The sequence below is a fragment of the Pseudomonas sp. B21-036 genome, assembly GCF_024748925.1.
GTDB classification, from domain to species: domain Bacteria; phylum Pseudomonadota; class Gammaproteobacteria; order Pseudomonadales; family Pseudomonadaceae; genus Aquipseudomonas; species Aquipseudomonas palmensis.
Genome location: NZ_CP087178.1, coordinates 5,278,496 through 5,336,166 on the forward strand (window position 1 = coordinate 5,278,496; position 57,671 = coordinate 5,336,166).

Annotated in this window: 45 protein-coding genes (1 of these 45 cut by a window edge); 17 read left to right on the forward strand and 28 right to left on the reverse strand. The window is 63.9% G+C overall.

Going from position 1 to position 57,671, the window contains the following annotated elements:
* The 5 genes from LOY33_RS24080 to LOY33_RS24100 form a co-directional block, all read right to left on the reverse strand.
* A protein-coding gene (locus tag LOY33_RS24080; RefSeq protein WP_116052368.1) for an electron transfer flavoprotein subunit alpha/FixB family protein crosses the window boundary here: on the reverse strand, window positions 1-1,140 show its 5' portion. Its footprint begins 81 nt before the window's first position; only the first 1,140 of its 1,221 coding nucleotides appear in the window; it begins with the start codon at window positions 1,138-1,140; its stop codon lies beyond the left edge, outside the window.
* Window positions 1,137-3,086 carry a dimethylglycine demethylation protein DgcB gene (dgcB, locus tag LOY33_RS24085; RefSeq protein ID WP_043860356.1) on the reverse strand — a complete coding sequence of 650 codons (1,950 nt, stop codon included), beginning with the start codon at window positions 3,084-3,086 and terminating at the stop codon, window positions 1,137-1,139. Before dgcB ends, LOY33_RS24080 begins: the two co-directional genes overlap by 4 nt.
* 145 nt (window positions 3,087-3,231) lie before the next feature.
* A complete protein-coding gene (gene dgcA, locus LOY33_RS24090) occupies window positions 3,232-5,292 on the reverse strand; it encodes a dimethylglycine demethylation protein DgcA (protein ID WP_258660297.1) in 2,061 nt (686 codons plus the stop codon).
* 15 nt (window positions 5,293-5,307) lie between these two features.
* On the reverse strand, window positions 5,308-5,838 hold the full coding sequence (locus LOY33_RS24095; protein ID WP_054916693.1) for a 4-vinyl reductase: 531 nt from the start codon (window positions 5,836-5,838) through the stop codon (window positions 5,308-5,310).
* A 51-nt stretch (window positions 5,839-5,889) separates the two neighbouring features.
* On the reverse strand, window positions 5,890-6,867 hold the full coding sequence (locus LOY33_RS24100) for a dipeptidase (RefSeq protein ID WP_043860376.1): 978 nt from the start codon (window positions 6,865-6,867) through the stop codon (window positions 5,890-5,892).
* A gap of 246 nt (window positions 6,868-7,113) precedes the next feature.
* Here LOY33_RS24100 and LOY33_RS24105 point away from each other — a divergent pair, with 246 nt between their 5' ends.
* From LOY33_RS24105 to LOY33_RS24125, 5 genes are all read left to right on the forward strand, one after another.
* Window positions 7,114-8,670, forward strand: coding sequence for an AAA family ATPase (locus LOY33_RS24105; RefSeq protein WP_185061955.1), 1,557 nt, complete (start codon window positions 7,114-7,116; stop codon window positions 8,668-8,670).
* 8 nt (window positions 8,671-8,678) lie between these two features.
* Entirely contained in the window at window positions 8,679-9,650 is a 972-nt protein-coding gene (locus LOY33_RS24110) for a hypothetical protein (protein WP_116052369.1), read from the forward strand.
* An 88-nt stretch (window positions 9,651-9,738) separates the two neighbouring features.
* Window positions 9,739-10,149, forward strand: coding sequence for a lysozyme inhibitor LprI family protein (locus tag LOY33_RS24115; protein ID WP_054916696.1), 411 nt, complete (start codon window positions 9,739-9,741; stop codon window positions 10,147-10,149).
* Window positions 10,150-10,157: 8 nt separating this feature from the next.
* Window positions 10,158-10,577, forward strand: a complete 420-nt coding sequence (locus LOY33_RS24120) for a DUF3010 family protein (protein WP_043860360.1) — start codon at window positions 10,158-10,160, stop codon at window positions 10,575-10,577.
* Between the two features lie 130 nt (window positions 10,578-10,707).
* Entirely contained in the window at window positions 10,708-10,968 is a 261-nt protein-coding gene (locus LOY33_RS24125; RefSeq protein ID WP_043860361.1) for a hypothetical protein, read from the forward strand.
* Between the two features lie 102 nt (window positions 10,969-11,070).
* Here the strand turns inward: LOY33_RS24125 and LOY33_RS24130 are convergent, their stop codons facing one another.
* Both LOY33_RS24130 and LOY33_RS24135 read right to left on the reverse strand, forming a co-directional pair.
* Window positions 11,071-12,174: a GlxA family transcriptional regulator gene (locus LOY33_RS24130; RefSeq protein ID WP_043860362.1), complete on the reverse strand. Its 1,104-nt coding sequence runs from the start codon at window positions 12,172-12,174 to the stop codon at window positions 11,071-11,073.
* A gap of 393 nt (window positions 12,175-12,567) precedes the next feature.
* Window positions 12,568-13,944, reverse strand: a complete 1,377-nt coding sequence (locus tag LOY33_RS24135) for an L-serine ammonia-lyase (RefSeq protein WP_123753433.1) — start codon at window positions 13,942-13,944, stop codon at window positions 12,568-12,570.
* Window positions 13,945-14,293: 349 nt separating this feature from the next.
* On the opposite strand from LOY33_RS24135, the gene LOY33_RS24140 reads away from it, so the two are divergent.
* From LOY33_RS24140 to choV, 3 genes are all read left to right on the forward strand, one after another.
* Window positions 14,294-15,241, forward strand: a complete 948-nt coding sequence (locus LOY33_RS24140; protein ID WP_258660304.1) for a choline ABC transporter substrate-binding protein — start codon at window positions 14,294-14,296, stop codon at window positions 15,239-15,241.
* A gap of 70 nt (window positions 15,242-15,311) precedes the next feature.
* A complete protein-coding gene (choW, locus tag LOY33_RS24145; protein ID WP_173925098.1) occupies window positions 15,312-16,160 on the forward strand; it encodes a choline ABC transporter permease subunit in 849 nt (282 codons plus the stop codon).
* Window positions 16,157-17,335, forward strand: coding sequence for a choline ABC transporter ATP-binding protein (gene choV / locus LOY33_RS24150; protein WP_043860366.1), 1,179 nt, complete (start codon window positions 16,157-16,159; stop codon window positions 17,333-17,335). Before choW ends, choV begins: the two co-directional genes overlap by 4 nt.
* A 338-nt stretch (window positions 17,336-17,673) precedes the next feature.
* Here choV and LOY33_RS24155 read toward each other — a convergent pair whose 3' ends face one another.
* From LOY33_RS24155 to betT, 3 genes are all read right to left on the reverse strand, one after another.
* On the reverse strand, window positions 17,674-18,378 hold the full coding sequence (locus LOY33_RS24155; protein WP_258660306.1) for a hypothetical protein: 705 nt from the start codon (window positions 18,376-18,378) through the stop codon (window positions 17,674-17,676).
* Window positions 18,379-18,529: 151 nt separating this feature from the next.
* Complete coding sequence (locus tag LOY33_RS24160; RefSeq protein ID WP_258660309.1) at window positions 18,530-18,850, reverse strand: hypothetical protein; 321 nt, start codon at window positions 18,848-18,850, stop codon at window positions 18,530-18,532.
* A 430-nt stretch (window positions 18,851-19,280) separates the two neighbouring features.
* Window positions 19,281-21,284 carry a choline BCCT transporter BetT gene (gene betT, locus LOY33_RS24165; protein WP_054915558.1) on the reverse strand — a complete coding sequence of 668 codons (2,004 nt, stop codon included), beginning with the start codon at window positions 21,282-21,284 and terminating at the stop codon, window positions 19,281-19,283.
* A gap of 423 nt (window positions 21,285-21,707) precedes the next feature.
* On the opposite strand from betT, the gene betI reads away from it, so the two are divergent.
* From betI to selO, 6 genes are all read left to right on the forward strand, one after another.
* Window positions 21,708-22,373, forward strand: coding sequence for a transcriptional regulator BetI (betI, locus tag LOY33_RS24170; protein WP_043860369.1), 666 nt, complete (start codon window positions 21,708-21,710; stop codon window positions 22,371-22,373).
* Window positions 22,374-22,402: 29 nt separating this feature from the next.
* The gene (betB, locus tag LOY33_RS24175) at window positions 22,403-23,875 is read left to right on the forward strand and encodes a betaine-aldehyde dehydrogenase (RefSeq protein WP_043860370.1); all 1,473 of its coding nucleotides are present in this window, start codon (window positions 22,403-22,405) and stop codon (window positions 23,873-23,875) included.
* 81 nt (window positions 23,876-23,956) lie between these two features.
* Window positions 23,957-25,654, forward strand: coding sequence for a choline dehydrogenase (gene betA / locus LOY33_RS24180; protein WP_043860371.1), 1,698 nt, complete (start codon window positions 23,957-23,959; stop codon window positions 25,652-25,654).
* 256 nt (window positions 25,655-25,910) lie between these two features.
* Complete coding sequence (locus LOY33_RS24185; RefSeq protein WP_043860372.1) at window positions 25,911-27,653, forward strand: potassium/proton antiporter; 1,743 nt, start codon at window positions 25,911-25,913, stop codon at window positions 27,651-27,653.
* 36 nt (window positions 27,654-27,689) lie between these two features.
* Window positions 27,690-31,022 carry a mechanosensitive channel MscK gene (gene mscK, locus LOY33_RS24190; protein WP_258660315.1) on the forward strand — a complete coding sequence of 1,111 codons (3,333 nt, stop codon included), beginning with the start codon at window positions 27,690-27,692 and terminating at the stop codon, window positions 31,020-31,022.
* Entirely contained in the window at window positions 31,019-32,479 is a 1,461-nt protein-coding gene (selO, locus tag LOY33_RS24195; protein WP_100634304.1) for a protein adenylyltransferase SelO, read from the forward strand. The genes mscK and selO overlap by 4 nt, the downstream gene beginning before the upstream one ends.
* Before the next feature lie 87 nt (window positions 32,480-32,566).
* Here the strand turns inward: selO and LOY33_RS24200 are convergent, their stop codons facing one another.
* The gene (locus LOY33_RS24200; protein ID WP_078481684.1) at window positions 32,567-33,046 is read right to left on the reverse strand and encodes a DUF4265 domain-containing protein; all 480 of its coding nucleotides are present in this window, start codon (window positions 33,044-33,046) and stop codon (window positions 32,567-32,569) included.
* A gap of 155 nt (window positions 33,047-33,201) precedes the next feature.
* Between LOY33_RS24200 and trxC the strand changes: the two genes are divergently transcribed.
* Window positions 33,202-33,636: a thioredoxin TrxC gene (trxC, locus tag LOY33_RS24205; RefSeq protein WP_054915555.1), complete on the forward strand. Its 435-nt coding sequence runs from the start codon at window positions 33,202-33,204 to the stop codon at window positions 33,634-33,636.
* Here trxC and LOY33_RS24210 read toward each other — a convergent pair.
* Entirely contained in the window at window positions 33,633-34,403 is a 771-nt protein-coding gene (locus tag LOY33_RS24210) for a ParA family protein (RefSeq protein WP_258660320.1), read from the reverse strand. The genes trxC and LOY33_RS24210 overlap by 4 nt on opposite strands.
* 66 nt (window positions 34,404-34,469) lie before the next feature.
* A complete protein-coding gene (locus LOY33_RS24215) occupies window positions 34,470-35,369 on the reverse strand; it encodes a LysR family transcriptional regulator (protein WP_213606457.1) in 900 nt (299 codons plus the stop codon).
* 215 nt (window positions 35,370-35,584) lie between these two features.
* Between LOY33_RS24215 and LOY33_RS24220 the strand changes: the two genes are divergently transcribed.
* The gene (locus LOY33_RS24220; protein ID WP_168186837.1) at window positions 35,585-36,754 is read left to right on the forward strand and encodes an MFS transporter; all 1,170 of its coding nucleotides are present in this window, start codon (window positions 35,585-35,587) and stop codon (window positions 36,752-36,754) included.
* A 57-nt stretch (window positions 36,755-36,811) separates the two neighbouring features.
* Here the strand turns inward: LOY33_RS24220 and LOY33_RS24225 are convergent, their stop codons facing one another.
* From LOY33_RS24225 to pilM, 12 genes are all read right to left on the reverse strand, one after another.
* Window positions 36,812-37,159 (reverse strand): YgiW/YdeI family stress tolerance OB fold protein, encoded by a 348-nt coding sequence (locus LOY33_RS24225; RefSeq protein WP_043859932.1) that lies wholly within the window; start codon window positions 37,157-37,159, stop codon window positions 36,812-36,814.
* A gap of 87 nt (window positions 37,160-37,246) precedes the next feature.
* Window positions 37,247-37,747: a type II secretion system F family protein gene (locus tag LOY33_RS24230; RefSeq protein WP_258660324.1), complete on the reverse strand. Its 501-nt coding sequence runs from the start codon at window positions 37,745-37,747 to the stop codon at window positions 37,247-37,249.
* 147 nt (window positions 37,748-37,894) lie between these two features.
* Window positions 37,895-38,959, reverse strand: a complete 1,065-nt coding sequence (gene hemE, locus LOY33_RS24235) for a uroporphyrinogen decarboxylase (protein WP_043859934.1) — start codon at window positions 38,957-38,959, stop codon at window positions 37,895-37,897.
* 180 nt (window positions 38,960-39,139) lie between these two features.
* A complete protein-coding gene (locus tag LOY33_RS24240) occupies window positions 39,140-40,558 on the reverse strand; it encodes an FAD-dependent oxidoreductase (protein WP_043859935.1) in 1,419 nt (472 codons plus the stop codon).
* A gap of 33 nt (window positions 40,559-40,591) precedes the next feature.
* Complete coding sequence (gene gltB, locus LOY33_RS24245; protein ID WP_078481687.1) at window positions 40,592-45,037, reverse strand: glutamate synthase large subunit; 4,446 nt, start codon at window positions 45,035-45,037, stop codon at window positions 40,592-40,594.
* 367 nt (window positions 45,038-45,404) lie between these two features.
* On the reverse strand, window positions 45,405-47,000 hold the full coding sequence (locus LOY33_RS24250; protein ID WP_258660327.1) for an AAA family ATPase: 1,596 nt from the start codon (window positions 46,998-47,000) through the stop codon (window positions 45,405-45,407).
* Window positions 47,001-47,016: 16 nt separating this feature from the next.
* On the reverse strand, window positions 47,017-48,114 hold the full coding sequence (aroB, locus tag LOY33_RS24255) for a 3-dehydroquinate synthase (protein ID WP_043859938.1): 1,098 nt from the start codon (window positions 48,112-48,114) through the stop codon (window positions 47,017-47,019).
* 100 nt (window positions 48,115-48,214) lie between these two features.
* Entirely contained in the window at window positions 48,215-48,733 is a 519-nt protein-coding gene (gene aroK / locus LOY33_RS24260) for a shikimate kinase AroK (protein ID WP_043859939.1), read from the reverse strand.
* A gap of 4 nt (window positions 48,734-48,737) precedes the next feature.
* Complete coding sequence (locus LOY33_RS24265) at window positions 48,738-50,009, reverse strand: type IV pilus secretin PilQ (RefSeq protein ID WP_408980710.1); 1,272 nt, start codon at window positions 50,007-50,009, stop codon at window positions 48,738-48,740.
* A 24-nt stretch (window positions 50,010-50,033) separates the two neighbouring features.
* The gene (locus tag LOY33_RS24270) at window positions 50,034-50,939 is read right to left on the reverse strand and encodes a pilus assembly protein PilP (RefSeq protein ID WP_258660331.1); all 906 of its coding nucleotides are present in this window, start codon (window positions 50,937-50,939) and stop codon (window positions 50,034-50,036) included.
* A complete protein-coding gene (locus tag LOY33_RS24275) occupies window positions 50,936-51,466 on the reverse strand; it encodes a PilN domain-containing protein (protein WP_168186835.1) in 531 nt (176 codons plus the stop codon). Before LOY33_RS24275 ends, LOY33_RS24270 begins: the two co-directional genes overlap by 4 nt.
* Entirely contained in the window at window positions 51,463-52,314 is an 852-nt protein-coding gene (pilM, locus tag LOY33_RS24280) for a type IV pilus biogenesis protein PilM (RefSeq protein ID WP_258660333.1), read from the reverse strand. Before pilM ends, LOY33_RS24275 begins: the two co-directional genes overlap by 4 nt.
* Before the next feature lie 174 nt (window positions 52,315-52,488).
* On the opposite strand from pilM, the gene LOY33_RS24285 reads away from it, so the two are divergent.
* A complete protein-coding gene (locus tag LOY33_RS24285; RefSeq protein WP_196932068.1) occupies window positions 52,489-54,921 on the forward strand; it encodes a penicillin-binding protein 1A in 2,433 nt (810 codons plus the stop codon).
* A 112-nt stretch (window positions 54,922-55,033) separates the two neighbouring features.
* Here the strand turns inward: LOY33_RS24285 and LOY33_RS24290 are convergent, their stop codons facing one another.
* The 3 genes from LOY33_RS24290 to rpmE all read right to left on the reverse strand — a co-directional run bounded on the left by LOY33_RS24290 (window position 55,034) and on the right by rpmE (window position 57,531).
* Entirely contained in the window at window positions 55,034-56,302 is a 1,269-nt protein-coding gene (locus LOY33_RS24290; protein ID WP_043860148.1) for a malic enzyme-like NAD(P)-binding protein, read from the reverse strand.
* Between the two features lie 183 nt (window positions 56,303-56,485).
* Window positions 56,486-57,283 carry a thermonuclease family protein gene (locus tag LOY33_RS24295; protein ID WP_253086236.1) on the reverse strand — a complete coding sequence of 266 codons (798 nt, stop codon included), beginning with the start codon at window positions 57,281-57,283 and terminating at the stop codon, window positions 56,486-56,488.
* Between the two features lie 32 nt (window positions 57,284-57,315).
* Window positions 57,316-57,531, reverse strand: a complete 216-nt coding sequence (gene rpmE, locus LOY33_RS24300) for a 50S ribosomal protein L31 (protein WP_043860144.1) — start codon at window positions 57,529-57,531, stop codon at window positions 57,316-57,318.
* Window positions 57,532-57,671: the final 140 nt, after the last annotated feature.

Here is a 57,671-nt window from a genome sequence, read left to right on the forward strand (position 1 = left end):
GATTACCGCCAGGTCGGCACGCTTGATCATGTCGCAGCCGGGGTCCAGGTTGATCGCCACCACCTTGTCGCAGGCACCGATGCCCTGCAGATGCTGGATCGCCCCGGAGATACCCACAGCCACATACACCCGCGCCGTGACCCAGGTACCGGTGGCCCCCACCTGGCGATTGCGCGGCATGAAGCCATCGTCCACCGCCACCCGCGAGGCCCCTTCGGTGGCCCCCAGCGCGACGGTGGCCCTGTGGAAAAGTGCCCAGTCCTTGACCCCGTTGCCGCCCGACAGGATGAATTCGGCCTCGGCCATGGCGATGGTGGCCGGGTCCACCGGCACCGGTCCGAGGTCTTCGATACGCGCCAGGCTGCGCGCCGCGCCTGTGGACAACTCCACCGGCAGGGCTTCATGGCGGGTTTCGCTGACCGGCTCCGCACATTCGGCCGCCGCCAGGATCAGGCGCGCCAGCCCGCGTACCAGGTCCTGCTGGCCAGCCCCGGCGCGCCCGCTGCACAGCCCGTCCTTGACCTGCCACACCCGCGTGGCCGGGCGCTCGCCCAGCGCCGCGGCAAGGCGCCGGCCCAGCTCGCCGCCACCGCTGCGGCTGTCGGGCAGCAGCCAGTGGCGCGGGTTGAACTGGTTATCCACAGCCCGCAGGCCTTGCACCCGCTGCTCCGGTGCATAACCTGCGAACGCGTCACCGTCGATCTGCAGCAGGCGGTCGACGCCGAACGTGCCGAAGGCGGTTTCCTTGTGCTCGCCAAACACCACTGCCAGCACCGCGCCGTCGCTGCCGGCCAGGCCGTGGGCCAGCCCGAGCACATCCCGGTCGTGGCTGCTCAGGCGCCCGCCGACCATGTCCGGCACCACCACGATGTAGAACGCCGGCAACGGCACCTGATGCAGCGGCACCAGCACCTCGGCGGCGGCGCTGCGCTTGCTCGTAGCGCCCTGGCTGGCGCCGCTGCGATCGATGCGCTTGATCCCATTGGGGCCGATGAAACCCACCGCATGCGGGTTCTTGCGCAGCACGCCATTGGGCCCCATCCACTGCGTCTGTTGGGCCTGCATGGCTGCGTGCAGCGGGTGCAGGCGGTTGCGTGCAATCCACTCGGCACGCGGGTCACGCCGGATGATGTCGCTCATGGGTCCACCTGCGCAGGTTCTGGTTGGCTTGCTACCGGCGTGCTGGCAACCGTCGCTTCACGCAGCGCGTCGGCCACCAGCTCGGCCAGGTCCTTGATCTGCGGGCGTGGTTCGACCACGCCTTCGAGCATCGCGGTGCACTGCGGGCAGCCCACGGCCACCACCTCGGCGGCGGTCTCGCGGATGTCCTGCATGCGCATGTCGGGAATGCGCTGCTTGCCCGGAATGTCGGTGATCGGCGCACCGCCGCCGCCGCCGCAGCAACGCGAGCGAAAGCCGGAGCGCGCCATCTCGCGCACCTCGATGCCCAGCGCGCGCAGCACCTGGCGCGGCGCCTCGTACTCGCCGTTGTAGCGGCCCAGGTAGCACGGGTCGTGATAGGTCACGCTGGCGCCCTTGTGCGGCGCCAGGTCAAGGCGGCCGGCGGCGATCAACTCGGCGATGAAGCTGCTGTGATGCTGCACCTGGTAGTGCCCGCCCAGCGCGCCGTATTCGTTCTTCAGTACATGGAAGCTGTGCGGGTCGCAGGTGACGATGCGCGTGAAGCGGTACTGCGCCAGGGTCCGGATATTGCGCCGGGCCAGTTGCTGGAAGGTGGCCTCGTCGCCCAGCCGGCGGGCCACGTCACCGCTGTCGCGTTCCTCCAGGCCGAGCACGGCAAAGCCTACATTGGCCGCCCTGAGCACCTTGACGAAGGCGCGCAGGGTGCGCTGGTTGCGCATGTCGAAGGCGCCGTCACCCACCCACAACAGCACGTCGGTGCCGTGCACCTCGCCCAGCACCTCGAGGTCGAGGTCGGCGGCCCAGTTCATGCGCCCGCCCGGGGCGAAGCCGCCGGGGTTGTCGGTGGCGATCAGGTTGTCCAGCACCTCGGCGCCCTTGTTCGGCGTGGCGCCTTTTTCCAGGGTCAGGTGGCGACGCATGTCGACGATCGCATCCACGTGCTCGATCATCATCGGGCACTCTTCCACGCACGCCCGACAAGTGGTGCACGACCACAGCGTGTCGGCATCCACCAGGCCGTCGACGATCGGCTGGTGCGGGTTGCCGCCGTGTTCGCCGAGCGGTTTGCCGGGGTACGGGCTGCCGGCAAACTTCGCATCGGTGCCACCCGCCAGGCCCACCACCATGTCCTGGATGAGTTTTTTCGGGTTCAGTGGCTGGCCGGCGGCGAACGCCGGGCACGCGGCCTCGCATTTGCCGCATTGCACGCAGGCGTCGAAGCCAAGCAACTGGTTCCAGGTGAAGTCCCTGGGTTTTTCCACACCCAGCGGTGCGCTCGGGTCTTGCAGATCCAGCGGCTTGAGCCCGGTGGAGCGTCCGCCGCCGAAGCGTTCGGCGCGCCGGTGCCAGGCCAGGTGCAGGGCACCGGCGAAGGCGTGCTTCATCGGCCCGCCCCAGGTCATGCCGAAGAACAGCTCGCTCACACCCCACAGCACGCCCAGCCCGAGCAAGGCCACCAGCACCCAGCCACCGGTACCTTCGGGCAGGATGCCGGCTACCGGCAGGGTGGCGATGAAGAAGCTGGCGGAAAACACCAGCAGGCTTTTCGGCAGGCGCATCCACGGGCCTCTGGACAGGCGCGCGGGCGGGTTCAGCCGGCGCCTGTAGACGAACAGCGCACCGCCGAACATCAAGGCGGTGGCCACCAGCAGGGCGTAGCCGAGGAGGCGGTTGTGCAGACCGAAACCGTGCACCAGGATCGCCAGTACGGCGGCCAGCACGAAGCCGCCGGCGGTGGCGACGTGGGTGTTGGCCATGTACCTGTCGCGGGCGACCACGTGGTGCAGGTCGACCATGTACCGGCGTGGCATGGCCAGCAGGCCCTTGAGCAGCTCGACCCGCGATGGCCGGCCTTGGCGCCACATCCGCACGCGCCGCAGCGCGCCGAGCACGGCCAGGCCGAGGGCGGCGAACAGCAGCAGGGGTAGCAGGGTGTTCAACATGGGAAGCTCCCGACTGGGCACATCGCACATCTGCCTGTAGGAGCCGGCGTTGCCGGCGAATGCAACGACACAGTGTCATGTCGATTGCGCGGTGGCCGCTTCGCCAGCAAGGCTGGCTCCTACAGAAAGAAAGGGCAGTGAACGATCAGAAATCCTTGCACAGGCGCAAGGCGTCGTAGATCGCCGCATGGGTGTTGCGCTGCGCCACGCAATCGCCGATCCGGTACAGCAGGTACCCCTCCCCCGGCTGGCTCAATATCGGCTGCGGCTCAATCGCGAACAGCGCCTCCACATCGATCTGGCCCTTGTTGCGCGAGCCCTCCTTGAGTGCGTAATACAGGGTCTCGTCGGGGCGCACACCGTTCTCGATCACCACCTGGTCGACCACCCGCTCCTCCCGTGCCCCGGTGTATTCGTTCTCCAGCACTGCCACCAGCTTGTCACCCTCGCGGTAGACCTTCTCCAGCATCAGGTCGCCGGTCATGATCACTTCCTTGGGGTACATGCTGCGGTAGTAGGTGGGGAACGAGGTGCCGCCAATCGCCACCCCCGGCTTGATGTCGTCGGTGACGATCTCCACCTGGCTGCCCTTGTCGGCCAGAAAATCCGCCACCGACATGCCGGTGAATTCGCAGATGGTGTCGTACACCAGCGCGGTCTTGCCCGGCGCCACCGTGCCGTCGAGCACGTCCCAGCTGCTGACCACCAGGCCCTCGGCCGCGCCCCAGTGCTCGTTCTGCTCGATGAACGGGTGCCCGCCCACCGCCAGCACCACCACGTCGGGGCGCAGGTCCATGAGGGTGTCGACGTCCGCCGCCGTACCCAGGCGCAGGTCGACCTTCAGCCGCGCCAGCTCCAGCTGGTACCAGCGCGTGATGCCGGCGATCTGGTCGCGTTGCGGAGCCTTGGCGGCGATGCTGATCTGCCCGCCGATCGCCTCCTTCTTCTCGAACAGGGTCACGTCATGCCCGCGCTCGGCCGCCACCCGCGCCGCCTCCATGCCGGCCGGGCCGGCACCGACCACCACCACCTTGCGTCTGGGGCCGGCGGATTTCTCGATGATGTGCGGCACGCCCATGTATTCCCGCGAAGTGGCGGCGTTCTGGATGCACAGCACGTCCAGGCCCTGGTACTGGCGGTCGATGCAGTAGTTGGCGCCCACGCACTGCTTGATCTGGTCGATCTGGCCCATCTTGATCTTGGCGATCAGGTGCGGGTCGGCGATGTGCGCGCGGGTCATGCCGACCATGTCCACGTAGCCGCCCTCCAGAATGCGCGTGGCCTGGTTGGGGTCCTTGATGTTCTGCGCGTGCATCACCGGCACGCTCACCACCTCCTTGATGCCCGCCGCCAGGTGCAGGAACGGCTCGGGCGGGAAGCTCATGTTGGGGATCACGTTGGCCAGGGTGTTGTGGGTGTCGCAGCCCGAGCCGATCACGCCGAAGAAGTCCAGCATGCCGGTAGCGTCGTAGTACCTGGCGATTTCCTTCATGTCCTCGTGGCTGAGGCCATCGGGGTGGAACTCGTCGCCGCAGATGCGCATGCCCACGCAGAAGTCGGGGCCGACTTCCTCGCGCACCGCCTTGAGCACTTCCAGGCCGAAGCGCATGCGGTTCTCGAAGCTGCCGCCCCATTCATCGGTGCGCTTGTTGACCCGCGGGCTCCAGAACTGGTCGATCATGTGCTGGTGCACTGCCGACAGTTCCACCCCGTCCAGCCCGCCTTCCTTGGCGCGGCGCGCGGCCTGCGCGTAGTTGCCGATCACGCGCCAGATCTCCTCCGGCTCGATGGTCTTGCAGGTGGCGCGGTGCACCGGTTCGCGGATGCCCGAGGGCGACATCAGGGTCGGCCAGTGATAGCCGTCCCAGCGCGAGCGCCGGCCCATGTGGGTAATCTGGATCATGATCTTGGCGCCGTGCTTGTGCATGGCGTCGGCCAGGTTCTTGAAGTGCGGGATGATGCGGTCGGTGGCCAGGTTGACCGAGGCCCACCACTGCTGCGGGCTGTCGATGGCCACTACCGACGAACCACCGCAGATGGCCAGGCCGATACCGCCTTTGGCCTTCTCTTCGTAGTACTTCACGTAGCGCTCGGTGGTCATGCCGCCGTCGGTGGCGTACACCTCGGCGTGTGCGGTGCTCAGTACCCGGTTGCGGATGGTCAGCTTGCCGATCTGCAGCGGCTGGAACATTGCTTCGAAAGCCATGGCGGGTTCCTCGACTTACAGGGGCTTGACGATGAACAGGCCGTCGTCGTGGCCGTGTTCCGAACCGCCGTAGACCTGCTCGGCGACCGTGCGAAGGGGGCTGCCGCGGGCCGCCAGGATCTGGTCCATGGCGCCAGCGAACCAGCCGGTGAACATGTAGTCGACCTTGCGCCCGACCTTGCCGTACACATAGACGAAGGCCGAGTGTTCGAGCCTGACGCTGGCGGTACCCCTGTCGAGGTCGATGTCCTGGATCGTGAACAGCCCCCAGCCGCGTTGCGACAGGCGCTTCATGTAGTGCTCGAACACCGCCACGCCCTGCAGGCCGTGGCATTCGGCCTCCTTCTCGCACCAGTGCCAGGCCGACTTGTAGCCGGCCTTGTACAGAATCTCGGCGTAGGCGTCGGCGCCCAGCACCTCTTCGATGCCCATGTGGTTGTTGACGAAGAAATGCCGCGGCACGTACAGCATCGGCAGCGCGTCGCTGGTCCACACACCAGTTTCGCTGTCGACTTCGATGGGCAATTGCGGGGCGATCTTGGCCATGGAAACTGAACTCCATAAAAGAAAAAGGATGCGGCTGGGTGAGGCGTGGGGTTACTCGCCCCAGACGTCTTTCAGGACATTGACCCAGTTCTCGCCCATGATCTTGCGCACCACCCGCTCGGGGTGGCCGCGCTTGAGCAGGGTTTCGGTGAGGTTGGGAAATTCGCCCACGGTGCGGATGCCCAGCGGGTTGATGATCTTGCCGAAGCTGGTGAGGCGGCGCGCATAGCCCTTGTCGTGGGTCAGGTACTCGAAGAAGTCCTGGCCGTGGCCCTGGGTGAAGTCGGTGCCGATGCCGATGGCGTCTTCACCCACCAGGTTCATGGTGTATTCGATGGCCTCGGCGTAGTCGTCGATGGTCGCGTCGATACCCTTGGCCAGAAACGGCGCGAACATGGTCACGCCGACAAAGCCGCCATGGTCGGCGATGAACTTCAACTCGGCATCGGACTTGTTGCGCGGGTGCTCCTTGAGCCCGGAGGGCAGGCAGTGGGAATAGCACACCGGCTTTTTCGATTCGAGGATGACTTCCTCGCTGGTTCGGGAGCCGACGTGGGACAGGTCGCACATGACCCCCACGCGGTTCATCTCGGCGACGATTTCGCGACCGAAGCCGGACAACCCGCCGTCGCGCTCATAGCAGCCGGTACCCACCAGGTTCTGGGTGTTGTAGCACATCTGCACGATGCCCACGCCCAGCTGCTTGAAGATCTCCACGTAGCCGAGCTGGTCCTCGAAGGCATGGGCGTTCTGAAAGCCGAAGAGGATGCCGGTCTTGCCCTGCTCCTTGGCCTTGCGGATGTCGGCGGTAGTGCGTACCGGCAGTACCAGGTCGCTGTTTTCGCGAATCAGCTTCTGGCTGGCGACGATGCTGTTGATGGTGGCCTGAAAGCCCTCCCACACCGAGACAGTGCAGTTGGCGGCGGTGAGGCCGCCCTTGCGCATGTCCTCGAACAGCTCGCGGTTCCACTTGGCGATGATCAGCCCGTCGATAACGATGCTGTCTGCGTGCAATTCGGCCGGGCTCATCAGGCTGTCCCCTTGTATGACGTTGCGGCGCCGAATCGTCTGCCGGCGCTTTGGGGCCAGCATATGCCTAGGCGCCAGGTCGCCAGGATGCAAAAACGACAGGGGAATTGCCGAAAACGTCAAGGTGCGACAAAGGCCGGCATGGCCATTGGCCGTTGGCCGCTTTCGCGACGCGCAAGAATCGGCTCAAATAGCGGTTTGCCCGACGCCCGCCCGGCGTCGTGTTCAGACAAGGAATGCCAGACCATGCTGACGTCGATCGAACAGGACGGCCACGTCCTTCACCTGCGCACGCGGGAAAGCTTCAACCTGTTCGACATTGATTCGGTGTCGCTGATCATCGGGCCCAACGGGTCGGGCAAGAGCCGCTTTCTGCAGCGCACGGTAGAGCAGTTCGCCAGCCGCAGGCTGCCGGATTTCGGCAGTGACTGCCAACTGGTGTTCAACTATGTCGATCAGCGCAAGCCTCAGGACTGGGGCGTTGTGTATTACACGCCGGTGCAGAACCGGATCGCCTTTCGCGCGCAGAAGCACTTTGTGGATGCATCACAGCGTCGGGAGCAGGATCTGCTTCAACTGTATGAACACCGCGAAATCATCGAGAGCTTCGGGCTGAAGATAAACCTGCTGGTCAAATTGCGTGCAGATGAAAAAAAGGTCGGTGATTTTCTGGCCTTGGCACTGGTGGAGGATGAAAAGGGCCGCTATGCCAGCAAGCGCCACCAGCCGCAGCTGCGATCGATACGCGATCTGAAGGCGCGCCTGGAGCGGTTTTCCGACTTCAACGGCGATCAGCGCGAGCTGACGTACCTGCAGAATCAGTACAAGCGTGAACTTAGCCTTCTGAGTGGCTATGTGCTGGACGACCTGCGCACGAGGGAGCCCGCGGCATCAAACGTCCTGACGGCACTCTGCGCCACGTTCCACCACATGCAGAAACAGAACTACGACATTCTGAGCTACATCGCGCTGATCGACGAACACTTGCCCTCAAGCTACTTCCAGCACATTGACCCTGGCTCCTTGCAACAAAAGAAACACGTGGGAAGCCGCCGCCTGTTCAGGTACATCCTCGAACGCCTGGACAACTTCGCATTCGAAAAAGGCCCACGTGGCGTGTACCAGTACGCCTTGACCAATGAGCAGGAGCGCCTGCATTTTGCCTCGGATCGGGAAGGACCGTTCGAAATGGTCCTGCCTGGCATGAGCTCCGGCCAATGGGCGATCTTCAACCAGATCATTTCCCTGTACGAAGCGATCAAGCGCCTGGCCGCGCCGCCAGCCGGCAACCGCGCCTCCCCGCGCGAGCCGATCACCAAACTGCTGGTGCTGATCGATGAAGGCGACGCCTTTTTGCACCTGGCGTGGCAACGCAAGTACATCTGGCAAATGAACAAATTTCTCAGCGAGTGCAAGCACACCTTCGGACTGACCCTCCTGCAATTGATCATCGCCTCCCATTCCCCGCTGCTGGCTTCCGATGTGCCCGGCGAATTTGTGTGCCAGTTGAACCTGGAGGACCACGCGCAAAACAAAGGCCGGGCCGCGAGCAACGATGACTTCATCGAGCCCGACACCACCTCGCCCTCCTTTGCCGCACCGCTGCACGCCATCCTCAACCGCTCCTTCGGCGCTGTCACTATCGGCGAATTCGCCGTGCGCCGGATCAATGCCGCGATTGCCGCGCTGAAAGCCGGCACATATGGCCCTCAGGAGAAGTACCTGATATCGGTGGTGGACGACCCGATCATCCAGCGCGAACTGCAGCGCCTGGTGCCGCACACAGAGCACCAAAGCCAATGATCATTTCCATGCCCGACAACTGGCGTGCGGCAAGGCCGCGGCATACGCAGTACCTGCAGGAACGGATTACGGCGTTCGTCAACAACGATCGTCCCAAGGCAAAGAACTGGTACAGCCGCACCTTTGTGGCTGATGTCGAAAAGGCCATCCTCTCGGACAGCCGCGCGCAAATGGAATGGTCCATTCATGAGTTGCTGGACTGTCGGCAGTTCATGACGGATGAGGTCTACGCCGATCTGCTCAGCGACCTCAAGCGCGTGTTCAATTACGACACGTTCAGTGCCAAACCCCGAAAGCCCATGCCTGACCACTGGGACGCCTACGCCTTGTGTGCCAGCTCGCAACTCGCCACCTGCCCGTACTGCAACTACAACTATGCGCACACCCTGTTCAGGGACGGCCAGGGGGCGATGCGTCCAACGCTCGACCACTTTTATCCCAAGGCGCTTTACCCGCACCTGGGCCTGACCCTCGCCAATCTCATCCCCAGTTGCTACGCGTGCAACTCGTCGCTCAAAGGCGAAGCGGACTTCTTCCTCCACAAGCACTTGCATCCTTATTTCGACCAGGAGTCCGTCAACTTCGAGTGCTACCACCCGGAACACGACTTTGTTTCGGTGCTCATGGCGTTTGATGCCATCCAGGGCTCGCTGTGCGTAGAACTGCAGCCCCGTGCCGATTGTGACCTGACCCGCAACAGCGTCTCGCTGTTTGCCCTGCGCCAGCGTTATGCCCGGTTCAGCAAGGAAGGCATCAATTTCATCGCCGCCCAATTCGCTATCGAGGCCCTGTTGAGCAACCTGAACACGGCCAGCCGCTGGGACCCGGGCGAATACCTGGACCTGGAGCAGGTAACGCTGCGTACCCGCCTGTTGCGTTTCGAGCGCTCGGAGTACAGGGAGTACCCCTTGGGCAAGATGTACGCCGATCTTTTCGACCAGTTTCATCGAGGCTGGGAGGACCTGAATGAAACCGCTTAGCGTCGGGCGACGGGTCTCTGTCATTTAGCCTGGCACTGAGCGAGAATCGACCCCCACCTTCCACACACCGGTTGCGAGGATGTCGCTGATGAAATCGATGGTATGGCTGCTGCTGGCGCCGTTGGCCTTTGCCGTGCACGCCGAGGAAAGTGACGCTCCCACCCCGTGCGACAACGTCGAGACGGCCCAGCAGAACTACGCCTGCGCCGCCTACAGCCGTACGGTCGCCGAACGCGAGCTGAACGCCGCCTTCGGCGACCTGCTCGAACGCATCAAGGAACAGTATGCCGGCCAGGGTGCGAAGATCACCGAACTGAGCAACCGCCTGAACGCCGCCCAGAACCTGTGGAAGCAAGTACGCGACGCCGACTGCAAGGTCGAGACCTTCGACAGCACACCGGGCAAGGAGTACGACGCCGCACTGAACACCTGCCTGGCGCAACGCAGCGACGACCGCTCCGAATACCTGCAGTCCCTTGGCCTGCAAAACTCCGATTGAGGCACCCCATGAAAATCTGCGGCATCGAAATCAAGGGCAGCGAAGCCCTGCTGGCCGTGGCCAGCCTGGACGCCGGCCAGCCCGTGCACGTTGGCGTGGCCACCAAGAAGATCGGCCTGGAGGATGACGAGGATGCCGCCCAGGTAAAGGCATTCGCCGCACAGGTCAGAGCCTTTGTCAGCGAGCATGGCATCGGGCAATTGGCGATCAAGAAGCGTAGCAAGAAAGGCGACTTTGCCGGCGGCCCGACCACCTTCAAGATCGAGGGCGTGCTGCAGTTGCTGGACAACTGCACGGTGGAGCTGGTGTCGCCGCAGACCGTCAGCGCCCAGGCCAAGAAGCACAATCTCGAGCTGCCGGGAACGCTGAACAAGTATCAGCATGAGGCCTACAAGAGCGCCTGTGCGGCGCTGCTCAAGCGCGGCTGAGGGCGCCTGCGCACGTCACTGATCTAGCCAAAAACGACCTGTTCATAGGTATGCTGGCCATGCCCCTTGTCGCCACCGCGCAGCGCTCCCAGAATCGGGGCACCCTTCGCCTCGAACAAGGACAACCGCCATGATGCACGCCGATTTGATCGATCAGGACGACCTGCTGGGCCAACTGCGCGCCCTGGGCTTCGAGATGCCTGCCGGCGCTAGCGCCGAGCAGGCCTGCGAATGTGCGGTACGCGGCTTGAGCGCGGAACGCGCCCGGGCCCTGCGCGGCCTGGTGGAGCAGTTGTACACCGGCAGCGCGACGATCCTGCCGGCGGTGCGCCAGGCGATCGACAAGCAGTTGCTGCCGGCGCTGGCGAACCACAAAAGCCTTCACGGTTGACCCCATCGCGGGCCAAGCCCGCTCCCACAGGCGCTTCACTGCCCTTCAGAGCAGCGATGTACCGGTGGGAGCGGGCTTGACCTGCGATGCGGTCGGCCTGGTCTACAGCCTCACACTGGCAAACGTCGACTCATTGCGCGCCTGACTCAGCGCCGACATCGGCCCGGCCAGCGGCGACAGCACCAGCGCCTGCGGCAGCGGCATCATCGCCACCTGCTGGGCCGTGTTCGAGCCTACCCGCTCATCACGCGGCGGTATCCCGAAGTATTCCCGGTAGCACTTGGAAAAGTGCGGCGTGGACACGAACCCGCACACCGACGCCACCTCGATGATCGACATCGGCGTCTGCTTGAGCAGCTGCCGCGCACGAATCAGCCGCAGCTTCAGGTAATAGCGCGACGGCGAACAATGCAGGTACTTCTGGAACAACCGCTCCAGCTGACGCCGCGACACCGCCACGTACACCGCCAGTTCGTCCAGGTCGATCGGCTCTTCGAGGTTGGCCTCCATCAGCGCCACGATTTCCTGCAGCTTGGGCTGGTTGGTACCGAGCATGTGCTTGAGCGGCACGCGCTGGTGGTCCTGCTCGTTGCGGATACGCTCGTACACGAACATCTCCGAGATCGCCGCCGACAGCTCGCGGCCATGATCGCGGCTGATCAGGTGCAGCATCATGTCCAGCGGCGCGGTGCCGCCCGAGCTGGTGAAGCGGTTGCGGTCCAGGGTAAACAGGCGCGTGCTCATGCTCACCCGCGGGAAGGCCTCCTGCATCGCGGCCAGGCACTCCCAGTGCACGCTGCAATCGAAGCCATCGAGCAGCCCCGCACAGGCCAGCGCCCAGCTGCCGGTACACACCGCCCCCAGCCGACGCGACTGGCGGGCCTGGCTCTGCAGCCAGGTCACATGTTCACGGGTCACGGTGCGCTGGATGCCGATGCCGCCACACACGATCACGGTGTCCATCGCCGGCGCCGCATGCATCGCCGAATCAGGAGTGATCTGCAGGCCGTCGCTGGCCCACACCTGACCGCCATCCACGCTCAGTGTGCTCCAGCGATACAGCTCGCGACCCGACAACTGGTTGGCCATGCGCAGCGGCTCGACCGCGGAGGCCAGGGAGATCAGCGTGAAGTTGTCCAGCAGCAGGAAACCGATGGATTGGGGGGTGCGGTTCTGGTTTGGGGTTGCGGAGTTGTACGACGTCATCGCGATCTCTCCTCACACAATGCAGGGTGTGCCTCAGGCTCGGGCTTTTTGTCATGGCCCCGGTTCGATTGCAGGGGCTTTGCCAAACCCAACGCAAATGCCATGCCCAAACTTGAATACGCATTCAACAACACCTGAAAACGACATCGCGATGTGTCTAGTTCGCCCACGCCCGCAGGGTCGCTTTTAAACGCAAAAGGCCGGGCCAAAGCCTGTCTGTAGTCCCGTTGTGAAATTGGGTAGCACTTGTGGGAAGGATGCCCAGAAACGACAACGCGCGGTGTCACCGCGCGTGCTGGAAGGGGTGGCCTGGCCAGTGAATCGCCATCGGCCGGGGCGCGCCAAAACGCAGCGCACGCTCAAAGCGATGGGCCAAAACGGCGCAGCCACGCCTCAGCATTCGATGGCGTTCACCGCCAGCCCGCCGCGAGAGGTTTCCTTGTACTTGTCGTGCATGTCGGCGCCGGTGTCGCGCATGGTGCGGATCACCCGGTCGAGGGAGATGAAGTGCTCGCCGTCACCGCGCAAGGCCATTTGCGCGGCGTTGATCGCCTTGACCGCGGCAATCGCGTTGCGCTCGATGCACGGCACCTGCACCAGCCCGCCAACCGGATCGCAGGTCAGCCCCAGGTTGTGTTCCAGGCCGATCTCGGCGGCGTTCTCCAGTTGCGCCGGGGTGGCCCCGAGCACTTCGGCCAGGCCCGCCGCCGCCATTGCGCAGGCCGAGCCGACCTCGCCCTGGCAGCCGACTTCGGCGCCGGAGATCGACGCGTTCTTCTTGCACAGGATGCCCACCGCCGCCGCGCCCAGAAAGAAGTCCACCACGCTGGCTTCGCTGACCTCGTCGCTGAAGCGCATGTAGTAGTGCAGCACCGCCGGGATGATGCCTGCCGCGCCGTTGGTGGGGGCGGTGACCATGCGCCCGCCTGCGGCGTTTTCCTCGTTGACCGCCAGCGCATACAGGTTGACCCACTCCATGGCACTGAGGGTGGAGCCGATCACGTTGGGCTTGCCCAGCTCCTGCAGGCTGCGGTGCAGGCGTGCCGCGCGACGGCGCACATTGAGCCCGCCCGGCAGGATGCCCTCGTGGCGCAGGCCGTTTTCGACACAGGCCTGCATGGCCCGCCACAGGGTCATGAGCCCGGCACGGATTTCAACCTCGCTGCGCCACACCTTTTCGTTCTCCAGCATCAGTTGCGACACGCGCAGGTCGTGCTGCCGGCACAAATCCAGCAGTTCCACGGCACTGTTGAAGTCGTAGGGCAGCACGGTGGTGTCGGCGTCCAGCACACCGCTGGCCGCCTGCGCCGCGTCCACCACGAAGCCGCCGCCCACCGAGTAGTAGGTATCGCGGTGCAGCTCGCCCTGCTCGCCCTCGGCGATCAGGGTCAGGGCGTTGGGGTGGTACGGCAGGTTCTCGTCCAGCAGGCGCATGTCGCGGGCCCAGACGAAGCCGACCGGCCAGCGTCCGTCCAGCAGCAGGCTGTCGGTTTCGCGCAGCGTGGCGATGCGCGGGGCGATCTGCGCCGGGTCGATGGCGTCCGGCCATTCGCCCATCAGGCCCATGATCACCGCGTTGTCACTGCCGTGACCGATGCCGGTGGCCGACAGCGAGCCGTACAGGCGCACCTCGATACGCCGCACCCGGGCCAGCAGGTTGCGCTCGCGCAGCCCCTGCACGAACAGCGCTGCGGCGCGCATCGGGCCGACGGTGTGCGAGCTTGAAGGGCCGACACCGATCTTGAACAGGTCGAACACACTGATGGCCATGCCGCGTACCTCTGGCTGCTACGCTGAAAAGGCGGCAATCCGCCGGTTTCGCGCATCATCAGGCTTTTGTCAGCGACCACGACGTCTGCAACCGACGCGCTCTTGTCCAGCAGCGCCGCCCGTTGCCAGGGCAGGACCTGCGCCGTTTTTTTGCGGTGCACATGCGCCAGAACCGCGTTTTTCGAGGCCGACGACACTGTAAGCGACCTCATTGGCACTGGATGCGACCCTGCCTGTACTGGATACGACGCACCCGGTAGGCGTTTGATTTTCGCTGTTAGATGATCGGTACCGACTCGATTGCACGGCCCCTGTCCCGTGGGACATCCGAAAAAACCAGGAGTCCACCATGAAAGGTTCACCCCCGCTGTTGCTGGCCGCGCTGCTGAGCCTGCCGGCGCTGGCCCAGGCCGTGGAGCCCGAGCAGTGCCACACCGTCAACTTCTCCGACGTCGGCTGGACCGACATCACCGTGACCACTGCAGTCACCAGTGCGGTGCTCCAAGCGCTCGGCTACAAGACCCGCACCACCATGATCTCGGTACCGGTGACCTACAAGTCGCTGGCCGACGGCAAGAACATGGACGTGTTCCTCGGCAACTGGATGCCGACCATGGAAAACGACATCAAGCTGTACCGCGATGCCGGCACCGTCGAGACCGTGCGTGCCAACCTGGAGAATGCCAAGTACACCCTGGCCGTGCCCCAGGCGCTGTATGACAAGGGCCTGAAGAACTTCGCCGACATCGCGAAATTCAAGAAGGAGCTGGACGGCAAGATCTACGGCATCGAGCCGGGCAACGACGGCAATCGCACCATCCAGAGCATGATCGACAAGAATGCCTTCGGCTTGAAGGACGCCGGCTTCAAGGTAGTGGAGTCAAGCGAGGCCGGCATGCTCGCGCAAGTCGACCGTGCCCAGCGCCGTGGCACCGACGTGGTGTTCCTCGGCTGGGAACCGCACCCGATGAACACGCGCTTCAAGATGAAATACCTCGAAGGCGGCGACGACTTCTTCGGCCCCGACTACGGCAAGGCCACCGTGCTCACCAACACACGCAAGGGCTACAGCCAGGAGTGCAGCAACGTCGGCCAGTTGCTCAAGAACCTCTCCTTCACCCTGGACATGGAAAGCACCCTGATGGGCAAGGTGCTCGACGACAAGGTCAAGCCCGACGTCGCCGCCAAGGCCTGGCTCAAGCAGAACCCGCAGGTGCTCGACACCTGGCTGGCCGGCGTGACCACCGTGGATGGCAAACCGGGCCTGGAGGCGGCCAAGGCCAAGCTGACGCAGTAAGCACGCCCCGCGCCGGGGGGCGATTGCCCGGCGCGGGTTGTTTCCAATCCCTTGCAGGTGGACGCTCGCTATCATGCTGATCGATCAAAAAATACCCCTGGGCCAGCACATCGCGGCCTTCGTCGAGTGGTTGACGCAACACGGCGCCAACTACTTCGACGCCTTCGCCGAGGCGCTGGAGTTCATGATTCACGGGGTGACCGGGGCGCTGACCTGGTTCAACCCATTCGTCCTGATTGCCCTGGTGGCCCTGATCGCTCACCTGATCCAGCGCAAATGGGCGCTCACCGTATTCTGCGCGCTGTCGTTCCTGCTGATTCTCAACCTCGGCTACTGGCAGGAAACCATGGAAACCCTGGCCCAGGTGCTGTTCGCCACCTTCGTGTGCGTGGCCATCGGCGTGCCGCTGGGCATCCTGGCGGCACACAAGCCGATGTTCTACACCGCCATGCGCCCGGTACTCGACCTGATGCAGACGGTGCCCACGTTCGTGTACCTGATCCCGACCCTGACCCTGTTCGGCCTGGGCGTAGTGCCGGGGCTGATCTCGACGGTGGTGTTCGCGATTGCCGCGCCCATCCGCCTGACCTACCTGGGCATCCGCGACGTGCCGCAGGAACTGCTGGATGCCGGCAAGGCGTTCGGCTGCTCGCGGCGCCAGCTGCTCTCGCGCATCGAGCTGCCGCATGCCATGCCCAGCATCGCGGCGGGGGTCACCCAGTGCATCATGCTGTCGCTGTCGATGGTGGTGATCGCCGCGCTGGTGGGCGCCGACGGTCTGGGCAAACCGGTGGTCAACGCACTCAACACCGCCGATATCGCGCTGGGCTTCGAGGCGGGGCTGGCGATCGTGCTGCTGGCGATCATGCTCGACCGTATCTGCAAGCAACCGGACGCACCGGCAAGGAGTGAAGCATGAGCATCATTCGCTTCGAAGAGGTCGACGTGATCTTCTCGCGCCACCCGCGTGAGGCGCTCAGCCTGCTGGACCAGGGCCTCACGCGTGAACAGATCCTGAAGAAGACCGGCCTGGTGGTCGGCGTCGAGAAAGCCAGCCTGGACATCAACAAGGGCGAGATCTGCGTGCTGATGGGCCTGTCGGGTTCAGGCAAGTCGAGCCTGCTGCGCTGCATCAACGGCCTGAACACGGTGAGCCGCGGCAAGCTGTTCGTCGAGCATGAAGGCGCACAGATCGACATTGCCCACTGCACCCCGGCCGAGCTGAAGATGATGCGCACCCAGCGTATCGCCATGGTGTTCCAGAAGTTCGCCCTGATGCCCTGGCTGACGGTACGCGAGAACATCAGTTTCGGCCTGGAGATGCAGGGCCGGCCCGAGAAGGAGCGGCGCAAGCTGGTGGACGAGAAGCTCGAGCTGGTGGGCCTGACCCAGTGGCGCAACAAGAAGCCCGACGAGCTGTCGGGCGGCATGCAGCAGCGCGTGGGCCTGGCCCGGGCGCTGGCGATGGACGCCGACATCCTGCTGATGGACGAACCGTTCTCGGCGCTCGACCCGCTGATCCGCCAGGGCCTGCAGGACGAGCTGCTTGAGCTGCAACGCAAGCTGGCCAAGACCATCGTGTTCGTCAGCCATGACCTGGACGAGGCCCTAAAGCTCGGCAGCCGCATCGCGATCATGAAGGACGGGCGCATCATCCAGTACAGCAAGCCCGAGGAGATCGTGCTCAACCCGGCGGACGAGTATGTGCGTACCTTTGTCGCGCATACCAACCCGCTCAACGTGCTGTGCGGGCGCAGCCTGATGCGCACGCTGGACAAGTGCAAGCGCATCAACGGTTCGGTATGCCTGGACCCGGGTGGTGATTCTTGGCTGGACCTGGCCGAGGGCAACACCATCAGGGGCGCGCGCCAGGGCGTCAACGGCATGGCCTTGCAGAACTGGGCGCCGGGTGAGGCGGTGGAGGGGCTGGAGCGCAAGCCGACGCTGGTGAATGCCAATATCGGCATGCGTGAGGCGTTGCAGATTCGGTATCAGACGGGGAACAAGCTGGTGTTGCAGGAAGGGAATCAGGTGGTGGGGATATTGGGCGACAGCGAGCTGTATCACGCGTTGTTGGGCAAGAATCTGGGGTGAAGCGGATGGCTTCTTCGCCGGCAAGGTCAGCGCATGACTTGCCAGCGAGGGGGCCGTGAGGGCAAGACGTCGATATGAATTCTTTTTCTGGCAAGTTTGAACTGTGGGGCAGGGTTTTCAAGTTTGAAAGTAAAAACTGTCTATTCTCATGCTGACAGCCGCTTATGGTGGGGCGGTCATGGGGGGCGTAATTCTCGTATTGACGCTGTGGGGGCGTAGTAAAGGGTGCGATTTCCCAATTAATGACAATTCAATACTTAGCCCGCCTCCGAAAACACTGCTTCCATAAAAACAGAGCTTATACACAAGACTCACACTTCTATTTTTATAGGGGCATATTAAAACCTCCTGCTATTTTTGCACAAAAAGCCAACTAACCTTGAAAATGCATAAGGATATTTACTTACCTCACGCCTACTGATAGCACAATCCAGCTCAAACGAATTCATGTATTTTTTTACGCTTCTTACTGAAACACCAGGAACACTACCAACTCTATCCAGACCACTTTCCACATTATCAATCAAGTATGCACCCCTGTTCTGGCGAAAACCAAATCTGACCACTATGTTTTCCTCAAACACAACAGCGCCCTCATCATTACCATCCCAGAAATAAAAACTTATATTATCGAGCGATCCGCCCCGTAAGTCTCGATAATCCCAATACGCTTTCAGCAGCGTGGTTAATCTAACCTTCGGCTCAACACCCAATCCAGTGCCGACAGATTCATCTGCAAAAAAATACAACTTGTGCATCAGACTAAGCCCAGTATTTCCATGAGGCACAATAATTTCTTTTTCGTAAGCGTGACAGTCTGACTTATCACCCACCAATTCATACCCGTAGTCCTCTAGGGTGGAGCGCTCCATATCAGGCAGCCCAAGAACCTCTAAATCCTCAAATGTTAATTTATCCAAAAAAATATTAAATATTTCGAAAAATGTAGTTCTCAACATTGTTTTCACCAAGAATTTAATAACATGGTTCGTTCCAGCGGAGTGATGCCACGGCCTGGCTCGAAGAGGTAGTACTTTATTCACTGCCATACCGGTCATTCAGCATGGGCTGTCAGCTTGGAGCATAAGTAAACGTCTCTGGCATCCGAAGGGGCCTTCTTGTAGAGGCCTAAACGCATACAATTACTTTAGAGCCAAAAAACACTTCATTTAAGTGCAACTTTATTTATCGACTTTAACGTGCCTGTCCAACTTCAAAAATTGCCCACCCTCTCATTATTTGAAGCCCTTTTATTTTTAGTTTAATTTCCGACCCCTCTGATTTGACGTAGAAACCTAGCAAGGCGATTTTTTCTTCTATTTCGTCTACATGACTAAACAGCATAGCATTTGCCGCACTTTCAAGCTCTTTGAACAAATTCCGGTACCTCGAGAACTCTTTGACTGGAGAGAACCTCCCTTGCTTCTTGGGGTTGTCACCAACCTGCAATATGATCTGCCCCAAGCACTTATCTTCTTTATCAAATAAATAAAACAGCTCTTCAGCTATTGACATCTCGTTTCATCCCCCAGCACATTTGATAGACCGACTAAATTTTCGTCACTGAATCCATCCCTTCCATCCGGGTGAATAATTCTCGCATGATTGGGAAATTTATTCGTCGGATCACTGATTACATCGAATCCTGCAACCCTAATACTTTCTGCTGTTCCCAGTGCAACTGTACCCGCTGCACGTTTTAACCCGCTGGCCTTGGGAAAGGCAAAACCCGAAAAAGTGCGCAACTTCTTGCGCAGCACTGTGCAAGAAGTTGCGCAGTTGTTAAAAGTCGAGAATCGACTTTTTCGTGCTTTCCCTAGTCGCCAGCCAGCAAACCTTTTAATTTATTTATCGTTCGTCAGCGCTGTAGAACGCCAACGCATCGCCAGCAAAAAAAAGGCCCTGCCGTCACCGGCAGGGCCCTTCTTCATTCAGCTATCTGCCATCAGCTGTACACACGCCCCAGCAACTGGCGATGGCTCTCGAACTGATCCAGCACGTCGCGGGTGATCTGCTCAACGGTAAAGCCCATCAGGTCGTACTCCTGGCTGCCGTTGTGCAGGTACACCTCGGCCCGGTAGTAACGCTGGCGCACGTCGCCTTCACCCTGCGCCGGCGCTTCGCTCGGCGCCGCCAGGTAGCCGTCCAGGCTCACTTCGTAGACGAACGGGTTGCCCTCCTCCATCTCGATGCGCAAGCCCATCGCCTCGCGCGACTGGCCGACGCGGCTCTGCACCTGCAGGCCCATGCCCTGCAACTGCACCGCCGCCTCTTTCAGCGCCGGGCTCACCTGCTTGTCCATGAAGCGCTGCACCATCGCCTGGGTCGGCTGCAGGTCCAGCTGGGTGAGGCGCTCGCTGAAGCCGCGACGGCCACGCGCCGCCAGTTCGGCCTGCTCCTGCTCGACCTGGGTGTCCTGCTTCATGGCCTTGAACAGGCCGAACATGAACACCACCAGCACCACCGAGAACGGCAGCCCGGCCAGTACCACCATGGTCTGCATGGCCTGGAAGTTGCCCACCAGCAACAGCCCGATGGTCACCAGGGTGATGATCGCCGACCACAGGATACGCAGCCAGTGCGGGGCATCCTCGTCCACGTCGCCGCCCTTGCACGACAGGTTGGCCATCATCACCGCGCCCGAGTCAGCCGGGGTGAGGAACAGCACGAAGCCGACGAACACCGCCACACCAACCACGATCTTGGCCGCCGGGAAGTGCTCCAGCAGCTGGTAGATCGACATCGCCGGTTGTTCCACCGCCGTGCGCCCAAGCTCCACCGCACCGTGGTTGATCACCAGGTCCAGCGCGGTGTTGCCGAAGATCGACAGCCACGCCAGGGTAAAGCCCAGCGGAATCAGCAGCACGCCGGCCACCAGTTCGCGCACGGTGCGGCCACGGGAGATACGCGCGATGAACATGCCCACGAACGGGGCCCAGGAAATCCACCAGGCCCAGTAGAACAGGGTCCACAGGCCCAGCCAGCCTTCGGACCTGGCGTTGTTGCCTTCGTACACGTACAGGTCGAAGGTCTTGAGGATCACGCCGTTGAGGTAGTCGCCGATGTTCTGCACGAACCCGTTGAGCAGGTGCAGGGTGTCACCGAACAACAGCACGAACAGCAGCAAGCCGCTGAACAGCAGGATGTTCAGGTTGGACAGGCGGCGAATGCCGTTCTCCACGCCCGACACCGCCGCGATCGTGGCCACGGTGCTCATCACCAGGATCACCATCAGCAGGTTGGTGTTGCTGTGCTGCATGCCGAACAGGTACTCCAGGCCCGAGGACACCTGCATCGCACCGATGCCCAGGTTTGTCACCAGGCCCAGCAGGGTCACGAACATGCCGAAGATGTCCACGGTGTGCCCGGCAGCCCCCTTGACCCAGCGCTCACCCACCAGCGGGTACAGCGCCGAACGCAAGGCCAGTGGCTGGTTGTGGCGATAGGCGAAGTAGGCCACGGCCAGGCCCACCAGCGCATAGATCGCCCAGCCGTGCAGGCCCCAGTGCAGGAAGGTCAGCTGCATGCCCTGGCGTGCGGCCTCCAGGCTGGCCGGCGCACCGGCAGGCGGGTTGAAGTAGTGGTCCAGCGGTTCGGACGCGCCAAAGTACAGCAGCGAGATACCGATACCGGAGGAGAACAGCATGCCGGCCCAGGCACCGTAGCTGAAGTCGGGCTTGTCGTCCTTGCCGCCAAGCTTGAGCTTGCCGTAGGAGGAAAACGCCAGCCCGATGACGAACAGCAGGTAGCCGCCGATCACCAGCATGTAGTACCAGCCGAAGCTGCGCGACAGCCAGGCTTGGGCCTGGCCGAGAATTTGACCGGCCGTGTCCGGGGCGGCGATCAGCAAGGCAGTCAACAACAGGATCAGCAGCGCCGTGGTGTAGAACACCACGCTGTTGACCCGGACCCTCTCGGCAGGGGTCTTTATCAGGGAGGCAGAACTCATTGCACAGATGCTCCAGGCAGTGCGAGAGAAAACACGAAACGACCCGTCACCCGCGCAATTGGTGCAATAGCCCCACTGCGTCAGGTGTTATAAAAGCACCTTGAAAAACCGTGATCCCAAACCGATTGCGTTGAAAAAAACAGAAAAAGGGTCCCGATCCGAGGGCCCGCCGAACGGTGCGACACCGCTGGGCAATTCTGATCAACGTTTCGTTTAAACCCGTGCACGCCTTGCATTACGGGGGTTACACGTCTTTTTAGGGTGCCAATCGGCGTCAGTGACGGGCCACAAAAACCTGTCAATGGCGCGAATTGTCGCAGAGCTTATTCTTTGTTGATTGAACGTTCAATCAAAACAAAATAGACTGGTCTTCGCCGAGTCAGCCGCCTGTCGTCTGCCCGAAGGCCTGAGGAGATTTGCCAGATGCCCAAGGTCGGTATGCAACCCATTCGCCGCCAGCAGTTGATCGAAGCCACGTTGATGGCGGTAGACCAGGTCGGCATGGGGGACGCCAGCATTGCGCTGATCGCCCGTTTGGCCGGTGTGTCGAACGGCATCATCAGTCACTACTTCCAGGACAAGAACGGCCTGATCGCAGCGACCATGCGGTACTTGATGAACGTGCTGATCGACAACGTCGCGGCACGTCGCCAGGCGCTCACGGAGGACACCCCGCGCGCCCACCTGAAGGTGATCGTCGAGGGCAACTTCGACGCCAGTCAGGTCAACGGCCCGGCAATGAAAACCTGGTTGGCCTTCTGGGCCGCCAGCATGCACCAGCCGTCTTTGCACCGGTTGCAGCGGATCAACGATCACCGCTTGTATTCCAACCTGTGCTGCCAGTTCCGCCGTGTGTTGCCGCTGCCCGAAGCCCGCAGCGCGGCCCGCGGGCTGGCTGCCCTGATCGACGGGCTGTGGCTGCGCGGCGCGCTGTCGGGAGATGCCTTCGATACCGACCAGGCGCAGCAGATCGCTTACGAATACATGGATTCACAACTGGCTAAACAGAGCAGCCCGGCTCTACAGGACCCGGCCTCTGAACCACTGCGCGTCGCGAGTGCCAAACAAGCAGGAGCACAGCGCGGATAGCCGACACACACTGCACTTGCGAGGACACTATGGCCCGTTTCGAAACGCAAAAACTCTACATTGACGGTGGTTATGTCGACGCTTCCAGCGGCGCCACCTTCGACGCCATCAACCCGGCCAACGGCGAAGTCCTCGCCCAGGTGCAACGTGCCAACCAGGCCGACGTGGAGCGCGCAGTGGAAAGCGCCGAGCGCGGCCAGAAAGTCTGGGCGGCCATGACCGCCATGCAGCGTTCGCGCATCCTGCGCCGCGCCGTCGACATCCTGCGCGAGCGCAACGACGAGCTGGCTGCACTGGAAACCCTGGACACCGGCAAGTCCTACTCCGAAACCCGCTACGTCGACATCGTCACCGGTGCCGACGTGCTCGAATACTACGCAGGCCTGGTGCCGGCCATCGAAGGCGAGCAGATCCCGCTGCGCGACAGCTCGTTCGTGTACACCCGTCGCGAGCCGCTGGGCGTGACCGTGGGTATCGGCGCCTGGAACTACCCGATCCAGATCGCCCTGTGGAAATCCGCCCCGGCCCTGGCCGCCGGCAACGCGATGATCTTCAAGCCCTCGGAAGTCACCTCGCTGACCACCCTGAAACTGGCCGAGATCTACACCGAGGCCGGCCTGCCGGACGGCGTGTTCAACGTACTGACCGGCAGCGGCCGCGACGTCGGCACCTACCTCACCGAACACCCGCGCATCGAGAAGGTCTCGTTCACCGGCGGCACCGCCACCGGCAAGAAGGTCATGGCCAGCGCCTCGAGCTCCTCGCTCAAGGAAGTCACCATGGAGCTGGGCGGCAAGTCGCCACTGATCATCTGTGAAGACGCCGACCTGGACCGCGCCGCCGACATCGCGATGATGGCCAACTTCTACAGCTCGGGCCAGGTGTGCACCAACGGCACCCGCGTGTTCATCCCGGCCTCGCTCAAAGCCGCCTTCGAAGCCAAGATCGCCGAGCGCGTGGCGCGCATCCGCATCGGCAACCCGCAGGACGAGAACACCAACTTCGGCCCGCTGGTCAGCTTCGCCCACATGGAAAGCGTGCTGGGCTACATCGCCAAGGGCAAGCAAGAAGGTGCCCGCGTACTGTGTGGCGGCGAGCGCCTGACCGACGGCGAGTTCGCCAAGGGCGCCTTCGTGGCCCCGACCGTCTTCACCGACTGCCGTGACGACATGACCATCGTCAAGGAAGAGATCTTCGGCCCGGTGATGAGCATCCTCTCCTACGAGACCGAAGAAGAAGTCATCCGTCGCGCCAACGACACCGACTACGGCCTGGCCGCCGGTGTCTGCACCAACGACATCAGCCGCGCGCACCGCATCATCCATCAGCTGGAAGCGGGCATCTGCTGGATCAACGCCTGGGGCGAATCGCCGGCCGAGATGCCGGTCGGTGGCTACAAGCAATCCGGTGTCGGCCGTGAAAACGGTGTCAGCTCGCTGGCCCAGTACACGCGGATCAAGTCGGTACAGGTCGAGCTGGGCAACTACGCCTCGGTGTTCTAAGCACCCGTGTAGCCGCGCCCGGGCCGCCAGGTCCGGGCGCCTCCCCCGCTCCCCTGCTCACTGCCTATGAGGGTACGCAACATGTCCCACGTTTTTGACTACATCATCGTCGGGGCCGGCTCGGCCGGTAACACCCTGGCGACCCGCCTGACCGAAGACGAAGGCGTCACCGTATTGCTGCTGGAAGCCGGCGGCCCGGACTACCGCTTCGACTTCCGCACCCAGATGCCGGCCGCACTGGCCTTCCCGTTGCAGGGCCGACGCTACAACTGGGCCTACGAGACCGACCCGGAGCCGCACATGGACGGTCGCCGCATGGAATGTGGCCGCGGCAAGGGCCTGGGCGGCTCCTCGCTGATCAACGGCATGTGCTACATCCGCGGCAACGCCATGGACTACGACGGCTGGGCCAAGCTGCCAGGCCTGGAAGACTGGTCTTACCTGGACTGCCTGCCGTATTTCCGCAAGGCCGAAACCCGTGACATCGGCCCCAACGACTACCATGGCGGCGAAGGCCCGGTGAGCGTCACCACGCCAAAAGCCGGCAACAACCCACTGTTCCACGCCATGGTCGAAGCCGGCGTGCAGGCCGGTTACCCGCGCACCGAAGACCTGAACGGCTACCAGCAGGAAGGCTTCGGCCCGATGGACCGCACCGTGACGCCCAAGGGCCGTCGCGCCAGCACCGCCCGCGGCTACCTGGACACCGCCAAGAAACGCTCGACGCTGACCATCGTCACCCATGCCCTGAGCGACCGCGTGCTGTTCGAAGGCAAGCGCGCCGTGGGCGTGACCTACCTGGTGGGCGCCAGCGAAGAGCGCGTCGAAGCCCGTGCCCGCAAGGAAGTCATCGTGTGCAGCGGCGCCATCGCCTCGCCACAGTTGCTGCAGCGCTCCGGCGTGGGCCCGGCGGCCCTGCTCGAAAGCCTGAACATCCCTGTGGTGCACGACCTGCCGGGCGTGGGCGAGAACCTGCAGGATCACCTCGAACTGTACCTGCAGTACGCCTGCACCCAGCCGGTGTCGCTGTACCCGTCGCTGCTCTGGTACAACCAGCCGGCCATTGGTGCACAGTGGCTGTTCGCGGGCACCGGCATCGGCGCCAGCAACCAGTTCGAGGCCGGCGGCTTCATCCGCTCGCGCCCGGAATTCGAATGGCCGAACATCCAGTACCACTTCCTGCCGGTGGCGATCAATTACAACGGCAGCAACGGCGTGCAGGAACACGGCTTCCAGGCGCACATGGGCTCGATGCGCTCGCCTAGCCGCGGGCGTATCCAGCTCAAGTCCAAGGACCCGCGCCAGCACCCGAGCATCCTGTTCAACTACATGGCCACCGAGCAGGACTGGCAGGAGTTCCGTGACGGTATCCGCCTGACCCGCGAGATCATGGCGCAGCCGGCGCTGGACGCCTACCGTGGCCGCGAGATCAGCCCCGGTGCCGACGTGCAGACCGACGAGCAGCTGGACACATTCATCCGCGAGCACGCCGAGACCGCGTTCCACCCATCGTGCTCGTGCAAGATGGGCATCGACGAGATGGCGGTGGTCGACGGCCAGGGCCGCGTGCATGGCATGCAGGGCCTGCGCGTGGTGGATGCCTCGATCATGCCGATCATCACCACCGGCAACCTGAACGCGCCGACGATCATGATGGCCGAGAAGATCGCCGACAAGATCCGTGGCCGCCAACCATTGCCGCGCAGCACGGCCAAGTACTATGTGGCCAATGGTGCACCGGTGAAGGGCAAGCCGATGCGTGAGGTGCCGCAGGCTTAAGACCCTGCTGCCCCTTCGCCGGCAAGGCCGGCTCCTACAGGCACCGCATACCCTGTAGGAGCCGGCCTTGCCGGCGAAGACGCCTGCACCAACAGCACGAATCAAGCACCCCTGCGGTGCTTTTTTTGTGCCCGCGATAATCGCTTTACAGCCCGCCAACCTCACAGGTTAGAATCCTTGGCACGCGACCTGCTAGCTGAAGTCAGGCAAAAAGCAAGTCGCGCCTCTTTCTGCAATCCCCCCTGGAGTACTGCCTTTGGATGCGTCCACCATCAATAGCCTGTTCTTGATCGGCGCATTGCTGGTAGGTGCAAGTATCCTGGTCAGTTCACTCTCCTCGCGCCTGGGCATCCCGATCCTGGTGATCATCCTGGCAGTGGGCATGGTTGCCGGCGTCGACGGCGGCGGCATCATCTTCAACAACTACCCGACCGCCTACCTGGTGGGCAACCTGGCACTGGCCGTGATCCTGCTCGACGGCGGCCTGCGCACCCGCGTCTCGAGTTTCCGCGTGGCCCTGTGGCCGGCACTCTCGCTGGCCACGGTGGGGGTGATGATCACCACCGGCCTCACCGGCCTGGCCGCCGCCTGGCTGTTCGACCTGAGCCTGATGCAGGGCCTGCTGATCGGCGCCATCGTCGGCTCCACCGACGCCGCCGCGGTGTTCTCGCTGCTGGGCGGCAAGGGCCTCAACGAGCGGGTGACGGCCACCCTGGAAATCGAGTCGGGCAGCAACGACCCGATGGCGGTGTTCCTCACCGTGACCCTGATCGAGATGATCGCCAGCGGCCAGAACGGCCTGCACTGGGGCCTGCTCGGCCACCTGGTGCGCGAATTCGGCATCGGCAGCCTGCTGGGCCTGGGCGGCGGCTGGCTGATGCTGCAGCTGGTCAACCGCATGAACCTGGCCGGCGGCCTGTACCCGATCCTGGTGATCAGCGGCGGCCTGGTGGTGTTCGCGCTCACCAACGCCCTGCACGGCAGCGGCTTCCTGGCCGTGTACCTGTGTGGCCTGGTGCTGGGCAACCGGCCGATCCGCAGCCGCCACGGCATCCTGCACATGCTCGACGGCATGGCCTGGCTGGCCCAGATCGGCATGTTCCTGGTGCTGGGCCTGCTGGTCACGCCCCACGACCTGCTACCCATCGCGCTGCCGGCCCTGGGCCTGGCGCTGTGGATGATCCTGTTCGCGCGGCCGCTGTCGGTGATGATCGGCCTGCTGCCATTCAAGGCCTTCCATGGCCGCGAAAAGGTGTTCATCTCGTGGGTCGGCCTGCGCGGCGCGGTGCCGATCATCCTTGCGGTGTTCCCGCTGATGGCCGGGCTGCCGCATGCCCAGCTGTACTTCAACCTGGCCTTCTTCATCGTGCTGGTGTCGCTGCTGGTGCAGGGCACCAGCCTGCCGTGGGTGGCGCGCCTGCTCAAGGTGACCGTGCCGCCCGACCCGGCGCCGATCTCGCGCTCGGCCCTGGAAGTGCACATCACCAGCGAGTGGGAGCTGTTCGTGTATCGCCTGGGTGCGGAGAAGTGGTGCATCGGTGCCGCCCTGCGCGAGCTGAAAATGCCCGAAGGCACGCGTATCGCTGCCCTGTTTCGCGGCCAGCAACTGCTCCATCCGTCGGGAAGTACCACCCTCGAAGTCGGCGACCTGCTGTGCGTGATCGGCCACGAACACAACCTGCCGGCGCTGGGCAAGCTGTTCAGCCAGGCGCCGCAACGCGGCCTGGACCTGCGTTTCTTCGGCGACTTCGTGCTCGAAGGTGACGCAGAACTGGGGGCTGTAGCGGCGTTGTACGGTTTGCAGCTCGACGGCCAGGACCCGCACCAGCCGCTGGCGCACTTCATCGAGCAGAAGGTCGGCGGTGCACCGGTGGTGGGCGACCAGATCGAATGGAACAACACCCTGTGGACCGTTGCGCTGATGGAAGGGAACAAGATCCTCAAAGTGGGTATCAAATTCCCCGAAGGTTCTCGACCCGGCCCCGGGCTGTTCCTTTAAACTTCGATTCTCTGCCCGGTTCTACGACGTCTGCCTATGTCCCTGCGCACTGTTGTTAGCGCAGCCCTGCTCGGGCTGTGCCTGTCCCTCTCCTTCGCCCAGGCGGCGGACCCCCCCACCACGGCAAGCGTCCAGCACAGCCTGGACAAGATCGCCGAGCGCAAGCTGCCGGAGGCCGACCAGAAGGCCCTGCAGCAAGTGCTGGAGCAGACCCTTGGCCTGCTGGCCTCGCGCGACGACTACGACAAGCGCCTGGCCGCGCTCAAGCAGCAACTGGCCGACGCCCCGCGCCAGACCAGCGAAAACCAGCGCGAGCTGACCCGGCTCAAGGACACCAAAACCCTGCCCGTGGCGCAGCGCTACGCCAGCATGGGCGTGCCGCAACTGGAGCAGTTGCTGTCCGAGCGCACCACCCAGCAGGGCGAGCTGCAGAAGGCGCTGTCCGAAGCCAACAGCCTGATCATCAACTCCCAGACCCGCCCCGAGCGCGCCCAGGCCGAGATCAGCAGCAACCAGACCCGCACCCAGCAGATCAACAGCATCCTCAAGCTGGGCAAGGACAACGGCAAGAGCCTCTCGGCCGACCAGCGCAACCAGCTCAATGCCGAACTCGCCTCGCTCAACGCGCTGACCCTGCTGCGCCGCCAGGAACTGGCCGGCAACAGCCTGCTGCAAGACCTGGGCAACAGCCAGCACGACCTGCTGATCGAGCGCGCCACACGCCTTGAGCAGGAGATCCAGGACCTGCAGACGCTGATCAACCAGAAGCGCCTGGCGCAGTCGCAGCAGACCGTCACCGAACAGTCCATCGAGGCACAGAAGGCCGGCGGCAGCAGCGTGCTGGCCACCGAAAGCGCCACCAACCTGAAGCTATCCGACTACCTGCTGCGCAGCACCGACCGCCTCAACGAGCTGACCCAGCAGAACCTGCAGACCAAGCAGCAGCTCGACAGCCTGACCCAGGCCGACCAGGCACTGGACGAACAGATCAGCGTGCTCAAGGGCAGCCTGTTGCTGTCCAAGATCCTCTACAAGCAGAAGCAGGCCCTGCCGCACCTGAAGGTCGATCGCGACCTGGCCGACCAGATTGCCGACATTCGCCTGTACCAGTTCGAGGTCAACCAGCAGCGCGAGCAGATCAGCAGCCCCAGCAGCTACGTCGACAAGCTGCTGGCCACCCAGCCGCCCGACAGCGTCACCCCGCAGTTGCGCAAGGCCCTGCTGGAGGTGGCGATTACCCGCAGCGATTTGCTGGAGCGGCTCAACCGCGAGCTGAGCGCCCTGCTCAACGAATCCATCACCCTGCAACTGAACCAGAAGCAGCTGCTGAGCACCGCACAGAACCTGCGCGGCACCCTCGACGAACAGATGTTCTGGATCCCCAGCAACAAGCCGCTGGACTTCGAATGGCTGCGCAGCGTGCCCGAACGCCTGCAAAAGCAGGTGGTGAGCCTGCCGTGGGGGTCGGGCATCAACGAACTGGCCGACGGCCTGACGCAGCGCCCGCTGCTGTTCCTGCCGCTGCTGTTGCTGATCGGCGCCCTGCTGTGGCGGCGCAAGTACCTGTATGCGCGGCTGAACAAGGTTCACCAGGATGTGGGCCACTTCAAGCGTGACAGCCAGTGGCACACGCCCCAGGCCATTCTGATCAATATCCTGCTGGCGATGCCGCTGAGCCTGGGCCTGGCGCTGTGCGGCTATGCGCTGCAGATCGACGCCCGCGGCCAGAACGCCAACCTGGGCGCCGCGCTGTGGCAGATCGCCCAGGCCTGGCTGGTGTTCTACACCGCCTACCGGATTCTGGCGCCCGGCGGCGTGGCCGAGCTGCACTTTCGCTGGGAAAAGGCCCAGGTCGAGTTCCTACGCGGCTGGATCCGCCGCCTGGGCAGCGTGGTACTGGCGCTGGTCGGCGTGGTGGCGGTGGCCGAGCACCAGCCCTCGGCGCTGGCCGACGACGTGCTCGGCATCGGTGTGGTACTGACCTGTTACGCACTGATGGCCTGGCTGCTCAGCCGCCTGCTGCTGAGCAGCCCCGCGCACCGCAATACCTCGCTGTTTCGCAAGGCCGTGGGCGTGGCGTTCACGGCGCTTCCGGTGGCGCTGTTCATTGCCGTGTGCTTTGGCTACTACTACACCGCACTCAAGCTCACCGACCGCTTGATCGACACCCTGTACCTGCTGATGTTCTGGCTGGTGATCGAGGCCGCCTTCGTGCGCGGCCTGGCCGTGGCCGCCCGGCGCCTGGCCTACCAGCGCGCACTGAGCAAGCGCCAGGCCACCAAGGAGGGGCTCGATGGCGAGGTGATCGTCGAGGAGCCGACCCTGGACATCGAGCAGGTCAACCAGCAGTCGCTGCGCCTGATCCGCCTGGCCCTGCTGGGCGGCTTCATCGCCGCGCTGTACTGGGTGTGGGCCGACCTGATCAGCGTGTTCGCATACCTCGACAACATCACCCTGTACGAGTACACCAGCGGCACCGGCGCGGCCATGAGCATGGTGCCGATCAGCCTGGGCGACCTGCTCGGGGCACTGGTGATCATCGGCATCACCTTCGCCCTGGCCGGCAACCTGCCGGGGCTGCTCGAGGTGCTGGTGCTGTCACGCCTGAACCTGGCCCAGGGCAGCGCGTATGCGACCACCACGTTGCTGTCGTACGTGATTGCCGGGGTGGGCTTCGTCACCACGCTGTCGACCCTCGGTGTCAGCTGGGACAAGCTGCAATGGCTGGTGGCGGCGCTGTCGGTGGGCCTGGGCTTCGGCATGCAGGAGATCTTCGCCAACTTCATCTCCGGCATCATGATCCTGTTCGAGCGCCCGGTGCGCATCGGCGACACCATCACCATCGGCAACCTGTCGGGCACGGTGAGCAAGATCCGCATCCGCGCCACCACCATCACCGACTTCGACCGCAAGGACATCATCGTCCCCAACAAGACCTTCATCACCGGCCAGTTGATCAACTGGTCGCTGACCGACACCATCACCCGCGTCACCCTCAAGCTGGGCGTGGACTACGGCTCGGACCTGGACCTGGTACGCACCCTGCTGCTGCAGGCAGCCAACGAGAACCCGCGGGTGCTCAAGGAGCCGGCACCGATCGTGTACTTCCTGAACTTCGGCGAGAGTACCCTGGACCACGAACTGCGCATGCACGTGCGTGACCTGGGCGACCGCAACCCGGTACTGGACGAGATCAACCGCTACATCAACAAGGAATTCAAGCGCCAGCACATCAACATCTCGTTCCGCCAGATGGAGGTGTACCTGAAGAACATGCAGGGCCAGGAGTACAAGATGGTACCGGTCGAAGCGCCGAACAAGACCGTGCTGCCCGAGCCCCCCACCGATGCGCCAGGAGATGGCCGTTGAAATCCCTCGACGAACTGACCTTCGACAACCGCTTCGCCCGCCTGGGCGATGCGTTCTCCACCCACGTGCTGCCCGAGCCGATTGCCGAGCCGCGCCTGGTCGTGGCCAGCGACGCGGCCATGGCACTGCTCGACCTGGACCCTACCGAGGCGCATTCCCCGGTGTTCGCCGAGCTGTTCAGCGGACACAAGCTGTGGGCCGAGGCCGAGCCGCGGGCGATGGTGTATTCGGGGCATCAGTTCGGTTCGTACAATCCGCGCCTGGGTGACGGTCGCGGGCTGTTGCTGGGCGAGGTGTACAACGATGCCGGCGAGCACTGGGACCTGCACCTCAAGGGTGCCGGGCAGACGCCGTATTCACGCATGGGCGATGGCCGTGCGGTGTTGCGCTCGTCGATCCGCGAGTTCCTCGCCTCCGAGGCCCTGCACGCGCTGGGCATCCCCAGCAGCCGCGCGCTGTGCGTGATCGGCTCGAGCACGCCGGTGTGGCGCGAAACCCAGGAGCGCGCGGCGATGGTGCTGCGTCTGGCGCCCAGCCATGTGCGCTTTGGCCACTTCGAATACTTCTACTACACCCGCCAACCCGAGCAGCAGCGCGAGCTGGCCGAGCACGTGCTCAACCTGCACTTTGCCGAGTGCCGCGAGCAGCCCGAGCCGTACCTGGCGATGTTCCGTACCATCGTCGAACGCAATGCCGAGCTGATTGCGTGCTGGCAGGCCTATGGTTTCTGCCACGGGGTGATGAACACCGACAACATGTCGATCCTGGGCATCACCTTCGACTTCGGGCCGTTTGCCTTCCTCGACGACTTCGATGCCGGCTTCATCTGCAACCATTCCGACGACCAGGGGCGCTACAGCTTCAGCAACCAGGTGCCGATCGCACACTGGAACCTGAGCGCGCTGGCCCAGGCGCTGACGCCGTTCATCAGCGTCGAGGCGCTGAAGGAAACGCTGGGGCTGTTCCTGCCGTTGTACCAGGCCCATTACCTGGACCTGATGCGTCGACGCCTGGGGCTGACCGAGGCGCGCGATGACGATTCGGCGCTGGTCGAGCGCTTGCTGGGGCTGATGAACAAGGGCGCTGTGGACTACACGCTGTTCTTCCGCAAGCTGGGTGATCAGCCGGCGGCGCAGGCCGTGCGGGTGGTGCGCGACGATTTCGTCGACCTGGCCGGGTTCGATGCCTGGGCAGTGGAGTACCTGGCGCGCCTGGACCAGGAGCCGGGCAATGCCGAAGGCCGGCGCGCGCGGATGCACGCGGTGAACCCGCTGTACATTCTGCGCAACTACCTGGCGCAGCGTGCCATCGAGGCGGCTGAAGGCGGGGATTACGAGGAAGTGCGACGCCTGCACCAGGTGCTGACACGGCCGTTCGAGGAACAGCCGGGGATGCAGGCCTACGCCGAACGCCCACCCGAGTGGGGCAAGCATCTGGAGATCAGTTGTTCATCCTGATGGGCCGGGGTTGACCGATTCGCCAGCAATGCTGGCTCCTACAGGTTAGCGCCGTCCGTAGGAGCCAGCCTTGCTGGCGAAAAGACGTCAGACCCACCAGTTCAGCAACGTCTCATCCTCGTCGTCATCGAGGTTCTGGTAGATGTTGGCGTAATACCACTGCACCCCCGTCGCCTCCCGAAACCGGTCGAACACCGGGCGAATCGCCTCGAACCCATTGCTCGCCGGCACTGCCAGCGTCAGGTTGCCTTTGTAGCGACCATCCAGCGTGCCGCCCAGCAACGTCTGCACCTCGCTTTCCAGCGTGTCGACGGCATCCTGGGGCAGCTCGTTGGCGTAGACATGGATGCAAAAATTGCCACCCCGGCGCACCACCTCGACATGCTGATCGGGGATGGCCGTGCAGATGATGTCGCCGCGCGCCATGTTCAGCGCCAGCCCCGGCGACGACAGCAGTTCATAGGTATGTTCGCCCACTTCGCGGACCGGCACGCTTTCGAACACCGGCTCGCCGTTCTTCTTTCTGTCGACGAATACACGAATGTGCGGTGAATGCTGGCAATCCATCGGTCTGTCCCTGGCCTGTTCAGAAAGGCCGCATGCTAAACCATTACAGCCTCTTCGCCAGCATCGCTGGCTTATCTGGCAGGCTATGGCATCTTGCAATCCACCCTCATCACCTCCAGATACCCAACATCACCTGACGCATCCGGACTCCCACCATGACCGACCCCCTCCACATCCCCTGCCCCCACTGCAACGGCCTCAACCGCATCCCCGCCGCACGCCTGAGGGACGCACCCAAGTGCGGGCGCTGCAAGGGTGAGGTGCTGTTGCACAAGCCATTCGAATTGAAACAGGGCGACTACGCCAGCCAGATCAAGGGCGACCTGCCATTGCTGATCGATGTGTGGGCCGACTGGTGCGGGCCCTGCAAGGCGTTCGGCCCGGTCTTCGAACAGGCCGCCGGCCAACTGGCCGGACGCTGCCGCCTGGCCAAGCTCGACAGCGAAGCCAACCAGCAACTGGCCGGGCAACTGGGCATACGCTCCATCCCCAGCCTGATCCTGTTCAAGAACGGCCGCGAAGTGGCGCGCCAGAGCGGCGCCTTCCCACTCCAGCAACTGCTGGAATGGCTGCGCAGCCAAGGGGTCTAGGCGTTTTCCAGCAACGTATGCAGTTCGACGAACTGCTGGGTCAGCTTGTGCCGCGGTTCCAGGTGAATCAGCGGCAGGCTGGCCTGGTGGGACTCGCGCATCTTCACCGAGCTGTTGAGGTACACCGGCAGCACCGGCAAGCCTTCGGCAATCAGTTCGTCGAGCATCTGCTGCGGCAGGCTGGCGCGCGCCTGGAACTGGTTGACCACGATGCCCTCGACTTCCAGGCACTCGTTGTGGTCTTCCTTGAGCTCTTCGATCTCGGCCAGCAGGCCGTACAGCGCCTGACGCGAGAAGCTGTCGCAGTCGAAGGGGATCAATACGCGATCAGCGGCGATCAACGCTGAAACCGCATAGAAGTTCAGCGCAGGCGGGGTGTCCAGGTAAATGCGGTCGTAATCGTCGGAGAGCTCGTCCAGCAGCTTTCGCAGTTTGTTGATCTTGTGCTTGGCCTCGAGCTTGGGCTGCAGGTCGGCCAGCTCTGCCGTGGCGGTCACCACATGCAGGTTGTCGAACGGGGTTTCATAGATGTCGACCTTGTTCTTCTTGGCGAAGGGCCCCGAGGACAGGGTCTGCTTGAAGAAGTCGGCAATGCCCATGGGAATGTCCTCGCCGGTCAGGCCGGTGAGGTACTGGGTCGAGTTGGCCTGGGCGTCCAGGTCGATCAACAGGGTTCGATAGCCTTCGTTGGCACTGACGGCCGCCAGGTTGCAGGCAATGCTCGACTTGCCCACGCCACCTTTCTGATTGAACACCACGCGCCGCATGAACAGACCTCCATGTGAAAGGAACTACCGAGTATGTGAGGGTTGCGCCGGTTTAGCCAGTGCCTTTCAGCCCTGCGCCTGGGCCTGGCGGATCAACAGTTCGGTGAACGCCCGGGCCATCGCCGACACGTCCTCGCGCCGCTGCGCCAGCCATACCGCTGTCACCGCGTCGGCGTCGAGCAAGGTGCGGTATACCACCCCGTCGATGCGCATGCGCTTGAACGACGCCGGCAGCACCGACACCCCAAGCCCCGCCGATACCAGGCCGATGATGGTCATGGCCTCGCCTGCCTCCTGGGCAAAGTGCGGGCTGAAGCCGGCCGAGCGCGCCAGGCTGAGCAACTGCGCGTGCAGGCCGCTGCCGTAGCTGCGCGGGAAGAACACGAACGGCTCCTGGGCCAGGGCCGCCAGCGGCAGGCCCTGCTCGTTGCCCTGGGCCAGCGGGTGCGCGGCATTGAGCACCGCCACCAGCGGCTCGCGGAACAGTTCGGTGATCACCACGCCATCGGGCACGCTCATCGGGCGCATCAGGCCGACCTCGATGGACTCGTCGAGCAAGGCATCCACCACATCGCGGCTGCTCATTTCCTTGAGGTTCAGGTGCACCGCCGGGAAGCGCTGGCGAAACGCATTGATGGCCTTGGGGATGCTGGAGTTGAACGGCGCCGAGGAGGTGAAGCCGATCTTCATCTCACCCAGCTCGCCGAGCTGGGCACGCCGCGCCACGTCGGCGGCCTTGTCGACCTGCGCCAGCACCTGGCGCGCCTCGTCGAGAAACAGCCGGCCGGCTTCGCTGAGTGCCACCCGTCGGTTGGTACGCTCGAACAGGCGTGCACCCAGCTCCTGCTCCAGGGCCTGGATCTGCTGGCTCAGCGGCGGTTGAGAGATGCCCAGTTGCTGTGCGGCACGACCAAAATGCAGCTCTTCGGCCACGGCAATGAAGTAGCGAAGGTGGCGCAGTTCCATGGCAACTCCAATAGGTCGTAAAACCTCTTAAACAGGTCGAACAATATATTGGAAAAGATCAATAGCCAGCTATATGCTTTTTTCACTGCCTGCGAGGCCGTGCCCCTTTCGAGGTCCCCGTGAAAACTGCTGTTGCCCATGAGCTGCCCCCTGCCCCGGCGAGCACCGCCGCCCCCCTGAACGAAAGCTGGATCGAGAAAGGCACCCCTGCGTTCATGCGCACGGTGCTGGCGTTGTTCTGTGGCGGCTTTGCCACCTTCGCCCTGCTGTACTGCGTGCAGCCGATGATGCCGCTGCTGTCCCACGAGTTCTCCATCAATGCCGCCCAGAGCAGCCTGGTGCTGTCGGTGTCGACCGGCCTGCTGGCGTTCGGGCTGCTGGTGACCGGGCCGATTTCCGACCGCGTCGGGCGCAAGCCGGTGATGGTGTTCGCCCTGTTCTGCGCCGCGCTGTGCACCATCGCCAGCGCATTGATGCCCAGCTGGCACGGCGTGCTGGCCATGCGTGCTCTGGTGGGCCTGTCGTTGAGCGGGCTGGCGGCGGTGGCCATGACCTACCTGAGCGAAGAGATTCATCCGCAGCACATCGGCCTGGCCATGGGACTGTACATCGGCGGCAACGCCATCGGCGGCATGAGCGGGCGCCTTATCACCGGGGTACTGATCGACTTCGTCAGCTGGCACACCGCGATGCTGGTGATCGGCGGCCTGGCGTTGGTCGCGGCGGCAGTGTTCTGGAGGATCCTGCCCGAGTCGCGCAACTTCAGTGCACGCTCGATGAACCCGCGCAGCCTGCTGAACGGCTTCACCCAGCACTTTCGCGACGCCGGGCTGCCGTGGCTGTTTCTGGAAGCGTTTCTGCTGATGGGCGCCTTCGTCACGCTATTCAACTACATCGGCTACCGGCTGCTCGCCGAGCCGTACCACATGAGTCAGGCGCTGGTGGGGCTGCTGTCGGTGGTGTACCTGGCAGGCATCTACAGCTCGGCGCAGATCGGCGCACTGTCGGACAAGCTGGGGCGGCGCAAGGTGTTCTGGATGAGCATCCTGCTCATGTTCGGTGGGTTGCTGCTGACGCTGTTCTCGCCCCTGGTGCTGGTGATCGTCGGCATGCTGGTGTTCACCTTCGGCTTCTTTGGCGCGCATTCGGTGGCCAGCAGCTGGATCGGCCGGCGTGCGCTCACGGCCAAAGGGCAGGCCTCTTCGCTGTATCTGTTCAGCTATTACGCGGGGTCGAGCGTGGCGGGCACGGCAGGCGGGGTGTTCTGGCATTACGGTGGGTGGAACGGCATCGGGCTGTTCATCGGCAGCCTGCTGGTGATCGCACTGCTGGTGGCGTTGCACCTGAGCAAGCTGCCGGCGCTGCCGGGGAATGTGAAGGGCTGATACCCCTCGCCGGCAAGGCCGGCTCCTACCAGGAGCCGGCCTTGCCGGCGAAGCTGTTCAGTTGATGATTTCGACCAGGTCGACATCGATCTCGCGGGACATCAGGTTCTTCTCGACCTCACCGGTCAGCTTGACCTTGGTCTTGTCGTTGAAGGCCACCGCCGGCAAGTCTTCGTTGTCGATCTCGACGGTGATGGTGCCGCTGGCATCCTTGAATTCGTACTTGTCGTCGTTGTTGAGCTTCTTGACCACAAAGCCCTGCAGTACCACCGGGGTATCGTCGGCGGCGTCGTTGGCTGCCGCGACCGTGGTGACCGGCTGGGCGCCAGGGCCGGTGTAGCCGGCGGCCATCGCGCCAGTGGTGAACAGCGGGGCAAGCAGCAGAGCCAGGTAACGAGTTTTCATGGTGGGCATTCCGTTTCAAGTGGGGATGCGCTCAGGTTAATCCCCACGCCTGAACTGAAGCTTAATGCGCGATGGTGGGAAACCCGATCAGGCCAGCAACGCGGTGAGGCTCAGAATCGGCATAAGGATGGCCAGCCCGATGAACAGCATCACACCGCCCGTCATCGCCAGCATCAATGGCTCAAACAAGCCCAAGGCTCGTTCAACCCTTACGCCCGACAGCAAACCGTGCCACCTCAGGCGACGCCGCAGTGCATGCAACGCGAGCCGTGCGAACACGCCGGCGGCGACCAGCACACCGGCAAACGGCAGCGCGAAGCGCTGCCCGCTCTCGTTCAGCGCCATCGAAACGCGGATCGTGGCCGGCAACGCCTGCTGGTGATGGGCGAATATCTGCACGACATCAGGGATCACGACACCCAGCAGGAACGCGAAGATGGCCAGCACGGCGCACATCAGGATCGCCGGATACAGCAACGCCAGGCGGATGCCCTGACGCGTCAGTTGCTGGTTGTCACCGTGCTCGGCAAGCCGTTGGCAGGTTGTCGCCAGCAGGGGATGCTGTACTGCGCGGGTATCCTTGGGCACGGGTTCCTTCCTTGAATGGCACGGCTGTGCATCGAGGTCGGAATGGTAAGGGAGGAGGCTTGGACGGGCCGTAGGACGGATCGGCGGGGGAGCGTGAAAAGTCAGTGGCGGGGCCGCGATACGCGGCACCCGCCAGGCAGTTGCCCGTTACTGGTGGTACTGCGCAGACAGTTCGTGCACGGCGTGGATGAAGGCACCGGCATGTTCCGGATCGACTTCCGGGGTGATGCCATGGCCCAGGTTGAACACGTGGCCGGTCCCGTGGCCATAGCTGGCCAGGATACGCCCGACTTCGGCGCGGATGGCCTCGGGCTTGGCGTAGAGCACGGTCGGGTCCATGTTGCCCTGCAGGGCCACCTTGCTGCCCACGCGCTGGCGCGCCTCACCGATGTCGCAGGTCCAGTCCAGGCCCAGGGCGTCGGCGCCGGCATCAGCAATGCTTTCCAGCCACAGGCCGCCGTTCTTGGTGAACAGGATCACCGGCACCTTGCGCCCTTCGTGCTCGCGGATCAGGCCGCTGACGATCTTGCGCATGTAGGCCAGGGAGAACTCCTGGTACGCCGCCGCCGACAGGTTGCCACCCCAGGTGTCGAAGATCTGCACGGCCTGTGCGCCGGCCAGGATCTGCCCGTTGAGGTAGCTGACCACCGACTGCGCGAGCTTGTCGAGCAGCAGGTGCATGGCCTGCGGGTTGTCGTAGAGCATGGCCTTGGTCTTGCGAAAGTCCTTGGACGAGCCGCCTTCGACCATGTAGGTGGCCAGGGTCCACGGGCTGCCGGAGAAGCCGATCAGCGGCACACGGCCGTTGAGCTCGCGGCGGATGGTGCTGACCGCATCCATCACGTAGCCCAGGTCCTTTTGCGGGTCGGGGATCGGCAGCGCCTCGATGTCGGCCAGGGTGCTGATGACTTTCTTGAAGCGCGGGCCTTCGCCGGTTTCGAAATACAGGCCCTGGCCCATGGCGTCAGGGATGGTCAGGATGTCCGAGAACAGGATCGCGGCGTCCAGCGGGTAGCGGTCCAGCGGCTGCATCGTGACCTCGCAGGCGAACTGCGGGTTCATGCACAGGCTCATGAAGTCACCGGCCTTGGCGCGGCTGGCGCGGTACTCCGGCAGGTAGCGGCCGGCCTGGCGCATCATCCACACCGGGGTGACGTCTACGGGTTGCTTGAGCAGGGCGCGCAGAAAACGATCGTTCTTCAAGGCAGTCATGTCGGCATCCGGAAAAAAAGTGGGGGCATTTTCTCAGACACCAACGTAAAAGGCACGGTATGAACCGTGCCTTTTGTCTATCGACCTGTGGTAGGTCAATAGATTTAGTTAAAAGCTTCGCCGGCAAGGCCGGCTCCTACAGGTTTGGCAGGAGCCAGCCTTGCTGGCGAAGAGGCCCGATCAGACCTCCAGGTAGTCCAGAATCCCCTCGGCGGCATTGCGCCCCTCGAAGATAGCCGTCACCACCAGGTCCGAACCGCGCACCATGTCGCCACCGGCAAACACCTTGGGGTTGCTGGTCTGGTGCTTGAAGCGGTTCTGCTCCGGCGCCACCACACGGCCCTGGCTGTCGGTCTGGATGCTGAACTGCTCGAACCACGGCGCAGGGCTGGGGCGGAAACCGAAGGCGATGACCACAGCGTCCGCCGGGATGATCTCTTCGGAACCCGGAATCGGCTCGGGGCTGCGACGGCCACGGGCATCCGGCTCGCCGAGACGGGTCTCGACCACCTTCACGCCCTCGACCTTGTCTTCACCCACGATCGCGATCGGCTGGCGGTTGTAGAGGAACTTCACGCCCTCCTCCTTGGCGTTCTTCACCTCCTTGCGCGAGCCGGGCATGTTCGCCTCGTCACGCCGGTAGGCACAGGTCACGGCCTTGGCGCCCTGGCGGATGGAGGTACGGTTGCAGTCCATCGCGGTGTCGCCACCGCCCAGCACCACGACCTTCTTGTCCTTCATGTCGACGAAGTCTTGCGGGGACTTTTCAAAGCCCAGGTTGCGGTTGACGTTGGCGATCAGAAAATCCAGCGCGTCGTGCACACCCGGCAGGTCTTCGCCAGGGAAGCCACCCTTCATGTAGGTGTAGGTGCCCATGCCCATGAACACCGCATCGAACTCCTCGAGCAACTGGTCCATGGTGACGTCCTTGCCCACCTCGGTGTTCAGGCGGAACTCGATGCCCATGCCGGTGAAGACTTCGCGGCGGTTGCTGAGCACGGTCTTTTCCAGCTTGAACTCGGGGATGCCGAAGGTCAGCAGGCCGCCGATCTCGGGGTTCTTGTCGAACACCACCGGGGTTACCCCGCCGCGCACCAGCACGTCGGCACAACCCAGGCCCGCAGGGCCGGCACCGATCACCGCGACGCGCTTGCCGGTGGGCACCACCTTGGACATGTCCGGGCGCCAGCCCATGGCGAAGGCGGTGTCGGTGATGTACTTCTCCACCGAGCCGATGGTCACCGCGCCGAAGCCGTCGTTGAGGGTACAGGCACCCTCGCACAGGCGGTCCTGCGGGCACACCCGGCCGCACACTTCAGGCAGGGTGTTGGTCTGGTGCGACAGCTCCGCTGCGGCGAGGATGTTGCCCTCCGACACCAGCTTGAGCCAGTTGGGAATGAAGTTGTGCACCGGGCACTTCCATTCGCAGTACGGGTTGCCACAGCCCAGGCAGCGGTGGGCCTGTTCGGCCGACTGCTGGGGTTTGAAGGGCTCGTAGATTTCCACGAACTCTTTCTTGCGTTGACGCAACAGTTTCTTCTTCGGATCCTTGCGCCCGACCTCGATGAACTGGAAGTCATTACTCAGACGTTCAGCCATGTTCAAAACCTCATCAAACTCTTCAGGCGCATATCACTGCGGGTTGGCACGGGTGCTGGACAGCAGGTTCTTCAGGTTGGCCGCCTTCGGCTTGACCAGCCAGAAGCGACGCACGTAGTCATCCAGGTTTTCCCAGAGCTCACGACCCCATTCGCTGTTGGTTTCTTCGACGTATTCACCCAGCACGCGCTGCAGGTGGCTGCGATAAGCCTCCATCGCCTCGCCGCTGATACGCTGGATCTCCACCAGTTCGTGGTTGACCTTGTCGACGAAGCTATTGTCCTGGTCGAGCACGTAGGCAAAACCACCGGTCATCCCGGAACCGAAGTTGTAACCGGTCTTGCCCAATACGCAGACAAAGCCCCCGGTCATGTATTCACAGCAGTGATCGCCCGTGCCCTCGACGATGGCGTGGGCACCGGAGTTGCGCACCGCGAAGCGCTCACCCGCGGTACCGGCGGCGAACAGCTTGCCGCCCGTGGCGCCGTACAGACAGGTGTTGCCGACGATGGCGCTGTGCTGGGTTTCGAACGGGCTGCCCGCTGGCGGCACGATCACCAGTTTGCCGCCGGTCATGCCCTTGCCGACATAGTCGTTGGCATCACCTTCGAGGTACATGTTCAGGCCACCGGCGTTCCACACCCCGAAGCTCTGCCCGGCAGTGCCCTTGAAGCGGAAGGTCAGCGGCGCCTTGGCCATGCCCTGGTTGCCGTGCAGGCGGGCAATTTCACCGGAGATCCGCGCGCCGATGGAGCGGTCGCAGTTGCAGATATCCAGCTCGAACTCGCCGCCGGCCAGGTCACGGATCGCCGGCAGGGCCATCTGCACCATCTTCTCGGCCAGCACGCCCTTGTCGAACGGCGGGTTGCGGTCCACTTCGCAGAACTGCGGCTTGTCGGCCGGAACGTGCGGGCTGCCCAGCAACGGGCTGAGGTCCAGGTGCTTCTGCTTCTCGGTTTCACCGGGGAGCATTTCCAGCAGGTCGGTACGCCCGATCAGCTCGCCCAGGCTGCGCACGCCCAGCCTGGCCAGCCATTCACGGGTTTCCTCGGCCACGTAGGTGAAGAAGTTGACCACCATGTCGACGGTGCCGATGTAGTGGTCCTTGCGCAGTTTTTCGTTCTGCGTGGCCACGCCGGTGGCGCAGTTGTTCAGGTGGCAGATGCGCAGGTACTTGCAGCCCAGGGCGATCATCGGTGCGGTGCCGAAGCCGAAGCTCTCGGCGCCGAGGATCGCGGCCTTGACCACGTCCAGGCCGGTTTTCAGGCCTCCATCGGTCTGTACCCGCACCTTGCCGCGCAGGTCGTTGCCGCGCAGGGTCTGGTGGGTTTCGGCCAGGCCCAGTTCCCACGGGGCACCGGCATACTTGATGGAGGTCAGCGGCGAGGCGCCGGTACCACCGTCGTAGCCGGAGATGGTGATCAGGTCGGCATAGGCCTTGGCCACGCCGGCGGCGATGGTGCCTACCCCGGCTTCGGCCACCAGCTTGACCGAGACCAGCGCCTGCGGGTTGACCTGCTTCAGGTCGAAGATCAGCTGCGAGAGGTCTTCGATCGAGTAGATGTCATGGTGCGGCGGTGGCGAGATCAGGGTCACGCCCGGCACCGCATAGCGCAGCCTGGCGATCAGGCCGTTGACCTTGCCGCCCGGCAGCTGGCCACCCTCGCCCGGCTTGGCGCCCTGGGCCACCTTGATCTGCAGCACTTCGGCGTTGACCAGGTATTCGGGAGTGACGCCGAAGCGGCCGGTGGCCACCTGCTTGATCTTGGAACTGCGGATGGTGCCGTAGCGGGCCGGGTCTTCGCCGCCCTCACCGGAGTTGGAGCGCGCACCCAGGCGGTTCATCGCCTCGGCCAGGGCTTCGTGGGCCTCAGGCGACAGCGCGCCCAGGGAAATACCCGCCGAGTCGAAGCGCTTGAGGATGGCCTCCAGCGGCTCGACTTCGCTCAGGTCCAGCGGCTGCTCCAGGGTTTTCACCTTGAGCAGGTCGCGGATCATCGACACCGGACGCTTGTCGACCAGTGCGGTGTATTCCTTGAACTTGGCGTAGTCGCCCTGCTGCACGGCAGCTTGCAGGGTATTGACCACGTCCGGGTTGTAGGCGTGGTATTCGCCACCGTGCACGAACTTGAGCAGGCCGCCCTGCTGGATCGGCTTGCGCGGGCTCCAGGCTTCGGCGGCCAGCAGCTTCTGCTCGTTCTCGATGTCGACGAAGCGCGCGCCCTTGAGGCGGCTGGCCACGCCACGGAAGCTGAGGTTGACCACTTCCTCGGACAGGCCCACGGCTTCGAACAGCTGCGCGCCCCGGTAGGAACCGATGGTCGAGATGCCCATCTTGGAGAGGATCTTGAGCAGGCCCTTGGAGATGCCCTTGCGGTAGTACTTGAACACTTCGTCCAGGTCACCGAGCACTTCGCCGGTGCGGATCAGGTCGGCAAGCACTTCGTAGGCAAGATACGGGTACACCGCCGAGGCGCCGAACCCGATCAGCACCGCGTAGTGGTGTGGATCGCGGGCGGTGGCGGTCTCGACCAGGATGTTGCTGTCGCAGCGCAGGCCCAGTTCGGTCAGGCGATGGTGCACGGCGCCCACGGCCAGCGACGCATGCACCGGCAGCTTGCCGGGTGCGATATGACGGTCGCTCAGCACCAGCTGGGTCTTGCCGCTGCGCACGGCTTCTTCGGCCTGTTCGGTGATGTTGCGCACGGCCGCTTCCAGGCCGATGCTTTCCTCGTAGTTGAGGTCGATCACCTGGCGTTCGAAGCCCGGGCGGTCGAGGTTCATCAGCGAGCGCCACTTGGCCGGCGAAATCACGGGCGAGCTGAGAATCACCCGCGAGGCGTGCTCGGGGGATTCCTGGAAGATGTTGCGCTCGGCACCCAGGCAGATCTCCAGCGACATCACGATGGCTTCGCGCAGCGGGTCGATCGGCGGGTTGGTGACCTGTGCGAACTGCTGGCGGAAGTAGTCGTAGGTGGAACGCACGCGTTGCGACAGGATCGCCATCGGCGTGTCGTCGCCCATCGAGCCCACGGCTTCCTGGCCCTGCTCACCCAACGGGCGCAGCACCTGGTCACGCTCCTCGAAGGTGACCTGGAACATCTTCATGTACTGCTTGAGCTGGTCGCCGTCGTAGCTGGCCACGCCCTGGTCGTCGCTCAGGTCGGCCTGGATGCGCAGGGCATTCTGGCGCAACCAGCGCTTGTACGGGTGGCGCGACTTGAGGCGGTTGTCGATCGCATCGGTGTCGAGGATCTGGCCGGTCTCGGTGTCGACCGCGAAGATCTGCCCCGGGCCCACGCGGCCCTTGGCGATGACGTCTTCGGGCTTGTAGTCCCACACGCCGATTTCCGACGCCAGGGTGATATAGCCGTTCTTGGTGGTGACCCAGCGCGCCGGGCGCAGGCCGTTGCGGTCGAGCAGGCACACGGCATGGCGGCCTTCGGTGAGCACGATGCCCGCCGGGCCGTCCCAGGCTTCCATGTGCATGGAGTTGTATTCATAGAACGCGCGCAGGTCGGGGTCCATGGTCTCGACGTTCTGCCAGGCCGGCGGTACCAGCATGCGCACGCCACGGAACAGGTCGATGCCACCGGTGACCATCAGCTCGAGCATGTTGTCCATCGACGAGGAGTCGGAGCCCACGCGGTTGACCAGCGGGCCGAGCTCTTCCAGATCCGGGATCAGGTCGTTGGCGAACTTGGTACGCCGCGCCTGGGCCCAGTTGCGGTTGCCGGTGATGGTGTTGATCTCGCCGTTGTGGGCGAGGAAGCGGAATGGCTGGGCCAGCGGCCATTTGGGCAGGGTATTGGTGGAGAAGCGCTGGTGGAACACGCAGATCGCGGTCTGCAGGCGCTCGTCGCTCAGGTCCGGATAGAAGGCGGTGAGGTCCGCCGGCATCATCAGGCCTTTGTAGATGATGGTCTTGTGCGAAAAGCTGCAGATGTAGTGTTCGGCATCGGCGGCGTTGGCCACCGACGAGCGACGCCGGGCACTGAACAGCTTGATCGCGAACTCCTGATCGCTCAGGCCTTCGCCACCGACGAACACCTGCTCGATCTGCGGCAGGCGCTCCAGCGCCAGGCGACCGAGCACGCTGGTGTCGATCGGCACCTTGCGCCAGCCCACCAGGCTCAGGCCGGCAGCGAGGATCTCGCGGTTCATGTTGTCGCGCGCGGCTTCGGCCTTGGCGGTGTCCTGGTTGAAGAACACCATGCCGACCGCGTACTGGCGGGGCAGCTCGCTGCCGAACTGTTCCAGGGCCACGGCCCGCAGGAACCGATCGGGCTTCTGCATCAGCAGCCCGCAGCCGTCGCCGGTCTTGCCGTCGGCGTTGATCCCACCACGGTGGGTCATGCAGGTCAGGGCCTGGATAGCCGTTTGCAAAAGGTGGTGGCTGGGTTCGCCCGTCATATGGGCGATCAGGCCGAAACCACAGTTATCCTTGAATTCTTCGGGATGGTACAGACCTGTTTTCATAGACACTTTCTCACCAGGTTCGCCTCTCACCAAGGCAAATCTCTTTTTAATACAACCACTTACCATCCACGCCGAACGAACGTCAGCTTTGCGGGGGCAATACGGATGCCATTGTTGCACAGCGACAGTGAAGCCCACAAATTTACTGACGCATCAGTGAAAATCCATGTCGCATTTTTGAATGTTTTTATACAAGAATCCGTGGTAACGGAATTGCTTGAGTCTGAAGCGTTTCAGCCTGGACTGCAACAGGGGCTTGTGGCCGGCAGTCTGGGACAGAAAAGCCTGCCGCGTGTTACGCAGCAGGCTAGACCGGGGTTCAGGAGTCGCTCAGCAGGTGGCGGGGGTAGTGCCACCCGACCATGTATCAGCGGGTCGCAGCCAGTTCTTGTTGGACGCTGGCAACGGTACGAGGCCAAGGTTTACCAGCCTGGACCTTGGCTGGCAAGGTTTTGATTGCAGCGACGGCTGCATCGCGGCTGGAGAAGTTGCCGTAGGTGATCACGTACAGGGGTTTGCCCTGCAGGGTTTTCTTGAAGTAGCGATAGTCGCCACCCTCGGCCTTGACGAACGCCTGGGCCGATGCCTCGGAACTGGTGCCCAGGATCTGCACCACGTAGTTGCCTGGCGCCTGGCCGCTGTACCAGCTACCGCCCGCAGCGGGCTTGGCAGCTGGTTTTTCCGCAGGCTTGGGTGCCGGCTTGGCCGTGGCCACCTGCACGGGCGCAGGGGCGGGCTTGGCGGCAGGTGCAACCGGCTTGCTGGCCACTGGCGCGGCAGGCTGCTGCGCCGGTACAACCGGCTGGGCCATCGCAGGCGCCGGGCCTGCAGTGACACCGGCGGGCGGTGCAGTGGTGGTAACGGTAGGCGGCTGCAGTGCAGTGTCGCCAGCCGGGCCGGATTCCTCGCCATCACCCATGCCGGCCGCCTCGGCCAGCGGGCCGCGCATCACCGGCTGGGACTGGCCCACCAGTGGCAGCGGCATCGGCTGCGAAGAACCGGCGAACTCGATGGCCGGGCCACCGTTGTTCGACTGGGCATTGCCCGGCTTGCCCTGGCCCAGGGGCAGTTGCGCCTGCTCGGCAGGCGCAGTGGCCGGCGCCTGGTCGCCCTTCTTGGGCATCAGCACGGCTGCCGCCACGGCAACCACTACCACGGCAGACAACGCCAGCACGTGTTTCTTCGGCATATTGAACCCCATTGATGGTCGCTTCACCGGCGAGCGGGTGGCGAGCATGGCTTCGATCATGGTATCGCGGGCCACCTGGTTGATTGCTCCAGGCCAGCCGTCCGAGTTTTCGTGAATCTCGGCGATCTGCTCGCTGGTGAACACCTCGATACCGCGCCCGGCACCTTCCAGACGCTGCTCCAGGTATTCCCGGGTTTCGTCCTCGGTGTAGGGCTGCAACTCGATGACGTGGAAACGCTCCTGCTCGGCATTGAGTTCATCCAGGGCTGCGATCAGTGACGGCTCGCCGAACAGGAACACGTGCGGGCGACCTTCCGGTGTGCCCGCCGCCAGTTCCAGCAAGGCTTGGAGTGCCGACTCGCCAAGTTGTTCCGCATCGTCCACCAGCAAGTAGACTTCCTGACCGGTCAGCGCCAGCTGCACGATCTGGGCGAGGATCTCGGTGACTTGCGCCTTGGCCACATTCAGCGACTGCGCTACCTGGGCCAGCAGGCCGGCTGCATCGCCGGCGCCACGCGCCGAAACCACCACGCTGAGCACCGACTGCTTGTTGGTGCTGGCCACAAGGGCCTGGCGCAGCAGGGTCTTGCCGCTGCCCAGAGGGCCTGTGACCACCAGCAGCAGCTGGCTGTAGCGGGCCAGGTGATGCAACTGGCCCAGCACCGGCTTGCGCTGGGCAGGGAAGAACTTGAAGCCAGGCACCCGCGCAGCGAAGGGGTCATGGTTCAACTGGTAATGGCCGAGAAAGGCCTCGTCGGCATGCAAACTAGTCATCGAACTCTCGTCAACCTCAAAGCTGGGCCACGATTGCGCGGTAATCCGCCGCCAGCGTGGCCTGAAGAATCTCTTGCGGATAGTCGTCGGTCACCACGGCTTCGCCCATATGGCGCAGCAGGACCAGGCGCAGACGACCGTCGAGCACCTTTTTATCGACCGCCATGTGTTCCATGAAGTGGGCCGGGGTCATTTCGGCCGGAGGCACCACCGGCAGGCCGGCGCGCTGGAACAGGCGAATGCCGCGGTCGCGCTGCGCCTGGCTGATCCAGCCCAGGCGCATGGACATTTCCAGGGCCATTACCGTGCCAGCCGCCACGGCTTCACCGTGCAGCCACACACCATAGCCCATGTGGGTTTCGATGGCGTGGCCAAAGGTGTGACCGAGATTGAGCGTGGCACGCACGCCCGACTCGCGCTCGTCAGCCCCCACCACGGCCGCCTTGGCCTCGCAGGAGCGCTGGATGGCGCGGGTCAGTGCAGCCTGGTCGAGCGCACGCAGCGCATCGACATTGTCTTCGAGCCAGCCCAGAAACGGCTCGTCGCAGATCAGGCCGTACTTGATCACCTCGGCCAGGCCCGCCGACAGCTCGCGCGGCGGCAGGCTCTTGAGGCTGGCGGTATCGATCAGCACCGCGTTGGGCTGATAGAAGGCACCGACCATGTTCTTGCCCAGCGGGTGGTTGATGCCGGTCTTGCCGCCCACCGACGAGTCCACCTGGGACAGCAGCGTGGTGGGCACCTGGATGAAGTCCACGCCGCGCTGGTAGCAGGCGGCGGCAAAGCCGGCCATGTCGCCGATCACCCCGCCGCCCAGGGCGATCACGGTGGTGCGACGGTCGTGGCGCGCCGTCAGCAGGGCGTCGAAGATCAGTTGCAGGGTTTCCCAGTTCTTGAAGGCCTCGCCGTCGGGCAGCACCACCGGCAGTACCGAATAGGCCCCCAGGCTGTGGGTGAGGCGTTGCAGATAAAGGGGCGCGACAGTCTCGTTGGATACGATGGCGACCTGCTTGCCGGCAATGTGCGGCGCCAGCAGTTCAGGCTGATCCAGCAGGCCTTCGCCGATGTAGATCGGGTAGCTGCGTTCGCCCAGTTCGACCTTAAGTGTCTGCATATGTCCCCACAAAGAACAAAGGCGCGGCATCGAAGACACGACCCGCGCAATAACGAAGTGCCCTGCCAGGGCATGACTGGCCGCCGAGGATAGTCAAGCCTTAACGGGGCGGCAACTTCTGCAAGCGCTCCAGAATATCCAGAACCACCATGCGCGGCGGCCGCTCGTCGGTTTCCACCACCAGGTCGGCGATTTCCCGATAAAGCGGGTCGCGCAACTCGAGCAAGGCACGCAGCGTGGCCTCCGGGTTGGCCGTGCGCAGCAGCGGCCGGTTGCGGTCACGGGCGGTACGCCCCACCTGCTGCTCCACCGAGGCGTGCAGGTAGATCACGCGCCCCCCGGCATGCAGCGCCGCACGGTTGGCATCGCGCATCACCGCACCGCCGCCGGTGGCCAGCACCACGCCGTCGGCCTCGCACAGCTCGGCGATCATCGCCTGCTCGCGATCACGAAAGCCGGGCTCGCCTTCCTTGTCGAAGATCCACGGGATGTTGGCGCCCGTGCGCAGCTCAATTTCCTTGTCGGAATCCTTGAACGGCAGGCGCAGCTCTTTGGCCAGCAAGCGACCGATGGTGCTCTTACCGGCACCCATCGGCCCTACAAGTATCAAATTTCGCACAGAATCAACGACTCACAGCAATCGCCCGGTCACTCATGATACGCGGAGTCAGGAAGACCAGCAGCTCGGATTTTTTCTCTTGGATGACAGCGCGACGAAACAGCCGCCCAACATACGGCACATCGCCGAAAAATGGCACCTTGTCGACAACATTACTTTGCACGGTGGCATACACCCCGCCGATCACGATGGTCTCGCCATCCCCCACCTGAACCTTGGCATTCACCTCGTTCTTGCGGATCGGCGGCACGCTGTTGAGGGCATTGAGGTAGTCCGGCTCGTCCTTGGTGACCTTGACCGTCATGATCACCCGGTTGTCGGCCGTGATCTGCGGGGTCACCTCCAGCGACAGCGAGGCCTCGCGAAAGGTGGTGGACGTAGTGCCGTTGGCGCCCGACTCCTGATACGGCACCTCGGTACCCTTGAGAATGCGCGCGGTTTCCTTGTCGGCGGTGACCACCTTGGGCTGGGAGATGATTTCGCCATTGCCGGTCTTTTCCATCGCGCTGAGCTCCAGGTCGAGCAGCACACTGTCGCGCACCAACCCCAGGCCGATACCCGAGGTGGCCCGTTCCACCCCCAGGTCGACGAACGGCAGCCCGTCGGCGGCCAACCCGCCTGCGCGCAGGCCGCCGCCCAGTTGCACCGCCCCGCCCCAGCGCACCCCCAGGCTTTTTTCGTAATCGACATTGGCCTCGACGATGCGCGCCTCGATCATCACCTGGCGAACCGGTACATCGAGCTGCGCGAGCAGCCGCCGCAGGTCGGCCAGGCGTGCCGACGGCTGGCTGGCAATGATGGTGTTGGTGCGCTCGTCGACCGTGATCGCGCCGGGGTCGTCGTTCTCGACCATGGCCTGGAACAGCTGCACGATGTCCCCGGCCCGCGCATGGCTGACCGTGAGCAGTTCGCGCACCAGCGTTGGCGGGGCCTGCGCCGCACGGGCCTGGGTATCGTGCCCGGCCAGTTCGGCCAAAGGCGCCACCAGCAGCACGTTGCCCTCCTGACGCCGACCCAGGCCCTTGCTGCGCAGCACCAGGTCCAGTGCCTGTTCCCAGGGCACCTCGTGCAGGCGCAGGGTCACCTTGCCCTGTACTGCATCACTGGCCACCAGGTTGACCCCGGTGAAGTCGGCCAGCACCTTGAGCACCGAACGCACCTCGACATCCTGGAAACTCAACGACAGCGGCTCGCCGCCATACCCTGCCCCCTCGGCCCCAAGGCCTGCACCTGCTACCGGCAGCGCCACCATCAGTACCGCACACAGGCTGAACATCCTGTTCATCCACGACCTCCCTGGTCAGTTGACGACGTGTCGAGCCACCCCATTGGCTTCGATCACCTGCGAGCGCTCCACCCAGCCGGCGCCCTCGACCCATACCTGCTCCTCGAGCTCGACCTGCTGCGCATCGATGCGCACCACCCGCCCCTTGTCCGGCCCCAGCCGGTCACCTTCGCGCAACGGGTACAACGCCCCCGCAACACGGATCAACGCCACCCCGCCGCGACGGTCGGCCAGGTGCCCAACCAGTTCCATCTGTTCCAGCGGCACGTGTTCCAGCGCAAATTCGAGCGCTGCGCGCGCCGGCGCGGCAAAGGGATCGCGCGCCTCCGCCAGCACCGGCGCCGGCTGCGCCACGGGGTCGACCGGCAGGCCGGACGCATAGGCCTTGAGGTGCATCTGCAGACGCAGTTGCCCACGCCCCGCCAGCGGCGCTAGGTGAAGGTCATGCAGGGTCACGCGCTCAGGCAGTGTGGCCAGGGCGTCGACAAAACCGGCCAGCGCGGCGAAGTCGCCCACCACCTGCAGGTGCACCGGCATTTCGGCATGCAGGGCCTGCGGCTGCGCCGGCAACACTTTCACCTGCTCGAACACCAGGCCCCGCCCGGCCCGGGCGACAGCCTGCAGCAGGCCGGGCATGCCGCCCGCTGGCAGCAGCCGGGCCTGGGCCTCCCGCAGGCGTTGCTCCAGGCCGAGCAAGCGGGCCTGCTGCTCGTCCAGCCGGGCGACCTGGTCTGCCTGCGCTTGCCAGGCCTGCTGCAACTCGGCCCCACGCGCCAGCGCCCGCTCAAGCGAAGCGTTCGCCCCGCGCAGGTGCAGCCCATAACCGCTACCGAGCGCCAGCAGCAGGCAAGCCGCCAGCAACAGCGCCTTGTACCGCCGAGGCCACGCTGCCATCAGGTACCAGTCGAGAGCCGGGCTCATGGCTGCACCTGCGCACGGAGGTGGAACACCTCGCCGGCGGCGGTGGCCTTGATCTCCTGCAACTGCACCTCGCTCAGGCCAGGGGCCTGATCCAGATTGCGCAGCAGTTGAGTGACCGACGCCCGCCCCTGTGCCACCCCCTCCAGGCGCAGCGCGCTACCCTCGAGCGCCAGTGCAGTCAGTTGCAACCCTTGTGGCACCCGCGTGGCCAGCGGTGCAAGCACCTGACCACCTGGGGACGCGGCGCGCAGCACGGCATCCAGCCCCTGGATGCGTTCCTGCAGCGCATCGCCCCGGGCGGTCAGGTCGGCCAGTTCTGCCAGCGGGCCCTCAAGCCGGGCGATGGCATCGCGCAGGGCCGCATTGGCCTGCCCCTGCTGCGCCAGGCGATAGACGCCATGCCGGTCCAGCAGCACCACGATGGCGACCCCCAGCAGCAGAGCCACCAGCATCAACCCCTGCAACTGCCGCACACTGCGCTGGCGTTGCCAGGCCCGCCACGGCAGCAGGTTGATATCGCGCCTCACGGGGCACGCCTCAACGCCAGCCCATAGGCCAGCGCCAGCGCGGGTTCGGCGGCATCGAACACCGTGGTTTCGATACCCAGCCGACGCTGCACTTCCAGCGCCTGGGCCGAATCGGCAGCCGCCCCGGTCACCACCAGCCGCGCCGGTGCAGGGCCCTCCAGGGCCTGCAACCAGCGTTCGATGCAGGCAGCCAACGCCTGCGGCACATCGGCCGCTGCACCCGCGTCGGCACGCCATGCCTGGTGCTGTGCATGCAGCGCCCAGTGCCCTGGCTCGACCCGCACCACGGCGACCGCGTCATCGTCCGCCCCGACCGCGCGCAACAACGCCAGGCTGTCGGTCTCGACCACCCGCGCACGCAGGCCTGCCAGCTCCAGTGCCGCCTCCAGCCCGTCGAGCCAGCCCTGATGACAGGCATACACCCCCACCGCCTCGTAGCACGGGTCGTGCGCGACCGAGCCGCGGCACTCGAAATCGAAGGCCGCCTCGTCCAGGGCAAAGGGTATGAAAGGTTCGGCCTCATGGCACAGGCGGGCAAACAGGGCATCCTCTGCCAGCCCCGCCGGCACCTGCACGGTCTTGCTCAGCACGGCCGTGGCCGGAATCGCCAGCGCCGCCTCGCGCAAGGTGGCACCGCTGCGGGCCAGGGCATCGCCCAGTACCTGCGCCAGCTGTGCCGGGTCGGCCACCCGGCCGTCCTGCAGCACGCCCGCCGCCAGCGTCTGCACGGCCTGCGCACGCACCTCGAAGGACCCTGCCATCTGCCGCAGCTGCAGCAATCGCACCGCGCAACATGAAATATCGATACCCAGCAGTGAACCGGCATCCTTGCCGAAACGTCCAAACATTGGCTTTCCCTGGCATCCGCCTGCTTCGACCGGCCCCCAGACAGGGCACCGGTCAGCCCGTGCACCGCGCAACCCACGCGGCACAGTGAAAATTGCTTATAATGCCCAGCGTTTTTTCTCGTCGATCAGCCCTGCGCTCAATCCATATTTCAAACTGGACACCCCAAAGCCTTGATACGCCTGCTGAAGTTCTTCTGGTGGTCTTTCGTCGCAGTCATCTGTGCCGTCGTGCTCGGTCTGAGCGGCGCGTTTCTGTATCTTAGCCCCAGCCTGCCCTCGGTAGAGGCCCTGAGAAGCATCCAGTTGCAGATCCCTTTGCGGGTATACAGCAGCGATGGAAAGCTGATTGCCGAGTTCGGCGAGATGCGGCGTTCTCCCATCCGTTTCGCCGACATTCCCCCGCATTTCATCCAGGCTTTGCTGTCCGCCGAAGACGACAACTTCGCCAATCACTATGGGGTCGACCCCAGCAGCCTGATGCGCGCTGCAACACAATTGCTCAAGTCCGGGCACATCCAGACCGGCGGCAGCACCATCACCATGCAGGTGGCGAAGAACTTCTTCCTCAGCAGCGAACGCAGCTTCTCGCGCAAGACCAACGAGATCCTGCTGGCCCTGCAGATCGAGCGCGAGCTGACCAAGGACGAGATCCTCGAGCTGTACGTGAACAAGATCTACCTGGGCAACCGTGCCTACGGCATCGAAGCCGCAGCGCAGGTGTACTACGGCAAGTCGATCCGTGACGTGAGCCTGGCGCAGATGGCGATGATCGCCGGCCTGCCCAAGGCACCGTCGCGCTTCAACCCACTGGCCAACCCGACGCGCGCCAAGGAACGCCGCGACTGGATCCTGGGGCGCATGTACAAGCTGGGCAAGATCGACGAAGCCAGCTACCAGGCCGCCCTGGCCGAACCGATCAACGCCAGCTACCACGTGCCGACGCCCGAGGTGAATGCCCCGTACATCGCCGAGATGGCCCGCGCCGAGATGGTCGGCCGCTACGGCAGCGACGCCTACACCGAAGGTTTCCGCGTGACCACCACGGTGCCGAGCGACCTGCAGGAAATGGCCAACAGCGCCGTGCTCGATGGCCTCAGTGCCTACGACCACCGCCACGGCTACCGCGGCCCCGAGTCGCGCCTGCCGGGCAAGACCCAGGCCGCCTGGCTGCAGGAACTGACCAAGCTGCGCCCACTGGGCGGGCTGGAACCGGCCATCGTCACCCAGGTCGACAAGACCGGCCTGCAGGTGCTGACCAAGTCGGGCCAGACCGAGACCGTGGCCTGGGACACCATGAAATGGGCCCGCCCATTCCTCAACACCAATAGCCAGGGCCGCGCCCCGCAGCAGCCGGGCGATGTGGCCCAGGTCGGCGACGTGATCCGCGTGCAACGCACCAGCGAAGGCGAACTGAAGTTCAGCCAGGTGCCGGGCGCCCAGAGCGCACTGGTGACCCTGGACCCGAACAACGGCGCCATCCGCGCTCTGGTGGGCGGCTTCTCGTTCGAGCAGAGCAACTACAACCGCGCCATGCAGGCCAAGCGCCAGCCGGGCTCGAGCTTCAAGCCGTTCGTCTACAGCGCGGCGCTGGACAACGGCTACACCGCCGCCAGCCTGGTCAACGACGCCCCCATCGTGTTCGTCGACGAGTACCTGGACAAGGTGTGGCGACCCAAGAACGACACCAACACCTTCCTTGGCCCGATCCGCATGCGCGAGGCGCTGTACAAGTCGCGCAACCTGGTATCGATCCGCCTGCTGCAGGCCATGGGCGTGGACAAGACCATCGACTACATCGCCCGTTTCGGCTTCAACAAGCAGGACCTGCCGCGCAACCTGTCGCTGGCGCTGGGCACCGCGACCCTCACACCGATGGAGATCGCCACCGGCTGGAGCGCGTTTGCCAACGGCGGCTACAAGATCACCCCGTACCTGATCGACCGCATCGAAAGCCGCAATGGCGAGACGCTGTTCACCGCCAACCCGCCCAGCGTGCCCCGGGGGCATCAGGACGAGGCCGGGATTGGCGCCGCCGAAACGCCGATCGTCACCGATGCGGCACTGGGCGCCGACGTGAGTGCGGTGGCGCCGCAGGTGCCGGCGGTGGCCGAGCAGATCATCGACGGACGTACCAGCTACATCCTCACCAGCATGCTGCAGGACGTGATCAAGCGTGGCACCGGGCGACGCGCCCTGGCGCTGGGGCGCACCGATCTGGCGGGCAAGACCGGTACCACCAACGAGTCCAAGGATGCGTGGTTCTCCGGCTACAACGCCGACTACGTGACCACCGTATGGAGCGGCTTCGACCAGCCCGAGACCCTGGGCCGTCGCGAGTATGGCGGTACCGTGGCGCTGCCGATCTGGATGAGCTTCATGGGCGCCGCGCTCAAGGACAAGCCGATGCACACGCTGCCGCAGCCTGAAGGCATCCTCAGCCTGCGGGTGGACCCGGTGAGCGGCCGTGCGGCCACGCCGAGCACGCCTGATGCGTACTTCGAGCTGTTCAAGGCCGAAGACACCCCGCCGTCGGTCAACGAGCTGGGTGGCAGTGCGCCAGGCAGCCCGCTGCCGGCGGACGAGTCGGCGCCGATCGATCTGTTCTGATGGGGTAACCCGGGGGCTGCCCTGCAGCCCATTCGCCAGCACAATTACCAGCCCCAAACAAAAAGCCCCGACTCTCGCGAGCCGGGGCTTTTTGCTACAACGCTACAACGGCTCAGCCGTTGAACACGTCATCCACGCTCTTGAGCGGGTAGTTCTTCGGATACGGCAGGGTCGCCACACCGCTTTCGATCGCAGCCTTGGCCACGGCATCGGAAACCACGGTGATCAGGCGTGCGTCCATCGGCTTCGGAATGATGTACTCACGACCGAATTCCAGCGCGTCGACGCCGTAGGCAGCGCAGACTTCCTTGGGCACCGGCAGCTTGGCCAGGTCTTTCAGGGCGTTGGCGGCAGCGATCTTCATCTCTTCGTTGATGCGCTTGGCGCGAACGTCCAGGGCACCACGGAAGATGAACGGGAAGCCCAGTACGTTGTTGACCTGGTTCGGGTAGTCGGAACGACCGGTGGCCATGATCACGTCGCTGCGGGTGGCGTGGGCCAGCTCCGGCGAGATTTCCGGGTCCGGGTTCGAGCAGGCGAACACGATCGGGTTCGGTGCCATCGACTTGAGGCCTTCAGGGCTCAGCAGGTTCGGACCGGACAGGCCGACGAACACGTCAGCGCCTTCCAGGGCATCGGCCAGGCTGCGCTTGTCGGTAGCGTGGGCGAACACCGCCTTGTACTGGTTCAGGTCGTCACGGCCAGCGTGGATCACGCCGGTACGGTCGACCATGAAGATGTTTTCGATCTTCGCGCCCATGCTCACCAGCAGCTTCATGCAGGAGATGGCCGCAGCACCGGCGCCCAGGCAGACGATCTTGGCATCGGCGAGGGTCTTGCCCGCGATTTCCAGGGCGTTGATCATGCCGGCCGCGGTCACGATCGCGGTGCCGTGCTGGTCATCGTGGAACACCGGGATGTCGCACTGCTCGATCAGCGCGCGCTCGATCTCGAAGCACTCGGGTGCCTTGATGTCTTCCAGGTTGATGCCACCGAAGGTGATCGAGATGCGCTTGACGGTGTCGATGAAGGCCTGCGGGCTTTCGGCATCGACTTCGATGTCGAACACGTCGATACCGGCGAAACGCTTGAACAGAACACCCTTGCCTTCCATCACCGGCTTGGACGCCAGTGGGCCCAGGTTGCCCAGGCCGAGGATGGCGGTGCCGTCGGAAATGACTGCTACCAGGTTGCCCTTGCCGGTGTACTGGTAGGCCAGCTCCGGGTCACGGGCGATTTCACGTACTGGCTCGGCAACACCCGGGCTGTAGGCCAGCGCCAGGTCGCGAGCAGTCGCGGTCGGTTTGGTGAGCTCTACGCTCAGTTTCCCCGGACGAGGCTGAGCATGGTATTCGAGAGCGGCAGTTTTCAAATCTGACATGATGGGCATTCCGCTTTTACTGTTCTGACGGACCGCCGAGGATACGCAAAGAGCAATGGGCCGACAAGACTGCCCGGTCACTTGTGTCAAGGCCTTTAGCCTACGACTTTAAGCCAAGAGCCGCAGCCCGCAAGGCTTTCAGTGTGTACAATCCATTTTTAAAATGTTCACAATTTATTATCTTTATTGTCTTTCCAGCATCGTCGGGTCGGTGAGTGGCAGCATCCAGCGCGCCTGACCCGGCTTGAGCCCGCCCTTGCGGGAACGATCCAGCACCCAACCGCGGGCTTCGACGCGCCGGCCTTCGAGGCCGTCGGTGAAATCAGGCGCAAAGTTGCGCGACAACCTGGCCGGCACCTGAAGCACCAGCGAATGGCCCAACTCGATCCAGATGGCGCCACCGCTGTGCTCGACCGACTGAACCTGGCCAGCGACCAGCGCAAAACCGGCCTGGCGCAGGTGCCCCGGCGCGATCACCGGCGGCTGGCCCCACAGCCCCGCGCGGGCGCTGCGGGCGGCCTGTTCAGCCTGTTGATGGCAGTCGCGCAGGGCGATGTTGGGCGCTACCGCGATGCGATAACCCAGACCCTCGCCCAGCAGTTGTTCTTCCAGATTGTGACCAGAGCGGTCGAACACATGGGCCAGGGTGCGCTTGTATTTGTCGCGCGGCTCTGTACCCGGCAGCAGCTCGACCCGCCCGCCACTGGCCTTGACCAGGGCCTGCAAACGCTGGCGCGCGGCCACCGCATAGGGCTCGCTGGGCCGCCCCTTGCGCCCGATCTCGGGAGCATTGATGCCGATCAGGCGCACATTGCGCCCATCCTTCAGACGCAAGGTATCGCCGTCGATCACCTGGCGTACCGCAACGCTCTGCACCTCGCGCTGCGCGTCGGCCGGCAGCGTACACAGCGCATGCGCCGGCAACTGCCAGATCGCGGCCACAAAAAAGGCGCCCACCAGGGACGCCTTCTTCAACAGCATTGCCAAGCCCATGGGGCCAGCTTCGCGCCGTCTTACTTCTTGGCACCGAACATGCCGAAACGGTCGGCGAACTTCTGTACGCGGCCGCCGGTGTCCAGCACTTTCTGCTTACCGGTGTAGAACGGGTGGCACTCGTTGCAGACGTCGGTGGCCAGTGGAGCGCACAGGGTCGAACGGGTCTGGAACACATTGCCGCAGCTGCAGGTGACTGCGACTGCTTCATAATTCGGATGAATTTCTGGTTTCATGGTCACTTCCTCGACTGCGTGCCGCCACCCAACACCATTGTTGAATACCGCACGTAATTAGGCGGCGAATAATACCAGAGCATGCCATCAGCGCAAGTTGTCGCTTGTACCGACTGTCGTCTGCTAGGCTCGGCGGCTAC

Excerpts from the sequence above, each read along its gene's own strand:
- dgcB (WP_043860356.1), bottom strand. The coding sequence starts at position 3,086 with ATGTTGAACACCCTGCTACCCCTGCTGCTGTTCGCCGCCCTCGGCCTG.
- dgcA (WP_258660297.1), bottom strand. The coding sequence starts at position 5,292 with ATGGCTTTCGAAGCAATGTTCCAGCCGCTGCAGATCGGCAAGCTGACC.
- LOY33_RS24095 (WP_054916693.1), bottom strand. The coding sequence starts at position 5,838 with ATGGCCAAGATCGCCCCGCAATTGCCCATCGAAGTCGACAGCGAAACT.
- LOY33_RS24100 (WP_043860376.1), bottom strand. The coding sequence starts at position 6,867 with ATGAGCCCGGCCGAATTGCACGCAGACAGCATCGTTATCGACGGGCTG.
- LOY33_RS24105 (WP_185061955.1), top strand. The coding sequence starts at position 7,114 with ATGCTGACGTCGATCGAACAGGACGGCCACGTCCTTCACCTGCGCACG.
- LOY33_RS24110 (WP_116052369.1), top strand. The coding sequence starts at position 8,679 with ATGCCCGACAACTGGCGTGCGGCAAGGCCGCGGCATACGCAGTACCTG.
- LOY33_RS24115 (WP_054916696.1), top strand. The coding sequence starts at position 9,739 with ATGAAATCGATGGTATGGCTGCTGCTGGCGCCGTTGGCCTTTGCCGTG.
- LOY33_RS24120 (WP_043860360.1), top strand. The coding sequence starts at position 10,158 with ATGAAAATCTGCGGCATCGAAATCAAGGGCAGCGAAGCCCTGCTGGCC.
- LOY33_RS24125 (WP_043860361.1), top strand. The coding sequence starts at position 10,708 with ATGATGCACGCCGATTTGATCGATCAGGACGACCTGCTGGGCCAACTG.
- LOY33_RS24130 (WP_043860362.1), bottom strand. The coding sequence starts at position 12,174 with ATGACGTCGTACAACTCCGCAACCCCAAACCAGAACCGCACCCCCCAA.
- LOY33_RS24135 (WP_123753433.1), bottom strand. The coding sequence starts at position 13,944 with ATGGCCATCAGTGTGTTCGACCTGTTCAAGATCGGTGTCGGCCCTTCA.
- LOY33_RS24140 (WP_258660304.1), top strand. The coding sequence starts at position 14,294 with ATGAAAGGTTCACCCCCGCTGTTGCTGGCCGCGCTGCTGAGCCTGCCG.
- choV (WP_043860366.1), top strand. The coding sequence starts at position 16,157 with ATGAGCATCATTCGCTTCGAAGAGGTCGACGTGATCTTCTCGCGCCAC.
- LOY33_RS24160 (WP_258660309.1), bottom strand. The coding sequence starts at position 18,850 with ATGTCAATAGCTGAAGAGCTGTTTTATTTATTTGATAAAGAAGATAAG.
- betT (WP_054915558.1), bottom strand. The coding sequence starts at position 21,284 with ATGAGTTCTGCCTCCCTGATAAAGACCCCTGCCGAGAGGGTCCGGGTC.
- betI (WP_043860369.1), top strand. The coding sequence starts at position 21,708 with ATGCCCAAGGTCGGTATGCAACCCATTCGCCGCCAGCAGTTGATCGAA.
- betB (WP_043860370.1), top strand. The coding sequence starts at position 22,403 with ATGGCCCGTTTCGAAACGCAAAAACTCTACATTGACGGTGGTTATGTC.
- betA (WP_043860371.1), top strand. The coding sequence starts at position 23,957 with ATGTCCCACGTTTTTGACTACATCATCGTCGGGGCCGGCTCGGCCGGT.
- mscK (WP_258660315.1), top strand. The coding sequence starts at position 27,690 with ATGTCCCTGCGCACTGTTGTTAGCGCAGCCCTGCTCGGGCTGTGCCTG.
- LOY33_RS24200 (WP_078481684.1), bottom strand. The coding sequence starts at position 33,046 with ATGGATTGCCAGCATTCACCGCACATTCGTGTATTCGTCGACAGAAAG.
- trxC (WP_054915555.1), top strand. The coding sequence starts at position 33,202 with ATGACCGACCCCCTCCACATCCCCTGCCCCCACTGCAACGGCCTCAAC.
- LOY33_RS24210 (WP_258660320.1), bottom strand. The coding sequence starts at position 34,403 with ATGCGGCGCGTGGTGTTCAATCAGAAAGGTGGCGTGGGCAAGTCGAGC.
- LOY33_RS24215 (WP_213606457.1), bottom strand. The coding sequence starts at position 35,369 with ATGGAACTGCGCCACCTTCGCTACTTCATTGCCGTGGCCGAAGAGCTG.
- LOY33_RS24220 (WP_168186837.1), top strand. The coding sequence starts at position 35,585 with ATGCGCACGGTGCTGGCGTTGTTCTGTGGCGGCTTTGCCACCTTCGCC.
- LOY33_RS24225 (WP_043859932.1), bottom strand. The coding sequence starts at position 37,159 with ATGAAAACTCGTTACCTGGCTCTGCTGCTTGCCCCGCTGTTCACCACT.
- hemE (WP_043859934.1), bottom strand. The coding sequence starts at position 38,959 with ATGACTGCCTTGAAGAACGATCGTTTTCTGCGCGCCCTGCTCAAGCAA.
- LOY33_RS24240 (WP_043859935.1), bottom strand. The coding sequence starts at position 40,558 with ATGGCTGAACGTCTGAGTAATGACTTCCAGTTCATCGAGGTCGGGCGC.
- gltB (WP_078481687.1), bottom strand. The coding sequence starts at position 45,037 with ATGAAAACAGGTCTGTACCATCCCGAAGAATTCAAGGATAACTGTGGT.
- LOY33_RS24250 (WP_258660327.1), bottom strand. The coding sequence starts at position 47,000 with ATGACTAGTTTGCATGCCGACGAGGCCTTTCTCGGCCATTACCAGTTG.
- aroB (WP_043859938.1), bottom strand. The coding sequence starts at position 48,114 with ATGCAGACACTTAAGGTCGAACTGGGCGAACGCAGCTACCCGATCTAC.
- LOY33_RS24265 (WP_408980710.1), bottom strand. The coding sequence starts at position 50,009 with ATGTTCAGCCTGTGTGCGGTACTGATGGTGGCGCTGCCGGTAGCAGGT.
- LOY33_RS24270 (WP_258660331.1), bottom strand. The coding sequence starts at position 50,939 with ATGAGCCCGGCTCTCGACTGGTACCTGATGGCAGCGTGGCCTCGGCGG.
- pilM (WP_258660333.1), bottom strand. The coding sequence starts at position 52,314 with ATGTTTGGACGTTTCGGCAAGGATGCCGGTTCACTGCTGGGTATCGAT.
- LOY33_RS24290 (WP_043860148.1), bottom strand. The coding sequence starts at position 56,302 with ATGTCAGATTTGAAAACTGCCGCTCTCGAATACCATGCTCAGCCTCGT.
- LOY33_RS24295 (WP_253086236.1), bottom strand. The coding sequence starts at position 57,283 with ATGCTGTTGAAGAAGGCGTCCCTGGTGGGCGCCTTTTTTGTGGCCGCG.
- rpmE (WP_043860144.1), bottom strand. The coding sequence starts at position 57,531 with ATGAAACCAGAAATTCATCCGAATTATGAAGCAGTCGCAGTCACCTGC.